Here is a 56,365-nt window from a genome sequence, read left to right as displayed (position 1 = left end):
GGCCAAACGGATTGGCCAGCAGGCGTGGCCGAATCCTAGCGGCGTGCGATTACAAATGTCAAAAAAACGTGAAATTCAGGTTGATATAACTAAAAACCGAGCGCTCATGAGGCATTTTCTTTAGAACTAAAGCTGTAGGAGGATATTCCTTCTTGATATGGAAAACTCTTCCTGATCACAGCGACAAGTTCCCTTGGCAGGCCTTCGTAATTAGTTACAAAGTGATACAAACGTAAAAATCCAGGGCTCAGAATAGGCGAGCATTAGTAAATAGCACCCATTATCATTCGCACCTTCATTATTGCTCGGTCAAACGTGCGCCATGCCTGCCCCTTCTCGCCTCGCTCCTATCACGCTCTCCATTTCATGCCTGCTGGCTGCCAGCCCCACAAGCGCTGCCACCACCACTCTACCTGAGCTGTCCGTCACCGCCGAAAGCGAGCGGGAAAAAGACAACCCGCGGGTGCGTGAGGTCGGTACCGCGACTCGAACCGCCACTGCCGTGCGCTCCGTGCCGCAGGCGGTGGATACGGTAAAGACGTCGCAGATGCTGGACTACGGCAGCGACACGCTGGGCAAAGCGCTCGAGGGTATCCCCAACGTCAGCAGTGGTGCCGACACGCGCTTCGACAGCGTACGCATTCGCGGCTTCGAAGCCGGCAATGACTTCTATCTGGACGGCGTGCGCGATGACAGCCAGTACATCCGCGACCTGCACAGCATCGAACGGGTCGATGTGCTCAAAGGCCCTGCGGCCGTGCTGTATGGGCGGGGCGGCCAGGGGGGTATCGTCAACCGCATCAGCAAGGCGCCCGAGGCAGGCCGTCGCTCTACCCTGGAGGCACGGGCAGCCAGCGAGGATCTGCGCAGCCTGTATGCCGACCTGAGCGCAGACCCCAGCGACACGGTCAGCCTGCGCCTGAACATGGGTAACCAGGACAACAACAGCTTCCGTGACGGCGTCGACGGTAGCCGCCAGCTGTTCGCGCCCTCGGTCAGCTGGCAGGTCACGCCGCAGCTGAACTGGCTGGTGCAATACGAGTACAGCCGCTTCAACCGCGCGCCGGACCGCGGTATCCCCGGCGTCGATGGCCGCCCGGCGAACGTCAGCCGCAGCACGACCTACGGCGATACACAGCGTGACTTCATCGATGACCGGGCGCAGTCCTTGCGCTCACGCCTGAACTACGAGCTCAACGATGCGTGGCAACTGCGTCACACCCTGAGCCTGTTCAAGCTCGACAGCGAATTCGACAACACCTACCCCACCGCCTATAACCCCAGCAATGGCACGGTGACGCGTCAGCGCTGGCAGCAGGACCTGAACACCCGCAACCTGTTCAACACCCTGGAAGCCGAAGGCACCTTTGACACACTAGGCCTGGGGCACACGCTGTTGCTGGGCCTGGAGTTCAGCAGCCAACGCCGCGACCCTACCTTGTATACCGCGGCTGCGGCAAACGCCGGCGGGCGGCCCGTGCCGCCGCTGGACCTGTACGACCCTGACCGGAGCAAGCAGCACAACGGTCGCATGGTGATGTCCAGCAACAACCACACCGTGGTGCAAAGCCGTGGCCTGTACCTGCAAGACCAGCTTCGCCTGAACGATCAATGGCAGCTGCTGGCAGGCGTGCGCTTCGATGAATTCGACGTGGAGACCACCAACAAGGTGCGCAGCCTGACCGAAAAACAGAGCAGCCGGACCACCAGCCCTCGCATAGGGATCGTGTACACCCCGTGGCAGGATCACTCGTTCTACGCATCATGGAGCAAGACCTTCTCGCCGGTAGGCGGTGGCCTGATCGGCATCACGCCGGGCGCCCCGGGCAACAGCAACGAGACGGCACCCGAGCTGACCCGGCAAAAGGAAGTTGGCGTGAAGAGCGACTGGTTCGACCAGCGCCTGACCACCACCCTGGCGGTCTATGAACTGGAGCTTTACAACCGTCGTACCCGCGACCCGCTTAATCCGGAAATCACCTTGCTCAGCGGCCTTCAGCGCTCGCGCGGCATCGAGTTGACCGCCACGGGCAATGTGATCGGCAACTGGTACGTGCGCGGCGGGGTTGGCTTGCAGGATGCCACCATCGTCAAGGACAACAACGGCCAGCAAGGTAACCGGATCAATGACGTGGCCAAGCGTAACGCCAGCCTGTTCGTCACCTGGAAGCCAGAACTGGGCTGGTACGCCGAAACAGGCCTGACGCTGGTCGGTCAGCGGTATGCCGACAACCAGAACACCACGGTGCTGCCAGGTTATGGCCGCTGGGATGCGCTGGCCGGGTACCGCACCCAGGCGTGGGATGTGCGGGCGGCGCTGAGCAACATTGCCGACCGGACATACTACAGTTCGGCGACCAGTGCAGCGCAGATCCAGGTCGGCGACCCCCGCAGCCTGGTCGTCACAGGCACCTACAGCTTCTGAACGTCAGCAGGGGCAGCCTTTGCGGGGCTGCCCCTGCCAGTGTGGTACAGGGTTTGAGCAACGTTGGGTCGCGGCTAACGCCACACCGCCATCAACGCATGAAACTCCGCCTCGCTGATCAGTCCTTCAGGGTAACGCCCGGCAAGTAGCCGTCGTGGGTCGGTCGTCCTGACCCTGCTGCTTCCATGGTGCTTCAACCACGTCGCCAAACGCTCGAGCGATGCTTGGTCTATTGCCAATGGGCGCAATGCCGACTCACTTGCTGCATTCATTTCTACACGTACTCCTGGCCCGTGAGCAGCTAACCTACGCAAGTAGTGTTACAAGCAGGTAACCCGGTTACATCAGGCTATCTGTTTGAAAAACAATACAAAAGCTATGCGACTGCAGGTGCCAGGCGTCGCCGGGCGGTTGTGCGCGTGCTCGTCCTCACCACGCGCCACGAACCATCAACGGTGCACAGGCGCCGGCTGCTGCTGGGTCAGGCAATGGATGTTACCGCCACCCAACAGCAATTCCCGTCCAGGGATCATCACCACCTCGTGATCAGGGAAGATGCTCGACAGTATGGCCTTGGCCTCGGCATCGGCCGGGTCGTCGAAGCTCGGCGCGATGATGCCGCCGTTAACGATCAGGAAGTTGACGTACGAGCCTGCCAGACGCACCGAAGGGTCACGCTCCTGGCTGCCCGACACCTGGTCGACGCCGGCACATTCTTCTTCGGTGGCGTACAGCGGCCCGGGAATCGGCATCTTGTGCACGACGAAGGCCCGCCCCTTGGCGTCGCGGGTGGTCTGCAGCACTTCCATGGCCGCGTGGCAGCGCGCGTAGTTGGGGTCGTTCACGTCATCTGTCCAGGCCAGTAACACTTCGCCAGGGCGCACGTAACAGCAGAAGTTGTCGACATGGCCATCGGTCTCGTCGTTGTACAGGCCGTCCGGCAGCCACACCACGGTATCGACCGCGAGGTTGTCGCGCAGCACGGTTTCGATCTGCTCGCGGTTCAGGTGCGGATTACGGTTGTGGTTCAACAGGCACTCTTCGGTGGTGATCACCGTGCCTTCGCCGTCCACATGGATCGAGCCGCCTTCGAGCACGAACCCTTCGGTGCGATAACGCTGGCAGCGCTCCATCTCCAGCACCTTGCCAGCCAATGCCTCGTCCCGGTTCCACGGTGCATACAGTCCACCCTCGAAGCCACCCCAGGCGTTGAAATCCCAGTCCACGCCACGCACTTCGCCGTTGTCGTTGACCACGAAGGTGGGGCCGGTGTCACGCACCCAGGCATCGTCGCTGCCCAGTTCAACGACCCGGATATTGGGCTGGTCCAGCAGGCGACGCGCGTTTTCATACTGGCCCGCCGAGACGCCCACGGTGACCGGCTCGAAGCGCGCGATCGCCTTGGCCAAGGTGACATGGGCCGCCTGCGCCGGCTTACCGCCCAGTCGCCAGTTATCCGGCCGCTCTGGCCAGACCATCCAGACCTGGGTTTGCGGGGCCCATTCGGCGGGCATGTGGAAACCATCGGCACGTGGCGTGGAAGTGAGGGTTTTCATCGTTGACCTCTGTCATGGCCCTGCCCGGAAGGGTGTGGGCGTAAAAAGCGTTTATAACCGATATAAATCCATCTTTAAACAGAATAGCGTTCGAGAAGGCGCATAATATACGGATTATATTTCGATAATAATCGGCAAATACGTGACGCTCGTCGTGCGCAACCTAACCCTAGCAGTGTTCAGACCGTTGTCGGGCGCTCTTCTGGACAGGACAAGCACGCGTCTGCCAGCTAGGGTCATAACGCATAGCCTGCAGAGTGTTTCCCGATGAACGTGATAGCCACTGCCCTCCCCGAAGTGCTGATCATCGAACCCAAGGTCTTCGGCGACAGCCGAGGTTTTTTTTTCGAGTCCTTCAACGCCCGCGAGTTTGCCCGGCTGACCGGCGCCGAGGTCGAGTTCGTCCAGGACAACCACTCGCGCTCCGGCCGGGGCGTGCTGCGTGGGCTGCATTATCAGGTGGCCAATACCCAAGGCAAGCTGGTGCGCGTGGTACAGGGCGAGATCCGCGATGTGGCCGTGGACGTGCGCAGGCACTCGCCAACATTCGGCCAGTGGGTGGCGGTGCACCTGTCGGCGGAAAACCATCGTCAGTTGTGGATCCCAGCAGGCTTTGCCCATGGCTTTGCGGTGATGGGCGATTCGGCGGAGTTTCTGTACAAGACCACCGACTACTACAATCCCCAGGCTGACCGCTGCATCCGCTGGGACGACCCGACGCTGGCCATTGACTGGGGCCTGCAACAGCCGCCTGTGCTGTCAGACAAGGACAAGGTGGGCGTGTCGTGGGCAGAAGCACAAGTGCTGCCTTAACTAGCGCATAATTGCATCAGACTTTTCTGACGCAATGATGTGATGATCGCCAAGAACACCCCTCCTCGCCGCCCCCGTTGGCGCAGCCTGGCCTTACTGGCGCTGTGCCTGGTGCCGCTGCTATGGCCGCTGCATCACCTGGCCGAGCGCTATTACCGGCAAGAACTGGCCTCGCAGAACCGGCAGACCCTCGACCTCTATGTCGCCAACCTGCTGGGGACGCTGCACCGCTATGAAACCTTGCCGCAGATCCTTGGCGATTTGCCGGCCTTGCGCGGGGTGCTGGCCGATCCGTTCCGCCTGGAGGCGGTCACCAATGCCAACCGCCTGCTGAAAAACATCGTGCAGCAGACCGGCGCCGAGGTGATGTACCTCATGGACGTCAGCGGCAACACCTTGGCGGCGTCCAACTGGGACAAACACGACAGCTTCGTGGGGCGTAACTTCGCATTTCGCCCTTACTTCAACGAGGCCATGGCCGGGCACCTCGGTCGTTTCTTCGGCCAGGGCACCACGTCTGCAAAGCGGGGGTATTTCTTTGCCGCCGCCGTGCGCGACGGCGAACGCATCGTCGGTGTGCTGGTGGTGAAGGTCGACCTCGATCATACCGAGACCTTGTGGGGCCGCACGCCCGAGCAACTGCTGCTGACCGATCACAACGGCGTGGTCATCCTCACGTCACGCCCGGAGTGGCGTTTTCGCGCCACCCGTCCGCTGACCGCGGCTGAGCGCCAGGCCATCATCGCCATCCAGCCGTACCCGACCCAGGCACCCCAGCCGCTGGTGATCAGTGACGATGCCTGGATCACCCAGACCCGGGCCATTCCAGAGACCGGCTGGCAGGTCAGCATCCTTGCGCCGCGCATCCTGGTGGACCGCTCCGCGCAGACGGTCACGGCCATAGGTGCCGGCGCTCTGCTGGTCATCGTGCTGCTGACTGGCCTGGTAATGCAGCGGCGCCGTCATTATATGGACCGCATCGACTTCGAGGCCCGTGGTCGTCAGCAGCTCGAACAGCGCGTGGCCGAGCGCACCGCCGACCTCGAAGGGCTCAACGCGCGCCTAAAAAGCGCCGTGCTCGAACGCGAAAATGCCCAGCAGGAGGCCGTGAGGGCCCAGGACGAACTGGTGCAGGCAGGCAAGCTGTCGGTGCTGGGCACCATGTCGGCGAGTATCAGCCATGAGCTCAACCAGCCCCTGGCAGCCATTCGCAGCTATGCGGAAAACGCCGAGATCCTGTTGGACCATCAACGTACCGAGGACGCGCGCGGCAACCTGAAACTGATCGGCGAACTGACCGGGCGCATGGCCTCGATCATTGCCCACCTGCGCGCCTTTGCCCGCCGTGACCGCCACGCGCCGGAAAGCGTAGCCCTGCAACCGGCCCTGGACGATGCCCTGGCCCTGCTCGCCAAACGTCGCCGGGCAATGGCGGTGGAGCTGGTGCGCGACCTGCCTGAAGCGACGCTGTGGGTGCAGGCGGGCGAAACCCGCCTGCGTCAGGTATTGGGCAACTTGCTGGCCAATGCCCTGGACGCGCTGACCGAGAAGGCCAACCCGCGCCGGTTGTGGATAAGTGCAGAGCAGCAGGACGATTGCGTTTATCTCTCCATTCGCGACAACGGCCCCGGCTTCACCCGTCAGGCACTGGAGCATGCCAGAGAGCCCTTTTTCACCACCAAGACCCGCACCCAGGGGCTGGGCTTGGGCCTGGCCATCTGTGACAGCCTGATGCGCACCCTGGGGGGAGAACTGTTGCTGGCCAACCACCCCGAGGGCGGTGCGGTGCTGACCTTGAAAATGCGTGTAGCCCCGCCGGGTGCCACCTTGCCCAATTCAGAGGATTCTTCGGCATGAGCCCCGAGACACTGATCGACAGCCGCGCCCAGGTGATCCTGGTCGACGACGACGCACACCTGCGCCAAGCCCTGAGCCAGACGCTGGACCTGGCCGGGCTCAAGGTCGTGGCACTGGCCGATGCCCACGGCCTGGCCGAGCGCATTCCAACAGATTGGCCGGGGGTTGTTGTCAGCGATATCCGTATGCCGGGCATCGACGGCCTGCAGCTGCTCGAGCAGCTGCATGGCCTGGACAGCGAACTGCCGGTACTGTTGATCACCGGGCACGGCGATGTCCCGCTGGCGGTACAAGCCATGCGCGCCGGTGCCTATGACTTCCTGGAAAAGCCCTTCGCCAGCGACGCCCTGCTCGACAGCGTACGCCGCGCCCTGGCACTGCGCCAATTGGTGCTGGAGAACCGTAGCCTGCGCATGGCTTTGAGCGACCGCCAGCAACTGGCCACGCGCCTGGTAGGCCAGTCCGCGGCCATGCAGCGTCTGCGCGAGCAGATCGGCGCGCTGGCCGGCACGCGAGCGGACGTATTGATCCTGGGTGAGACCGGGGCTGGCAAGGAAGTGGTCGCCCGCGCCCTGCACGACCTGTCGAGCCGCCGGGACGGGCCCTTCGTGGCCATCAACGCTGGCGCTTTGGCCGAATCGGTGGTCGAGAGCGAGCTGTTTGGTCATGAGCCTGGCGCCTTCACGGGCGCGCAAAAACGCCGCATTGGCAAGTTCGAATTCGCCAATGGCGGTACGTTGTTCCTTGATGAAATCGAAAGCATGAGCCTGGATGTGCAGGTAAAGCTGTTGCGCATGCTGCAGGAGCGCGTCGTCGAGCGATTGGGTGGCAATCAGCTGATACCGCTGGATATCCGCATCATCGCCGCCACCAAGGAAGACCTGCGCCAGGCCGCCGATCAGGGCCGTTTTCGTGCGGACTTGTATTACCGCTTGAACGTGGCGCCCTTGCGTATTCCACCGCTGCGCGAACGTGGCGACGACATCCTGATGCTCTTCCAGCATTTCGCCGATGCGGCCAGCCAGCGCCATGGCCTGGGGCCGCACGCGCTGCAACCTGCGCAACGGGCCTTGCTGTTGCGCCATGACTGGCCGGGCAATGTGCGCGAACTGCAAAACGCGGCCGAACGCTTTGCCCTCGGGCTGGAGCTGGCACTCGATGGCCAGGCGCCGCCTGCAACCAACGCGCCCGCCCCCGTCACCGGCAACCTGAGCGAGCAGGTGGAGCACTTCGAGCGCTCGTTGATCACTGCCGAATTGGCCCAGCCTCATGGCTCGCTGCGTAGCCTGGCCGAAGCGCTGGGTGTTCCACGCAAGACGCTGCACGACAAGTTACGCAAGCATGGCCTGAGTTTCGAGGGCGGTGGCGGTGGCCACGACGACCATGAGGAAACCCGTTGATGAGCAAGCCGATTCACCCGCTGCAGACAGTGCTTCACGGCGATATTCCACTGACCCGGGAGATGGGCCTGGAGGTGCTGGACTGGCAAGGGCATACCCTGCGCCTGCACCTGCCATTGGCCGCCAACGTCAACCACAAGAACACCATGTTCGGTGGCAGCCTCTATTGCGCCGCGGTCCTGGCCGGCTGGGGCTGGTTGCACCTGCGGCTACAGGAATTGGGCATCGATGATGGGCATATCGTCATTCAAGAGGGGCAGATCAGCTATCCGCTGCCGGTTACCGGCGCCGCCGTGGCCAGTTGCGCTGCACCGGACGAGAAGGCCTGGTCGCGGTTCCTGACAATGTATCAACGGCGTGGGCGGGCACGGCTGACGCTGGAAACGGCAGTGAGCAACGTGGGCAGTGATGAAGTGGCGGTGCTGTTCAGCGGGCAGTATGTGTTGCACAGGTGAGCGGCGGGGTGATCGCGAGTGATCAACTGTCAGTCTTGTGTGAAGGCGAGCATCTAAGGCCGCTTAGCGGCCCTTTTGGCCCTCAAACGATGAGCAGTTTTCAACACCCAACGCCGCGCTTACTCGCGTGAATCAAACAAGCGCAAGCAAGGCCTCTCGCCAACCAGCCCCCGCCGGCAGGGCCAGGAAGTAGGGATTGAGCAGCGATTCGCGCGCCGGATACCGGAAGGGTTGGCCGTCGACCTCGATCACCTCGCCCCCGGCACCTTCGACCACACCCTGAGCAGCCGCCGTGTCCCACTGGGAGGTCGGCGCCAAACGCGGGTAGCAGTCGGCGCTGCCTTCGGCCAGCAGGCAGAACTTCAGCGAACTGCCCACCGAAACCAAATCAAGCGGCCCCACCGCAGCACCCAACCCGTTCAGCAAAGCCTCTTGCCGAGGGCTGGAGTGCCGGCGGCTGGCAACCACGGTGAAAGGCGACCCGGCAGGCGGGGTGGCGCGCACCTGGATGGCCTGCGCGGTTTCACCCCGCTCCGCTCGCCAGGCACCCAGGGCCCGGCCGCCGAAATAGCAACGCCCCGAAGTGGGCATCGATACCACCCCGAACACCACCTCGCCCTGATCGATCAAGGCAATGTTGACCGTGAATTCCTCACTGCCGGCAATGAACTCCTTGGTGCCGTCGAGCGGGTCGACCAACCACCAACGTCGCCACGTCTGGCGCTCCACCAGTGGGATATCGCAGTCTTCTTCGGACAGAACGGGAATGTGCGGGGCCAGAGCCTGCAAGCCCTTTGCAATCACCTGGTGTGCAGCCAGGTCCGCAGCCGTGACGGGCGAGTCGTCGGCCTTGTTGACGACGGCCACATCGGCGCGCCAGAACGGCAGGATCGCCTCGCCCGCCGACAGCGCCAACGCCACCACGCCCTGCATCATTTGCTGATCGTTCATAGTGCCAGTACCCCGCGCTGGATCAGCAGGTCACGGGCCAGGTACAAGGCAGCCAGCGCGCGACCTTCGCTGAACTGCGGGTGCATGGCCAAGGCCGACAGCTCCCGCAGGTTGACCTTGTCCACGCCCATCGGCTCCGGCTCATCGCCTTCCAACCGTTCCTCATACAGGTCGGTGGCCAGCACCACCTGGATTTTCTGGCTCATGTAGCCCGGAGACAGGGAAAGCTCGGTCAGGTGCTCCAGTTGCCGTGCACCAAAGCCGGCTTCTTCCTTGAGCTCTCGGTCAGCTGCCGCCAGCACGTCCTCGCCGGGCTCGATCAGGCCCTTGGGTAGGGACAGTTCATATTCGTCAGTTCCACCGCAGTACTCTTCGACCAGGACCGCGTGCTCGGCATCGAGCATGGCCACGATCATCACCGCGCCATAACCGTTACCCCGGCCCACCAGCCGCTCGTAGGTGCGTTCCACGCCGTTGCTGAACCGCAACTCGACGGCCTCGACTCGGAACAGGCGGCTGCTGGCGACGATTTCGCGGCTGAGGACGGTAGGTTTCTGGCGCATGGGGGGCTCCTTGGCGTGAACGGGTTACTATACCGTGGCTTGCCGACCGAACGAGAGTTTCCCATGCCTGTTCTTCCCTGGTCCGCCATCGACACTGTCCTGCTGGACATGGATGGCACACTGCTCGACCTGCACTATGACAACCGCTTCTGGCTGGAGCACCTGCCGCAGCGCTATGCAGAACTGCACGGCGTGAGCCGGGCGATGGCGCAGCTGGAACTCGAACCGCTGTTCGAGCGCAACGCCGGCACGTTGAACTGGTACTGTCTGGACTTCTGGAGCCGTGAGCTGCGCTTGCCGATCCGCGAGCTCAAGCGCGAAATCGCCGACCTGATCGCCTTGCGACCCGATGCCGATACCTTTCTGGCCGCGATCAGCCAGGCAGGCAAGCGGGTAATCATGATCACCAATGCACACCGCGATTCACTGTCGCTCAAACTCGAGCGCATCGAACTGGCATCCTACTTCGACCGTATGATCAGCTCCCACGACTATGGGTTTCCCAAGGAAAGCCCGCAGTTCTGGGATGCCTTGCAAGCCGATATCGGCTTTGAACCTGCCCGCAGCCTGTTCATCGACGACACATTGCCCATCTTGCGCAGTGCCCGGCAATTCGGCGTGGGCCACTTGCTGGCGGTGCGTCAGCCGGACAGCCAGGCGCAGCCTCGGGATACCGCGGAGTTCGCAGCTGTCGAGGACTATCGGGAATTACTGCACGGACTGTGAACGCAAACCCGCGCCATGGGCGCGGGTTGCGGTGACAAGCCTATAGACAGGCTTACCCGTTACTCGGGAATACGCAACACCTGGCCCGGGTAGATCTTGTTCGGATCCGACAGCATGGGCTTGTTGGCCTCGAAGATCTTCTGGTACTTGTTCGCATCGCCGTACACCCGCTTGGAGATGGCGCTCAGAGTATCGCCCTTCTCCACGGTCACGAAGCGCGCAGCCTGGGCTACTGGGCCGGTGACGGTGATCTGATCGTCGACGCTGGCCACACCTTCAATGTTGCCGGCTGCCAGAATGATCTTCTCTTTCTCTTCCTGGCTCGCTACCTCGCCCTTGAGGGTGACTATGTCGCCTTCCACGGTGGCGGTGATGTTGGGGTTACCCAACCCGACGTTTTCAACGTGCTTTTTCAACTGCTCCTCGGCCTTGGCATTGCCGGGGGTTAGCAGATCGATCAACTTCTCGCCTGCTTCCTTCACAAAGCTGAATAGACTCATGACGCTCTCCTTGTTGATGTGAAACCGTTGGACAGTGAAGTCTAGGCCATGACTCAGTCAGTCATCGCACTGCGACCTATCGACGCGGTCTATCACGGCATAGACCCTAGCAATTAGACGTCGCCGGCGGGCAAGCCTAGGCTTGTAGCCTCAGTAAGCCGGCGCCCAATCGCCGATCAAGAGCACGCCTGGATGAACAGCAAGCCACCGTTCTGTGCGGCCTCGTTACCGTTAGCCCTGCCCGCCGCCAGCACTACCTATGATTACGTCCAGCTCGGCGATGGCCAGCCTGGCAGCACGCCACTGGCCGAAGAAGTCGCCCTGGCGATCGTGTACAACGGCCTGAACCAGGCCGTCATGCTCGTCAGCCCGACCGACCTGGAAGATTTTGCCGTTGGTTTTAGTGTGGGCAGCGGCATCGTTGAAAGCACCGCCGAAATCTACGACGTCAAACTGTCGGGAAGTGGCGCGTCGATGTACGCGGACCTGGAAATCTCCAGCCGCGCTTTCTGGAACCTGAAGAACCAACGCCGCCAGCTGGCCGGCACCAGCGGCTGTGGCATGTGCGGCGTCGAAGCCCTGGAGCAGGCGCTGCCGGACCTGGCCAAGCTGCCCGGCGCCCCGTTGCCGCCTGCACAGTGGCTGGTCGGCCTGCGCCAGCGCATCGACGCCTTCCAGCCGCTGGGCCAGCACTGCGGCGCCGTGCATGCGGCCTTGTTCATGGACCGCCATGGCGAACTGCTGCTGGGCCGCGAAGACATTGGCCGGCACAACGCCCTCGACAAGCTCATTGGCGCACTGCTGCGCCAGGGCATCGACAGCGACGGAGGCCTGGCCATCGTCACCAGCCGTTGCAGCCTGGAACTGATCCAGAAAGTATTGCGCGCCGGCATCCAGACCCTGGTCAGCCTGTCGGCACCAACGGGCCTGGCCCTGCAATGGGCACGCAGGCACAACCTCAACCTCATTCATTTGCCCAAACACAGCGCACCGCGGGTCTACAGCCCGGCGGCGGAGTCGTAACAGCCGTGACCTCGTATCAGCCTATTCCGAAAAACGCCCCAGCCTCTTCCCCTCGCTACAAGCCCTACCACGGTCCTGCCGGCGGTTGGGGTGCACTGCGCAGCGTGGCCAAAGCCTGGGTTGGCAGCGACAACCCGCTGAAGAACATCCGCGCCCTGCTCAAGACCAACCAGAACGGTGGCTTCGATTGCCCGGGTTGCGCCTGGGGCGACTCGCCCGAAAGCGGCATGGTCAAGTTCTGCGAAAACGGCGCCAAGGCCGTCAACTGGGAAGCCACCAAACGCCGCGTGGACGCCGCCTTCTTCGCCCGCTACAGCGTTACCTCGTTGTTGCAACAAAGCGACTACTGGCTGGAGTACCAAGGCCGACTGACCGAACCGATGGTGTACGACGCCACCAGTGATCGCTACCAGCCCATCAGCTGGGACGCCGCGTTCGCCCTCATCGGCCGAGAGCTGAACAAGCTCGCAAGCCCTGACCAGGCCGAGTTCTATACCTCCGGGCGCGCCAGCAACGAAGCGGCGTACCTGTACCAGCTCTTCGTGCGCGCCTACGGCACCAACAATTTTCCGGACTGCTCGAACATGTGCCACGAGGCCAGCGGTGTGGCGCTGGGGCAGAGCGTCGGGGTGGGCAAGGGCACCGTCACGTTCGAGGATTTCGAGCACGCCGATGCCATCTTCGTCTGGGGCCAGAACCCGGGCACCAACCATCCTCGCATGCTGGACCCGCTGCGCGATGCGGTGAAACGCGGTGCGCAGGTGGTGTGCATCAACCCGCTCAAGGAGCGTGGTCTGGAACGCTTCCAGCACCCGCAAAACCCGCTGGAGATGCTGACCAACAGCGACCGCCCCACCAATACCGCGTTCTTCCGCCCGGCGCTGGGTGGCGACATGGCCATGCTGCGCGGCATGGCCAAGTTCGCCCTGCAATGGGAGCGTGAAGCGCAAGCCAAGGGCGAGCCGGCGGTCTTCGACCACGCCTTCATCGCTGAGCACGGGCACGGCCTGGACGACTACCTGGCGGTGGTCGATGCCACGCCGTGGGCGCATATCCAGCAGCAGTCGGGCTTGGCACTCGAAGACATCGAACTGGCCGCCCGTATGTACTGCCGGAGCCAGCGCGTGATCATGTGCTGGGCCATGGGCATCACCCAGCACCGTCACTCGGTGCCGACCATCCAGGAACTGGTCAACCTGCAAATGCTGCGCGGCAACATCGGCGCGCCAGGGGCCGGATTGTGCCCGGTTCGCGGTCACAGCAACGTGCAGGGCGACCGCACCATGGGTATCAACGAGCGTCCGCCTGCCGCCCTGCTCGACGCCATCGAAGCGCGCTTCGGCTTCCCGGTGCCGCGCAAGAACGGGCACAACACCGTCGAAGCCATCCATGCCATGCTCCAGGGGCACGCCAAGGTGTTCATCGGGCTAGGCGGCAACTTCGCCCAGGCCACACCTGACACCGAGCGCACCGCGCGGGCGCTGCGCAACTGCGAACTGACCGTGCACATCAGCACCAAGCTCAACCGCAGCCACCTGGTTCACGGCAAGCAGGCGCTTATCCTGCCTTGCCTGGGCCGCACCGATATCGATATGCAAGCGGACGGGCCTCAGGCGGTCACCGTCGAAGACTCGTTCAGCATGGTCCATGGCTCCAACGGCCAGCTCAAGCCACTGTCCCGGCAGATGCGGTCCGAACCTGCGGTCATCGCTGGCATCGCTGCAGCCACCCTGGGCAAACACCCTGTGGACTGGCAATGGCTGGTGGCCGACTACGACCGCATTCGAGCCCTGATCGCCGACACCATTGCAGGCTTCGCTGATTTCAATCAGCGCATGCGCCAGCCTGGGGGGTTCTACCTGGGTAATAGCGCCGCCCGGCGCGAGTGGGCCACGGCCAATGGCCGCGCCAACTTCAAGGCCAACTTGCTGCCAGACTCCCTGATCGACGAACGTGTACGTAACAGCGGCCAGGTGCCGGACTTGGTGCTGCAATCGATGCGCTCGCACGATCAGTACAACACCACCATCTATGGCCTGGATGACCGTTACCGAGGCGTACGCGGCCAGCGCGACGTGTTGTTCGCCAACGAAGCCGACATTGTTCGGCTGGGCTTTCAGCCTGGCCAGAAGGTCGACATCGTTTCACTGTGGGGGGATGAGCATGTACGCCGCGTGCGCGGCTTCACTCTGCTGGCGTTCGACATACCTGCAGGGCAGGCAGCGGCCTATTATCCAGAAGTGAACCCTTTGGTACCGCTGGAGAGCATTGGCGAGGGTAGTCACACACCCACGTCCAAGTTCATTGCGATCAAACTGGAACGCGCAGAGGACGACGGGCGAATACTCTGAATGAAAAAGCCCTGGTCCAGTACAGGAGCAGGGCTGGGTCACAAGAGCATAAGACCGCAAAAAAAAGACAAAGTTTCACTTATAAATCAATGAGTTGACGAATTGTGTACAACCCGTGCAATTCGTCGGATATTCGTTGCCACTGGCTGCAGATAGAAGCACATTCGCCTCGTCATCACTCTGAGGCTCTCTTGAATGAAGAAGTACTCCTCGATTCTGTTGTTGTCTTTCAGCTTGCTCAGCGGCGTTGCCATGGCAGGCGGCTCCACCGAGGCCGGCATTGGCGGCGCATTGGGTGGGGTACTGGGCTCAGTCGTAGGCCAGTCCATCGGTGGTAGCACAGGCGGCGCCATAGGCGCAGGCCTGGGCGGTGCCGCCGGCAGTGCGGTGGGCGCCGACAAACGTCAGCGTGGCGAAGCGGCCATCGGCGGTGCGCTGGGCGCAGCAGGCGGCAACGTGGTGGGCCGTACCGTTGGCGGCACCACCGGCAGCTACATCGGTGCAGCCGCTGGCGGCGGCGCAGGCGGTGCCCTGGGCAACTACATGGGCAACAAGGCTGATCAGGATGATCGCCGCGACCATCGCCGCTACCGCCGCGACTACGACGACCGCCGTCACTGGGACCGTGGTCACCATTACGGCCACCGCAAGCACGGCCGTCATCGCCACCCTTGATGGGGCAGCGGTAACCGCTGCGCAAAGACCCCGCCTTGAGGCGTAATGCTGTTCACTTAAGCGTGTTGGGGCCGTTTCACGGCCCATCGCGGCACAAAGGCCGCTCCCACGATGCCCAGTGAGCCCGCTAACTCAAGCGTCACGCAGTCACTGTGCGAGCGGCCTTGTGCCGCGATGGGTCGCGGAGCGGCCCTAAATGAACAGCATTACGCCTTGAGGCGGGGTTTTTTCATGGGGCCTGCTCTGCAAGCGCCGCTAACCTCGCCGCCAACTGCGCCGGCAGCGCAACCGGCTGGCCACTGGCTCGGTCGATGAACACTTGCACCACCGTCCCCGCCGCACAAGCCTGGGCTTCACCAGGACGATACAGCGCCAGCCGGTACTCCACGGTGCTCCCAGCCAGACGCGTCACACCCAGCGCAACCTCCAGTACGTCCGGAAAGCCCGGCAGGGCATAGAAGTCCGCCGCCGAGCTGACCACGAATGCCGCCAATGCGCCGTCGCGCAGATCCAGTCCGGCTTGCTCAATCAAAAAGGCCTGAATGGCCGTTTCGAAATAAGCATGCACGGTCGAGCCCGCGATATGGCCGTTGGCGTCGTTGTCTTGCGCGCGGGTAAGGATCGGATGCACGTGAGAAAAGGCAGTGCGCTGAGGAGGCTGGATCATCGGGCAGGCTCGCGGTTTCACATTGGATGGACACAGTGAATCAGAAAATGAGCCGTTTGACCGAACCAACCTTTTTGAAGCTCCCAGCAAAAAGCCGCCTCGAAGGGCGGCTTTTTTACTACAACCTGCTTCAGCTTACAGCTGAGGACCCGCAGCCTTGATGGCATCGGACACATCGAACTTCTTGAAGTTTTCGATGAACAGGTTGGCCAGGCCCTTGGCGGCTTCGTCGTAGGCAGCCTTGTCAGCCCAGTTGGTGCGCGGGTTGAGCAGGTCAGTCTCGACGCCTGGTACCGACTTCGGTACGTCCAGGTTGATGATGTCCAGGTGCTCGGTTTCAGCACCGACCAACGCGCCGCTCTGGATGGCAGCGATCACGGCACGGGTGGTCGGAATGCTGAAGCGCTTGCCCACACCGTAGCCACCGCCCGTCCAGCCGGTGTTAACCAGGTAGACCTTGGAGTTGAAGCCGTTGATGCGCTTGATCAGCAGCTCGGCGTATTCACCAGCAGGACGCGGGAAGAACGGCGCGCCGAAGCAGGTGGAGAAGGTCGACTTGATGCCGCCGCCCGAGCCCATTTCGGTGGAGCCGACCAGCGCGGTGTAGCCGGACAGGAAGTGGTAGGCCGCCTGCTCGTTGTTCAGGATCGACACGGGAGGCAGTACGCCAGTCAGGTCGCAGGTCAGGAAGATGACCGCGTTCGGCTCGCCACCCAGGTTCGCCTCGGAGCGCTTGGCCACGTGCTCCAACGGGTAGGCGGCGCGGCTGTTCTGGGTCAGGCTGACGTCGCTGTAGTCGGCGTGCTTGTTGGCATCGAGCACGACGTTTTCCAGCACGGCGCCATGCTTGATGGCTTTCCAGATGACCGGCTCGTTCTTCTCGGACAGGTCGATGCACTTGGCGTAGCAGCCACCTTCCATGTTGAAGACGACACCTTCACCCCAACCGTGCTCGTCGTCACCGATCAGGTAACGGCTCTCATCAGCCGACAGCGTAGTCTTGCCGGTGCCGGACAGACCGAAGAACAGGGTGACATCACCCTCTTCGCCGATGTTGGCCGCGCAGTGCATTGGCAGTACGTCGGCAGCCGGCAGCAGGAAGTTCTGTACCGAGAACATGGCTTTTTTCATTTCGCCAGCGTAACGCATGCCAGCGATCAGCACTTTCTTCTGGGCGAAGTTGATGATCACGCAACCATCGGAGTTGGTGCCATCACGCTCAGGCTCGCAGACGAAGTTGGCGACGTTGAGGATCTGCCATTCGCCACGGCCAGCCGGGTTGAACTGCTCCGGGTTGATGAACAGGCAACGACCGAACAGGTTCTGCCAGGCCGTCTGGGTCGTCATCTTGACCGGCAGGTAGTGCTCGGCCGCCGCCCCTACGTGGACGTAGGAAACGAAGTGATCCTGGGCGTTGTTGAACGCCTCGACGCGGTCCCACAAGGCATCGAACTTGTCGGCCGGGAACTTGCGGTTGATCGGGCCCCAGGCGATGGCGTCCTGAGTGGAAGGTTCTTCGACGATGAAACGGTCAGCCGGGGAACGGCCGGTACGGTGGCCGGTCTCCACGACCAGTGCACCCGTGTCGGCTAGTACACCTTCACCGCGTTGCAGCGCTTCTTTTACCAGCTCATCGACGCTCAGGTCGGTGTACACGGTGTTGTTGGCTTGCGTCATGAGATACCCCATCCGGCCCGAGGCCGAGTGCTCCAAACGTTTTGTAGTCGTTTCAGAAAAACTACTACAGCGAAAAAAGTGGCCGGATTATGCCAGAAACGCCCAAAAAAAGTAGGCCCCTCCTGTCAGAACCGAGCTTTTGCGCAATTCGACAGGAGAATCTCCTGTAGTGAAACGTTTCAGTGAAGAGTTTCTGAGGCAGAGTCCGTGCCGCCGCCCGCAAAGAGCTGTGCGACATCGCTGGCATCGAAGAAATACCGCTCATTGCAGAACTGGCAGTCGATCTCCACCGTACCGCCGCATTCCTCCACCAGCGCCTTGGCATCGGCTTCGCCCAGGCTTACCAGCGCATTGCCGGAACGCTCGCGCGAGCAGCTGCAATTGAAGCGCAGGGGCTGAATGTCGAACAGCCGCACGGCATCTTCGTGGTACAGGCGGTGAAGCAGGGTTTCGTTGGCTTCCTCCCACTCTTGCGGCTTGAGGGTCTTGGCCAGGGCCACTACATGCTGCCAGCTGTCCTCACGTTCCTCGTCATCAGGCTGACGGTCACGCGGCAGTTGCTGAAGCAGCAGACCACGGGCCTTGCCGGCCTCGGCGTGCAGCCAGAAACGCGTGTTCAGCTGTTGGGATTGCACGAAGTAGTTGGTGAAGCATTCCGAGAGGTCGGCGCCGTCTAGTTCGACAGTGCCCTGGTAGCGCTGGCCCCTGACCGGATCGATGGTCAGCGTCAGGTGCCCGCCTGGCATCAGCTCGGACAGGGTGGCATCGGCTGCAATCTGGTCGGCCTCGTAGCGGGCCATGCCACGGATGTCGCGGTCCCCGGAGCACTCGACCATCAGCAAGGGGATAGGCCCTGCCGAGCGCGCCTGCAGGATCAGCAGGCCGTCGAACTTGAGGGCACCAACCAGCAGCGCGGTGGCGGCCATCAGCTCGCCGAGCAAGGTCTTGACCGGCGCCGGGTACTCGTGACGCGCCAAAACCGCGGCGTAGCTGTCATCGAGAGACACCCACTCGCCGCGCACATCGCGCTCGTCGAAGATGAAACGTTGGGTGAAATCTGTATCTGGCAAATCGCTCATGGTTGTCTGGCTATCTGAAAATAATGACAAGATAATTGCCGGGATTTGCAATCCCGTCGTCGAGCGTTTCGGGCGCTCATTCCCGTTAGGAGATCGAGGTATCTTATGGACAATCGACCACTGTTCCAAGCGAGGTGGTCCTGGGGGCCATTGGTAGCCTGTACGCTACTGCCCATCGCACTACTGTGTTTCTGGTTATGGCCTGTTGGCCAGATGCTGTGCCTGGCATTCGACGAATGGCTGTTCCACAGCCTCAATGCACCGCTGGCTGAAAACACTGCCTGGCGCTACATCTGGACCGTCGGCAGCCTGCGCCCGTTCGACATCGTCGTCGGCCTGATCCTGCTGGCCACGCTGATCCGCGGCGACTGGGTGTTCAAGGCTGCCCAGGTTCGCCAGGCATTTTTCGGCTTTCTGGTCACGCTACTGCTCTTAGTGGTGATTCGGGCACTGTTTTCCAAGTGGGTCGACGCGGCCGGCTGGCAACACAACAGCCCGTCGATGATGCTCGATGGCGCCGTTCACCTGAGCGACTACTACCCACACCTGGAGGCAACCTGGGAGCTGAAGGACCGTTCCAGCAAGAGCTTCCCGGGCGATCATGCCTCGGTATTGCTCATCTGGGCGTTGTTCATGAGCGTCTTCAGCCGCCGCGTCGGGCAGTACCTGGTGATCTGGGGGCTGGCTGTGGTGTTCATGCTGCCACGCCTGGTCGCTGGCGCACACTGGGGCCAGGATGACTACATCGGCGGCCTGTTGATGGCGGTGCTGGCACTGGGCTGGAGCCTGTATACGCCCCTGGCGGCCAGAAGCAGTGCTGCGCTGGTGCGCTGGACCGCTCCGCTGTTCAGGCTGTTGGGCAGGTTGCCGCTGGTCGGCCGAATGGCCGTGTTGCGCTGAGGCCTGGGCCGCCATGCGGCCACAGCTACTCGAAGCTTCCGTGCAACTGATGTATCTGGCGGCGCTGCTTCTTGGTCGGCCGCCCATCGGTGGTGACACCGGTGGCACCGGCCTTGCGCAGCGCCGCAGCCTGCTCGCGCCGGCGCACGCTTTCTTCGGTTTCTTCATACAAAGCCTGCGCTTCAGGCGCACCGCGGCGCACCGCCGACAGCGCTTTTACCACCACCGTGCGCTCGTCGAAGCCTGTACGCAGGACGAATTCATCGCCCGCCCGCGGCTCCTTGCCCGGTTTGCATCGCTCACCACGGCAATGCACCTTGCCACTTTCGATGGCCGCCTTGGCCAGCGCACGCGTCTTGTAGAAACGCGCTGCCCACAACCACTTGTCCAGGCGAACCTTGTCGTCATCTTCGACTTTCTGTGCCATCCCGATACCTCGAATTCCGTGATTGGGGGAACTGTACTACCGTAAGCATCGGATGCAAAAATTCCCCGCCATGCTTACAGTTCACTCTCTCATCCGCTGGGTGCGTTTCGTGAAGACATTTGATCATCTGACTGTAATTGGCCTGCGGGAATGGGTAGCCTTGCCCGAGCTGGGCGTGGCAGGGTTACGCGCCAAGATCGACACCGGCGCCAGCACCTCCAGCCTGCATGCAACCGAGATAGAACCTTTCGAACGCAACGGCCAGCCGTGGGTCCGATTCACTGCGCACCTGGGTTCGATCGTGCAATTGCGTCACCGCCGCTGCGAGGCGCCGCTGGTGAGCATGAAAACCATCCGAAGCTCCAATGGCCACGCCCAAACCCGTTATGTCATTCGCACCACGCTCGCGTTGGGTGACAGGGTATGGGCAGTCGAATTTACCCTGGCTTGCCGCAAGAGCATGCGTTACCGCCTGTTGCTGGGTTCCAAGGCCCTGATTCACGGCCAGTTGGTCGTCAATCCGGGCCTGAAGTACGTACAAGACAAACCTGCCTTTCCGGCCACCCACACTACCTTGACAGGTGCTGCATGAAGATCGCTGTGCTTTCGCGTAATCCGCGTCTGTATTCCACCCGCCGCCTGGTCGAAGCCGGTACCCAGCGTGGTCACGAGATGGTGGTGATCGATACCCTGCGGGCCTACATGAACATCGCCAGCCACAAGCCGCAGATTCACTACCGCGGCAAGCCACTGGAAGGGTTCGATGCAGTCATCCCGCGCATTGGTGCCTCTGTCACTTTCTATGGCTGCGCTGTGCTGCGCCAGTTCGAAATGATGGGGGTGTACCCGCTCAACGAATCGGTCGCCATCGCACGCTCGCGCGACAAGCTGCGCTCGCTGCAATTGCTGTCGCGCCGTGGCATTGGCCTGCCGGTCACCGGCTTTGCCCATTCGCCCGATGATATTCCGGACCTGATCCAGATGGTCCACGGCGCCCCGCTGGTGATCAAGGTCCTCGAGGGCACCCAGGGCATTGGCGTGGTGCTGTGCGAAACCACCAAGGCGGCCGAATCGGTGATCGAAGCCTTCATGGGGCTCAAGCAGAACATCATGGTGCAGGAGTACATCAAGGAAGCCGGTGGTGCCGATATCCGATGCTTTGTGGTGGGTGACAAGGTGATCGCCTCGATGAAGCGCCAGGCCAAACCGGGCGAGTTCCGCTCCAACCTGCACCGTGGTGGTGTTGCCAGCCTGATCAAGATCACCCCGGAAGAGCGCATGACGGCCATCCGTGCAGCCAAGGTGATGGGCTTGAGCGTGGCCGGGGTCGACATTCTGCGCTCCAACCACGGCCCACTGGTGATGGAGGTGAACTCGTCACCGGGGCTGGAGGGCATCGAGGTGACTACCGGCAAGGACGTAGCCGGCATGATCTTCGAACACCTGGAGAAGAACGGCGGGCCCAACCAGACCCGGACCAAGGGCAAGGGCTGATCACCCCGCTGGCCGCCTGCCAGGCCCGCCGGCTTCCTCGGTGGCTGATCGCCCCTTGGAAGCACGCCAGGCCAAGCTTGCGGTCAGACAGCGTTGCGCGGCAACAGCAACCCCAAGGGTAACCGTACCCGTGCTTCGATACCGCCTCCGGAACGATTGCGCAGTTCGACGTTTCCGCCATGCTGGGCGGCAATTCGCTTGACGATGGCCAGGCCCAGCCCGGTGCCTTTGCCGCCTCGCGCACGGTCACCCCGAATGAACGGGTTGAAGATGGTCTCGAGCTCGGATTCGTCGATCCCTGCCCCCCGATCAAGCACGCTCAGTACCACGTACGGGGCGCTTTCATCCCCCGAGACATAGGCTGCAACCTCGACGCCCTTGCCCGCATGGTGCAGGGCGTTGCCAATCAGGTTGCCCAGCATGCGCTTGAGCGATACCCGGCGCACTGGAAACGGCGGTATGGGCTCCAGGCACAGCCGAACACGCTCCTCGGGCTGGTTGTAGGGTGCAACCACTTCACGCACCAACGCTGCAAGATCGACTTCTTCGAGGGGTTCGTCACGCCCGTCGCGAATGAACGCCAGGAACTGGTCGAGAATGGCGTCCATGTCTTCGATGTCGCGCACCATGTCGTCGCTCAGCTCACTGTCGCTGCCGAGCAGGGACAGTGAAAGCCGCAGCCGGGTCAGCGGGGTGCGCAAGTCGTGGGACACGCCGGCAAGCATCAACTCGCGCTCGCGCCCGGCTTGCTCGACGTCTTCGGCCATCTGGTTGAAGGCTTTGTACACCTCGGTCATTTCGCTGGGCGTGTCGCTGACCGGCAGGCGCACACTGCGCCCCTGGCCAAGCTGGCGCGCGGCGAACACCAGTCGTTTGAGCGGCTGGTTCAATTGACGCACGAATATCCAGGCCGATGCGGTGGACAGCAAGCCGATGGCCAGGAACCAGCCCAGCACGTTCCAGATTTTCTGCCCGCGCAACGGGTGGGGGTACAACGGCACCTTCAACCAGCCCGGGCCCAGGCTGGGCGCGTTGACCCACAAGGCAGGCGGCGCATGGATACGCAGCCGTACCTCGGTGTCCTCGCCAAGCTCGGCCTGCATCTGCCGTTGGTAAATCTCGCTATAGGGCCAGTGTTGCTCGCCCTCGGGTACGCCTGCACCGGTCACCCGGATCAGGCCTGCCGCTTCGGCGATCTGGTCACGGTTTTCTTCGTCGGCCGCCCAATAGGCGCGCAAGGTCAATGCCACGCCGTGGCTGTACTGGCGATCGACCAAGACGTCCTCGTTCATCAGCAGGTAGACCAGGGTCAACGCCTTGGAGAACAGAACGACGATCAGCACCAGCCACAAGGTGCGCGCGAAGAAACTCTGCGGAAACCACAGCGGCGTCTTCATCTAGGCAGCAGCGTCATTTGCCGGCGTTTCCGTCCGGTACGAACACATAGCCCACACCCCATACCGTCTGGATGTAGCGCGGTTTGGACGGGTCTGGTTCGATCATGCGGCGCAGGCGCGAGATCTGTACGTCGATGGAGCGCTCCAGCGCATCCCATTCACGCCCGCGTGCCAGGTTCATGAGTTTGTCGCGGGTCAACGGTTCGCGGGCATGCATCACCAGGGCCTTGAGCACAGCGAATTCACCCGTGGTGAGCATGTGCACTTCGTTGCCACGCTTGAGTTCGCGGGTGGCCAGGGACAGCTCGTAGTCGCCGAAGGTGACCGACTCGTCCTCGCTGCCCGGCGCACCGGGTACCGAAGGCGCCTGACGGCGCAGCACGGCCTTGACCCGGGCCATCAGCTCGTCGGGGTTGAATGGCTTGCCGAGGTAGTCGTCGGCGCCCAGTTCCAGGCCCTTGATGCGGCTGAGCTCGTCACCCTTGGCCGTGAGCATGATGATGGGAATCTGGTTGTTGTGCTGGCGCAGGCGCTTGCAGGCGGACAAGCCGTCTTCGCCCGGTAGCATCAGGTCGAGCACCACCAGGTTGAACACTTCACGCTGGAGCAGGCGGTCCATCTGCTCGGTGTTGGGGACCGCGCGGGCACGATAACCCTTGCTGGTGAAGAAACGTTCAAGCAGGCTGCTGAGCCCTGGATCGTCATCGACGATCAGAATTTTTTCACCTTCAGCGGTAGTTGGCGTGCCGGTCATGAATTACTCCTCTGGTATCGCTGCGCATTATGGCGTAGCCGCTACAACGCGTGCCGTGAGCATTGTTAGCAGATTTTTCCCGGGACGCCACTTCCAACTGGCGCCAGGCCATCACCGCAAGCTGTTTGCGATGGGTATAATGCGCCGCTTTCATCCAGCGCCGTCGGGCGAAAGGCCCACCGGCGACTCCGTATTCAAGAACGTCAGGTGGTTTACATGGACAGCATCAACAGCCGTATCGCCGAGGAACTGGGCGTACGCCCACAACAGGTCGAGGCGGCCGTGGGCCTGTTGGACGAAGGCTCTACCGTGCCTTTCATCGCCCGTTACCGTAAAGAGGTGACCGGTAGCCTGGACGACACCCAGCTGCGCCATTTGGAAGAGCGCCTGCGCTACTTGCGCGAGCTCGACGAGCGTCGCATCAGCATCCTTGCCAGCATCGAGGAGCAAGGCAAGCTGACGCCGGAACTGGCGCGCGAGATCAAGCTGGCCGACACCAAGACGCGCCTCGAAGACCTCTACCTGCCCTATAAGCAAAAGCGCCGCACCAAGGGCCAGATCGCCCTGGAAGCCGGTCTGGGCGAGCTGGCCGACAGCCTGTTCGCCGACCCGTCCCTGGTCCCGGAAAGCGAAGCGGCGCGCTTTGTCAGCGCCGACAAGGGCGTGGCAGACGTCAAGGCTGCGCTGGAGGGGGCCAAGTACATCCTCATGGAGCGTTTCGCCGAAGATGCAGCCCTGCTCGACAAACTGCGCAGTTTCCTGAAGCAGGAAGCGGTGCTCAGCGCACGCGTGGTGCCCGGCAAGGAAGAGGAAGGTGCCAAGTTCCGCGACTACTTCGCCCATGACGAACTGCTGCGCAGCGCGCCGTCGCACCGCGCGCTGGCGATCTTCCGCGGGCGCAACGAAGGTGTACTCAGCGCTTCGCTGAAAGTGGGCGAAGAGCTGCCGGGTACCCTGCACCCGTGCGAACTGATGATCGGCGAGCACGTCGGCATCGAGAACCGTGGCCGCGCGGCCGACAAATGGCTGGGTGAAGTGGTGCGCTGGACCTGGAAGGTCAAGCTCTACACCCACCTGGAGACCGACCTGTTCGGTGAACTGCGCGACAATGCCGAGGGTGAGGCGATCAACGTCTTCGCCCACAACCTGCATGACCTGCTGCTGGCAGCGCCCGCTGGCCCGCGCGCCACGCTGGGCTTCGACCCTGGCCTGCGCACGGGCTGCAAGATCGCCGTGGTCGATGCCACCGGCAAGCTGCTCGACTACACCACCGTGTATCCCCATGCACCCAGGAACGAATGGGACCGCACGCTCTCGGTAATGGCTGCGCTGTGCGCCAAGCATTCGGTCGAGCTGATCGCCATCGGCAATGGCACCGCCAGCCGCGAGAGCGACAAGCTGGTGGCTGACCTGGTCAAGCAGTACCCTGCCCTGAAGATCACCAAGGTCATGGTCTCCGAAGCCGGCGCCTCGGTGTACTCGGCATCGGAGCTGGCGGCCCGGGAATTCCCCGATCTGGATGTGTCGATCCGTGGCGCGGTCTCGATTGCCCGTCGTCTGCAGGATCCACTGGCCGAGCTGGTCAAGATCGATCCCAAGTCCATCGGCGTGGGCCAGTACCAGCACGACGTGTCGCAAGTGAAGCTGGCACGCGGCCTCGACGCCGTCGTCGAGGACTGCGTGAACGCCGTTGGCGTGGACGTGAACACCGCGTCGGTCGCCCTGCTCACGCGTATTTCGGGGTTGAACACGACCCTGGCACAGAACATCGTCGCCCATCGCGATGCCAACGGCCCGTTCGCCACCCGTGCAGCCTTGAAGAAAGTCAGCCGGCTGGGTGAAAAAACCTTCGAGCAGGCCGCAGGCTTCCTGCGCGTGATGAACGGCGACAACCCGCTGGACGCGTCTGCCGTTCACCCCGAGGCCTACCCGCTGGTGCAGCGCATCGCCGCCAACACCGACCGGGACATCCGCTCGCTGATCGGGGACAGCAGCTTCCTCAAGCGCCTGGACCCAAAGAAATTCACCGACGAAACCTTCGGCCTGCCCACGGTGACCGACATCCTGCAGGAACTGGACAAGCCTGGCCGCGACCCGCGTCCGGAGTTCAAGACGGCCACCTTCCAGGACGGGGTCGAGGACCTCAAGGACTTGGAGCCTGGGATGATCCTGGAAGGCGTAGTGACCAACGTCACCAATTTCGGCGCCTTCGTGGACATCGGCGTGCACCAGGATGGGCTGGTGCATATCTCGGCGCTGTCGGAAAAGTTCGTCAAAGACCCACGCGAAGCGGTCAAGGCCGGCGATGTGGTCAAGGTCAAGGTCATGGAAGTGGACATCCCGCGCAAGCGTGTCGGCCTGTCCATGCGCATGAGCGATACGCCGGGCGAGAAGGTCGAAGGCAACCGGGGTGGCGGACGTGGCCAGGGGGGTGGCCGTCAACAGCCAGCGCCCCGTCAGCGCGAGACCGCCACTGCAGCGCCGGCCAACAACGCCATGGCTGCCCTGTTCGCCAACGCCAAGCAGTTGAAGAAGAAGTGATGGACGTGGCACCCGAGTACGTGCAAAGCGCCTTCAGCCAATTGCTGGGCTGCAGCCTGCAACGCCTGGAAGCGGGCGTTGCCGAGGTGAGCCTGGCGGTGGCGCCGCACCTGCGCAACCGTGGCCAGAAGCTTCATGGCGGGGCGATCTTCAGCCTGGTGGACATCACCATGGGGCTGGCCTGCTCGTCCAGCCACGGCTTCGACCAGCAGAGCGTCACCCTCGAATGCAAGATCAACTACCTGCGCGCCGTCAGCGATGGCGAGGTGCTGTGCACCGCTCGGGTGCTGCACGCAGGCAGACGCACGCTGGTGGTCGACGCTGACGTAGTCCAGGACGACAAGCTGGTTGCCAAGGCGCAAGGAACCTTCGTCGCGCTCTAGCTCACAAAGCACTATCTGCGGTAACTTCGGCAGTGCGCGCGCACTGCTGGGGCCGCGGTAAACCAGGCGATAACGCCCGTTCCCTTCCCCCTACCCTTGTAGACCGTCATCTCTACCCCCATATTGGGGCGACTGACGCGTGAAGGAATACATCTTGAGCACACTCCTCAACCGCCGCCTGAGCTTGCTCGGCGCCAATCTCCCCTTGCTCAAGCAGTGTCTGCACGGCATTGAGCGCGAATGCCTGCGCGTGACAGACAGTGGCCGTCTGGCCCAGACACCGCACCCCGAAGCACTGGGCGCGGCGCTGACCAACGAACAGATCACCACCGATTACTCCGAATCATTGCTTGAATTCATCACCCCGGCGCTGCCTGACGCCGCTGCGGTGCTGGAAAACCTCGAGCAGATCCACAGGTTCGTCTACACCAAGCTGGGCGACGAGTACCTCTGGAGCCCGTCGATGCCGTGTTCGCTGCCGGCTGAAGAAGACATTCCCATCGCCGAGTACGGCACTTCCAACATCGGCAAGCTCAAGCATGTCTATCGCAAGGGCCTGGCCCTGCGCTACGGCCGCACCATGCAGTGCATTGCCGGCATCCATTACAACTTCTCGCTGCCCGAGGCCCTGTGGCCATTGCTGCGCGAAGCCGAAGGCAGCACTGAAAACGAACGGGATTATCAGTCGGCCGCGTACATCGCCCTGATCCGCAATTTCCGTCGCTACAGCTGGCTGCTCATGTACCTGTTCGGCGCTTCGCCCGCCTTGGACAAGGGCTTTCTGCGGGGCCGCGCCCACCAGCTCGAAGAGCTCGATGGCGACACCCTCTACCTGCCCTACGCCACCAGCCTGCGCATGAGCGACCTGGGCTACCAGAGCAATGCCCAGGCGGGCCTGACGCCCTGCTACAACAACCTGTCCAGCTACACCGACAGCCTGCGCAAGGCGGTAGGCACGCCGTACCCACCTTATGTGGAGGTCGGTACCCATGTCGATGGCGAGTGGGTACAGCTGAACACCAACATTCTGCAAATCGAGAACGAGTACTACTCCAACATCCGTCCCAAGCGGGTGACCTACTCCGGCGAACGTCCAATCCAGGCGCTCACCTCGCGCGGCGTGCAGTACGTGGAGGTGCGCTGCCTGGACATCAACCCGCTCCTGCCAGTGGGCATCGACCTCACCGAAGCACGCTTTCTCGATGCGTTTTTGCTGTTCTGCGCGCTGGACGATAGCCCACAGCTCAACAACAACGAATGCAGCCAGTGCACCAGCAATTTCCTGAGTGTGGTCAAAGAAGGCCGGCGTCCAGGGCTGAAGTTGCAGCGTGATGGGCAGCCTGTGCCGCTCAAGGACTGGGCCAGCGAACTGATTGCTCAGATCGCTCAATTGGCCGACTTGCTCGACCAGGCCCAGGGCGGGGATGAGCACGCCAAGGCCCTGCAAGCCCAGCAGGCAAAGGTCGACGACCCCGAGCTGACCCCATCGGCCCAGGTGTTGGCGCGCATGACCGAGCATGATGAGAGCTTCATCGCGTTCTCGCTGCGACAAAGCCGTCTCCACGCCCAGACACTGCGCGAGCAGCCCCTGAGCCCCGACCAGCAGCAGGCCTTCGAAACGCTGGCGCGCGAGTCCCTGGCCAAACAGTCGCAGCTGGAACAGGAAGAAGTGGGCGAGTTCGATACCTTCGTGGGCGCCTACCAGGCCAGTATCCTGGCAATCAGCAACTGATGACCCGCGGCATCCCAGCGCGCAAGCCACGCGCCAGCAGCCAGGCCCGGATCGAAGCGATCCTGGCAGCTGCCCGCGAGCTCCTGGCCGAGGGCGGGGTGGCTGGCCTGTCGATCTACAGCGTGGCCGAGCGCGCGCAAATCCCGCCGTCATCGGTCTACCACTTCTTCGCCAGCGTGCCTGCGCTGCTCGAAGCGCTGACTGCCGATGTACACAGGGTTTTCCGCGAGGCGCTTGGCGCGCCGATCGACAGCAGCATGCTCACCCGCTGGCATGAGCTGTCGCGGTTGATCGAGCAACGCATGCTGGATATCTACAACGAGGATGCCGCTGCGCGGCAGTTGATCCTGGCGCAGCATGGCCTCAGCGAGGTCATGCAGGCTGACCGGCAGCACGACATGGAGCTCGGCGCCCTGATGCACAGGTTGTTCGACCAGCACTTTCACTTGCCGGTGATGCCTGCGGATGTGGATGTGTTCGCCTTGGCCATGGAATTGAGCGATCGGGTGTATGCCCGGTCGATGCAATTGCACGAGACCATCACCCCGCGCATGGCCGAAGAAGGCAAGCGGGTATTCGAAGCCTACCTGGGCTTGTACCTGCCACCTTTTCTGGTCAAGCGTTCGCACTGAGGGGCCGCAAGGCGGCCCCGTGCTCGATCACAGCTTGGCGATGGATACCTCGGTGGACTTCACGAAGGCAATCACCTCGCTGCCCACTTGCAGTTCCAGTTCACGTACGGAGCGGGTCGTGATGACCGATGTGACGATACCCGAGGCGGTCTGGACGTCGATTTCCGACAGCACCGGGCCTTCGAGGATTTCCTTGACGGTGCCTTTGAACTGATTACGGACGTTGATGGCTTTGATGGTCATTGGAGTGTTTCCTTTTCGATGGCTTCTGGGGGTTCAGTGCGCCCAACGCAACTGCGTGGGCAGGGGGGCAACAGGCTCCGGCTCGGGCGCAGTGCCCGGCGCAGAAAGGACTCGGTTGAGCACTTGGCTTTCAAGCGCGGCCAGGCGGTGCGAACCGCGCGGTCGTGGCCGTGGCAGGTCGACCGTCAGGTCGAGCCCGACTTCGCCGTCCTCGATCAGGATCACGCGATCTGCCACCGCAACCGCTTCACTGACGTCATGGGTCACCAGCAGCACGGTGAAACCATGCTGGCCCCACAGGCGCTCGATCAGTTGCTGCATTTCGATGCGCGTCAGTGCATCCAGCGCACCCAGCGGTTCGTCCAGCAACAGCAGACGCGGTTGGTGGATCAGTGCGCGGGCAAGCGCAACGCGCTGCTTCTGGCCGCCCGAGAGGGCTGCGGGCCATTCGTTGGCGCGGTCGGCCAGGCCCACTGCCTCCAGCGCATCCAGCGCCCTGGCACGCCAATCGCCGGACAGGCCGAGCCCCACATTGTCGATGACCTTTTTCCACGGCAGCAGCCGCGAGTCCTGGAACATCAGGCGGGTTTCTTCCCGTGCCTCGTCCAGCGGTGCAGCACCTGCCAGCAGTTGCCCTGCCGTTGGTTGGTCGAGCCCAGCCAGCAGGCGCAGCAAGGTACTTTTGCCGCAACCGCTACGGCCGACGATGGCGACGAACTGGCCGGCCGGGACATGCAGGTCGATGCCTTTTAGCACCTCGCGCGAGCCGAAGGTTTTACGCAGGCCCTTGGCGGCCAATGGAATGCCACGCAGCAGGTGTGGCGGATTGTCCTTGAGCACGGTCATGCGCCCTCCTTCCTGGCAACTTGATAAGCCGGATGCCATCGCAGCCACACACGCTCAAGGCCACGGGCAGCCAGGTCGGCGAGCTTGCCGAGCACGGCGTACAGCACGATGGCCAGCACCACCACATCGGTCTGCAGGAACTCCCGGGCGTTCATCGCCAGGTAGCCAATGCCGGCGTTGGCCGAAATGGTTTCGGCGACGATCAAGGTCAGCCACATGAAGCCCAGTGCGAAGCGCACGCCCACCAGTATCGAAGGCAAGGCACCGGGCAGGATCACCTGGCGAAACAGGCTGAACCCCGAAAGCCCGTAGCTGCGCGCCATTTCCACCAAGGCCGGGTCGACATTGCGGATCCCGTGATAGGTATTCAGGTAGATGGGGAAGAGCGTGCCCAGCGCGACCAGAAAGATCTTCGCCGACTCGTCGATGCCGAACCACAAGATCACCAGCGGGATCAGGGCCAGGTGCGGCACGTTACGGATCATCTGTACCGAACTGTCGAGCAGGCGCTCGCCCCAGTTGGACAGCCCGGTGATGAAGCCCAGCACCAGGCCAATGCTGCCACCGATCACGAAGCCCAGCCCGGCACGCCAGCCGCTGATGGCCAGGTGCGTCCAGATCTCTCCACTGCGTACCAGGTCGACGCCGGCTGACAGTACGGCGCTTGGCGCTGGCAGAATGCGGGTTGACAGCCAGCCCGCGCTGACCGCCAGTTGCCACGCGGCCAGCAGCAGTACCGGCAGCGCCCAGGGCGCCAAGCGCTCTGTCACGGTATTCGAGGCTTTGCGACTCATACAGTACCCCTCATCGCTGGGCCACGGACTTGGGCAAGATGTCGTTGGCAACCATCTCGCCGAACGGGCTCACGTAGCCGCCGCCGGTGGCAGGCTGAGGCCGTTGTACGTCCAGGTGCGGGAACAACAGTTCGGCCACCCGGTATGACTCTTCCAGGTGCGGGTAACCGGAGAAGATGAAAGTGTCGATGCCCAGGGCGGCATACTCCTTGACCCGTGCGGCGACGGTCGGGCCATCGCCCACCAGCGCAGTGCCTGCACCTCCGCGAACCAGGCCTACCCCAGCCCACAGGTTGGGGCTGACTTCGAGCTTGTCGCGGCTGCCATTGTGCAGCGCGGCCATGCGCTGCTGCCCTACCGAGTCGAAACGGGCAAGCGATGCCTGGGCGCGAGCGATGGTGTCGTCGTCCAGATGGGATATCAGTTTTTCAGCCGCTTCCCACGCTTGCGCATTGGTCTCGCGCACGATCACATGAAGACGAATGCCAAACCGCACCTCGCGCCCTTGAGCAGCTGCCTTATCGCGCACCTGGGCGATCTTTTCAGCCACCGCGCTGGGCGGTTCGCCCCAGGTCAGGTACAGCTCGACCTGCTCTGCAGCCAGGTCTTGGGCGGCTTCGGACGAACCACCGAAATACAACGGTGGACGAGGCTGCTGGATGGGTGGGTACAGCAGCTTCGCGCCTTTGACCTGGATGTGTTTGCCGTCGTAGTCGACTTCTTCGCCTTCAAGCACCTTGCGCCAGATGCGGGTGAACTCGACAGACGCTTCGTAGCGCTCCTGATGATTGAGGTGCAGGCCGTCACCGGCCAACTCATCCGGATCACCACCGGTTACCAGGTTGAACAGCGCCCGGCCATTGGACAGGCGATCGAGCGTGGCGGCCTGCCGCGCGGCGACTGTCGGCGAGATGATCCCAGGGCGCAGGGCTACCAGGAACTTCAGCCGTTCGGTAACAGGAATCAGGGAGGCGGCCACCAGCCAGGAATCCTCGCAGGAGCGCCCGGTGGGTATCAGCACGCCGCCGAACCCCAGGCGGTCGGCCGCCTGGGCAATCTGCTGCAGATAGCCATGGTCGACCGCCCGGGCGCCTTGCGCGGTGCCCAGGTATTTGCCATCACCGTGCGTGGGGAGGAACCAGAAGATGTTGAGGCTCATTGGAGTTGTCTCCTAAGGGATAGCTGAGCCGGGGAAGGCCCGGCACGGGCAGATCAATCAAGGTGCACTGGCAACCTTGGCCGGGGGTGTCCAGATCACGTCCTTGATGCGCAGCGGCTTGGGTATGAGCTTGAGCGTCTGGAAGGTGTCTGCGATTTTCTGCTGGGCCGCCACTACGTCCGGCGTCAAGGGCGCTGCGCCATAGCCTTGGCGCTTGACGGACGTCAGGGTGATGTCCGGCGTGAGCCCAAGCAGCGGAGCGACCTGGTCGGTGACCTCCTGCGGGTTGGCCTGCGACCACTCACCGACCGCACGTACCTGTTCGATGACGGTATTGATGACGGCCGGGTGCTGATTCGCATAACTGCGCGTGGCCAGGTAGAACTGATGGTTGTCTACCAGGCCCTGGCCGTCACGCAGGGTGCGGGCTTGCAGCTGCTGCTCGGCGGCGGCCTGGTACGGGTCCCAGATCACCCAGGCATCGACACTGCCACGCTCGAACGCTGCGCGCGCATCGGCCGGGGGCAGGTAGACCGGTTGAATATCGGTGTACTTCAGGCCTGCGTCTTCGAGTGCCCGTACGAGCAGGTAATGGACATTGGAGCCCTTGTTGAGGGCGACCTTCTTGCCCTTGAGTGCCTGCACCGACTGGATCGGCGAGTCTTTGGGCACCAGGATGGCCTCACTGTGGGGTGCGGGAGGTTCGTAGGCCACGTACAGCAAGTCGGCCCCGGCGGCCTGTGCGAATACCGGAGGCGTTTCGCCGGTCACGCCGAAGTCGACAGAACCGACGTTCAGCCCTTCGAGCAGCTGAGGGCCGCCGGGGAACTCGGTCCACTGCACCTGCACGCCCTGCTCGGCCAGGCGCTTTTCCAGCGTGCCCTTGGCCTTGAGCAGCACCAGGGTGCCGTATTTCTGATAACCGATGCGCAGGGTTTCAGCCTGTGCCTGGGTGATGGCGCCGAGGGACACAGCCGCCGCAAACAGGGCGACCAGACCACGACGCAAGAAGATTGTGCGCATGGCGCTCTCCTGTGCGATGGGGTTCGGGTTGCACCTGCTTGCCTCGTTAACGGGCGAGTAAGGTGATACAGCGGGTTTGCCGGATCAGATGCTCCAGCGAGCACTGATCAGGCGATCATTGAGCACACCGGGTGCTACCGGGCGCGGGCGCCTGGCCAGAGCCAGGTGGAAGGTTTCCAGCGAGTCGTGCAGCCGCTCTTCGAGGGCAGGCGCCAGCTGGGCCGGCTTATTGCCTTCGGCATAGGCGATCTGGCTGTCGTCGGCAAAGATCCCTTGCAGGGTCTCCTGGGCCTTGAGAGCCGACAGCACGGGCTTGAGGGCGTAATCCACGGCCAGCATGTGGGCAATGCTGCCGCCCGTTGCGATGGGCAGTACTACCCGGTTGGCCAATGCGCGCTCGGGCAGCAGGTCAAGCAGGGTTTTCAGCGCGCCGGCGAACGACGCTTTGTACACCGGCGTGGCAACGATCAGTCCATCGGACTGGGCCACCAACTGTTGGAAGTGCTGCACGTGCGGGCTGTCGAAGCGGGCATGCAGCAAGTCTTCGGCAGGAAAGTCGCGCACCTGCAGGGTGACGACTTCAACGCCACGGTGCTCGAGCCACTGCCGCGAACGTTCGAGCAACACGCCTGAGCGTGAGCGAGGACTTGGGCTACCACCGATTGATACGACCAGCATTGCTGCGCTTCCTTGGGTTACGGTAGGACGACATTATCAGCATCTTTATATATCTATAAATCATATTTAATTCTTTATTTATTCGATTTAGGTATTTACTGGCCAATTTTTTGTCAAAAAAAAGGGTCGTCGAAACGGCCCGAAAATCCCTGCTTGGCTAAGCGCTATGCAACACAGTATTCACGCTCGGTTCGGTTGAGGCGTCAGACGCAGATAGGGTTTGACCGCCTTGTAGCCTTTTGGAAAGCGTTGCCGGATCTCTTCTTCGTCCTTGAGCGAAGAAACGATCACCACGTCGTCGCCGTCCTGCCAGTTGCCTGGCGTGGCGACCTTGTGCGAATCGGTCAATTGCAACGAGTCGATGACCCGCAGGATCTCGTTGAAGTTTCGCCCGGTACTGGCGGGGTAGGTAATCGTCAGGCGAACTTTCTTGTTCGGGTCGATGACGAACAGCGAGCGTACGGTGAGGGTATCGCTGGCATTTGGATGGATCAGGTCGTACAGATCGGACACCTTGCGGTCGGCGTCGGCGAGGATCGGGAAGTTGACCACGGTCTGCTGGGTTTCGTTGATGTCGTCGATCCAACGGTGATGCGAGTCGACCGGGTCGACCGACAGTGCAATGGCCTTGACTCCGCGCTTAGCGAATTCATCCTTGAGCTTGGCCGTGAGCCCCAATTCGGTGGTGCATACCGGGGTGAAGTCGGCAGGGTGCGAGAACAGCACGCCCCAGCTGTCGCCCAGCCATTGGTGAAAACGGATCTTGCCTTCGCTGGAATCCTGTTCGAAATCCGGGGCGATATCGCCGAGTTTGAGGCTCATGGGATGCAGCTCCTGTGCTGGGGTGCCTGTGGAATGAATGTGCCTGAATTTCTTCAACCTTAAAAAGAATAAATAAAGCTTTGTTAATGCTTTTTATGCATAACAAATTTCGCTCACAAAAAAGCCTCGCATCAGGCGAGGCTCTTTAATGTGGCTACGGCTTACAGGAAATTGTAAGTGTAGTTCACGATGAAACGGGTCTGGTCCTGATCGGCCAACGAGCTTTCACCGGTGCCGCGGTATACACCGTGGCGCAGGCTCGCACCCAGGCCTTTGAACGTGCCTTCCTGGATGACGTAGTCGATCCGGGCGTCACGTTCCCACTCGCTGAAGTGGCCATTGCCGCTGGCGTTCTTGCCGTCTTCACCCTTGAGGTAGGAAACCGAAGCCTTCAGGCCCGGTACGCCGAGGCGCGCGAAATCGTAGGCGTATTGACCGAATGTGGTGTTCTCACCGGCCTTGGCGAACTGGTTGATCATGCTGTCGGTGAACAGGTAGAAGCTGGCGCCGCCGGCGCCTTCGAGCGAGGAACGCGAACCGTCCTTGCGCACGCTACCCTGGTTCAACCAGACGAAACCACCGTCGTCGTTGACGCGCTGGTGACCGAGCATGAGCGAGTGACCGCCCAGGGTGTAGGTGAACATTGCCGACCAGGTCTTGTTGTCGACCTCGCCAGGCGTCTTGGCAAAGCCGCCGTTGTTGTTGAAGGTGTAGCCCGAGTCACCGTTACGGCCATCGCTGCTGCTGTTGAAGTAGCGCAGGTCAGTCTTGAACGACTGGTCGTCAGCGATCTTGAAGACGTGGGTAGCGCCCAGGAAGTGCTGCTTGTAGAAGTCTTCCAGGTTCGAGTAGTAGTACTGCAGGGTCAGGTCTGGGGTGAGCTTGTAGTCCAGGCCGCCATAGCGGAACTTGTTGCTGTCACGGAAGGCGCCGTTGACCGACAGGCCGGTGCGGTTGCTCGAGGCGCGGCCCATGGCGTGGGTCAGCTGACCGGCGTTGATGGTCAGGTTGTCGATTTCCTTCGACTGGAGGGTGCCACCTTCGAAGGTCTGCGGCAGCAGACGGCCATCGTTGGAGACCAGGATCGGCAGGTTAGGCGCCAGGGCGCTGCCGTAATGGACTTCAGTCTTGGAGAACTTGGCCTTGGCGTTGGCACCCAGGCGAGCCCACTGGCTGACGGCGGAGCCGTCGGAATCGCTTGGGAAGAAGCTGCTGTTGTCAGGGTGTTTGCCACGGCCGCCATCGAGGTGGATGCCCCACAGAGCCTGGGCGTCTACACCGAAACCAACGGTGCCCTGGGTGAAACCGGACAGGTAATCCAGTTTGAAGCCCTGGCCCGATTCACGGTTGTCGGCGCCGCCGTCACGGTTGTCGCCATTGAAGTACATGGTGCGCGAGCTGACCGACAGCTTGCTGTCTTCAACGAAACCGGCAGCACCTGCTTGTTGGGCGAGAACACCCAGTGCCACGGCCATGGCCAGGCTGGACTTGTACATGCTTTGCTCCTCTACGTTCTAATTTTTGTGTATCTCAGGCGGCCGGGTCTGTTGCCCCGCTCACCGTGGATGGGCGATTTAGTCCCAAAGCGTGACCCTTTAGTCAATCATTTCTAAACGTTTCGCGACTTTGGTCTAAGGCGCCAACCTACGCTACAGGATAATGACAATCCTATAAATCCAAAATGACTGTTTTGTGAATCGGTAAGACTTTTAAGGAATATGTAAGGAACCATTACTGCATTTTGTTGTAGCAAGGGGGTTCTCATAACCCCCGGCTATTTGCAATCGTTTGCTCATAACCTCATTCCAATTGGATCTATAGGGACGCTGAGCCTAGCAGCGTCGCCTGATTTTGCCATTGCGCGTGGTCAAGCATCGACCAAGGGTGCCAAACACGCGCTAAGCTAATTCTTAAAAGTTATTTATTTTTAGTTTTTTAGATCAATTAGCCTTAGCTCATGCATCCTTTACCCGATGAGAGCTAACCATGAACCCGCACCGCACCCTGCGAATTCTCAGTACCTTAGCCCTTGCTGGCGCCAGCTGGATGGCCCAGGCGTCAGACTTGACAGTGGCGTATCAGACGACGGTCGATCCTGCCAAGGTGTCGCAGGTCGATGGCGACTACGAGACGGCGACCAAAGCCAGTATCGACTGGCGCAAGTTCGACAATGGTGCCGATGTGATCACCGCCGTTGCCAGTGGGGACGTGCAGATTGGTTATCTGGGCTCCAGCCCATTGGCAGCCGCCGCAACGCGCAAGCTGCCGATCGAGACGTTCCTGATCGCCACGCAGATCGGGGCCGGCGAAGCGCTGGTGGTGCGCGATGAAATCAAGACACCCCACGATCTTGTGGGCAAAAAAGTCGCCGTTCCCTTCGTGTCGACCGGACACTACAGCCTGCTGGCAGCACTCAAGCACTGGAACATCGATCCTGCCAAGGTGCAGATTCTGAACCTGACACCGCCCGCGATCATCGCGGCATGGAAACGTGGCGACATCGACGCCACCTATGTCTGGGATCCTGCGCTGGGCGTGGCGAAGGAAACCGGCAAGGTGCTGATCACCTCGGGCGAGCTGGGCAAGGCAGGGGCCCCCACCTTCGACGCCTGGATCGTGCGCAAGGACTTCGCATCCAAGCACCCCGACGTGGTCAGGGCCTTCGCGCAGGTCACCCTGCAGGCGTATGCCGACTACCGAAAGGACCCACAAGCCTGGCTGGCGAACCAGGACAACGTCGCCAAGTTGGCCAAGCTGTCCGGCGCCAAGCCTTCGGACATCCCGGTGTTGCTGCAAGGCAACGTCTACCCGCTGGCCGCAGACCAGGCCAGCGCCCTGGGTGCGCCCACTACCCAGGCCCTGACCGACACGGCCACGTTCCTCAAGCAGCAAGGCAAGGTCGAGGCCGTATTGCCGGACTACAGCCCCTACGTCAGTGCCCAGTACCTCCCCCACTGAATTTGCAGCCAATGACAGGAGCCTGACATGGCCTTGCTCGAACTGGAGCGCATCAGCGCACAGTACCCTGGTGCCGCGAGCCCGGTGCTGGCCGACATCACCCTGAGCGTAGGGCCGCGGCAGTTGCTGGTGGCGCTTGGGCCCTCGGGCAGCGGGAAGACCTCGTTGCTGAACCTGATCGCAGGATTCGTCAGCCCCAGCGCGGGACGCATCACGCTCGACGGCGTGCCCGTGCAGGGGCCAGGGGCCGAGCGTGGCGTGGTCTTTCAGGATGATGCCCTACTGCCCTGGCAGAACGTGCTGGGCAATGTCGCCTTCGGCCTGGAACTGGCCGGCGTGCCACGCGCGGCACGTGAAGCCAGAGCCCGCGAGATGCTCGCCCTGGTCGACCTTGCAGAGTTTGCCGAGCGGCGCATATGGCAGCTTTCAGGCGGCCAGAAGCAGCGCGTGGGCCTGGCCCGTGCATTGGCCGCCGACCCTGGCGTACTGCTGATGGATGAACCGTTCGGTGCCCTGGATGCGTTCACCCGCGAGCACATGCAGACGCTGCTGCTGGATATCTGGCAGCGCGCCGACAAACCTGTGTTCCTGATCACCCATGACATAGAGGAGGCCGTGTTTCTCGCCACTGAGTTGGTGCTGCTCGCACCCAGCCCAGGGCGCATCGTCGAGCGGCTTCAATTGGACTTCGGCCAGCGTTACGCCAACGGCGAGCCGGCGCGGGCGATCAAGTCCGACCCGCGCTTCATCGAAGCGCGCGAGCATGTGCTGGCCCGGATCTTTTCCCACCGTCAATCCCAGGAGCGCGCATGAGCAGCATTGATATACCAGCGGCCAGTGAGCCCACTGTTCAATCAGCACCTGCCGCCAGCGGGGCTCGCTTGCTGCCCACCCGTTGGATCAGCGCATTGACCCTGGCGAGCCTGGTGTTGACGTGGTGGTTGGTCACGGCCGCCGGGTGGGTCGAGCCCCTGTTTCTGCCCTCGCCTGCTGACATCACGGCCAAAGCCTGGGTCTTGCTCACCCAAGGCTACATGGATGCCAGCCTGTGGCAGCACCTTGGCGCCAGTCTCGGCCGTATCGGCACAGCATTGCTGGCCGCGGTGTTCACGGCCATCCCGATAGGTATCGCCATTGGTTATAGCCGCGTGGCACGGGGCATCTTCGACCCGTTGATCGAGTTCTACCGGCCTATCCCCCCGCTCGCCTACTTGCCGCTGATCGTCATCTGGTGCGGGATCGGCGAGCTGTCGAAGGTGCTGCTGATCTACCTGGCGATCTTCGCGCCCATCGCCATCGCCACTGCCACGGGCGTGCGCACCACCGACCCGGCCAAGCTGCGAGCCGCGCAATCGCTGGGTGCGACCAGGGCCCAGCTGATTCGTCACGTGATCCTGCCCAGTGCGCTGCCCGACATTCTGACAGGCATTCGGATTGGCCTGGGCGTCGGTTGGTCGACGCTGGTAGCGGCCGAACTGATCGCCGCCACCAGCGGCCTTGGCTTCATGGTGCAGTCGGCCGCGCAATTTCTGGTCACCGATGTGGTGGTGCTGGGCATCCTGCTGATCGCGCTGATCGCGTTCGCGCTGGAGATGAGCCTGCGCGCGCTGCAACGCCGACTGGTGCCCTGGCACGGGCAAAGCCACTGAACCCTACCGCTCGTGCGCCCGCAAGGGCGCCTGCCTGAAGAGACCGACATGAGCCTGACCATTACCCCACTCAGCCCGGCGCTGGGCGCACAGATCGGCGGCGTGGACCTTGCCCGCGACATCAGCGACGAGGTGCGCGACGCCATAGAACACGCGTTGCTTCGCCATCAGGTGCTGTTCTTCCGCGACCAGCCCATCGCCCCCGCCCAGCAGGCGCGTTTTGCCGCCCGCTTTGGCGACCTGCACATCCACCCCATCTACCCCAACGTACCCGATACGCCCCAGGTGCTGGTGCTCGATACTGCGGTCACTGACGTCCGCGACAACGCCGTTTGGCACACCGACGTGACCTTTCTGCCGACACCGGCCCTGGGCGCAGTGCTCAGTGCCAAGCACTTGCCGGCCTATGGCGGCGATACCCTGTGGGCCAGTGGCATTGCAGCTTTCGAGGGATTGTCAGCGCCGCTGCAGGCGATGCTGGTCGGGCTGACGGCGACCCACGACTTCACCAAGTCATTCCCGTTGGAGCGCTTTGGCACAACTCCGCAGGATCTGGCGCGCTGGGAGCAGACCCGGCGTGAAAACCCACCCTTATCTCATCCGGTGGTACGCACGCATCCAGCCAGCGGGCGCCAGGCACTGTTCGTCAACGAGGGGTTCACCACGCGCATCAATGAATTGAGCGAATCGGAAAGTGAGGCACTGCTGAAGCTTCTTTTCGCTCATGCCACCCGGCCAGAGTTCACGATCCGCTGGCGCTGGCAGGAAAACGACGTAGCGTTCTGGGACAACCGCGTCACCCAGCATTACGCAGTGGACGACTACCGGCCGAACCGGCGGGTGATGCACAGGGCAACCATTCTGGGCGATGCGCCCTATTAGCCGGAGGGCGCTTAGTCGGAGAGAGGCGGGGCGATCCTGGAAGGCCGAGCCATGAGGCTCGCCCTTCCAGGACGGGGCGATCAGCGCACCAAATGCAGGAACTGCATGTGCCGTTCGTACTGGTCGAGGATGTCGTTGATGATCTGTTCCTTGCTGTAGCCCACCAGGTCGTAATTCTGGCTGCCTTCGCTGAGGTAGACCTCCGCCCGGTAATAGCGACGGTTCTTCAACTCATGGGCACCCAGGCCACCACGGGCGAACGAGGGCGTGAAGTAACCGCGCATCTGCACCTGGTAGATGAACGGCTGTTCATCGCCATGGCCGACTTTCAAGCTGACGTTGTCATGGCTCGGGTCGTCCTGGGTGATCAGCACCAGCCCTTTCTGCTCGAACACCTCACGCACATCGGCAATGGCCGGGCGCACAACATCGTCCATGAACCGGTACACCTCGTCCCGCGAAGGGAAATGCACCGCCTGGCTCAAGCGCTGGCGCCAACCCCCACGGCCTCGGCGTGACTGGGCGAAGGGAGCCAGCGAATGCATCTGCGCGATCTGGCGCTGCGACTCCAGGTAGAAGGCCTTGTGCAGCCCCCACATCATGCACAACAGGATCAGCGAGAAGGGCAACGAGGTGAGCACCACCGCTGACTTCAGCGAGTCGATGCTGCCGGCGAACAGCAAGGCACTGGTCACCAGTGCCGTCATCGCGCCCCAGAAGATGCGCAGCCAGTTCGGGCCGTCCTCGTCTGCATCGCCGCCGGTCGCCGACAGCGTGGACAGCACCACGGTACCGGAGTCTGCCGACGTCACGAAGAACACGAAGCTGACGAACACCGTCATGGCAATCACCGCCTTGCTCCACGGGTAGGTCTCCAGCAGCAGGTACAGGCTCATGGACGGGTTGTCCAACGCGGCCTGGCCCAGCGCGGTCATGCCGTGATTGATGACCTGGTCCAGTGCGCTGTTGCCGAAGATCGACATCCACGCCAGGGTGAAGCCAAGCGGAATCAGCAGCACACCGAAGACGAACTCGCGAATGGTCCGCCCACGGGAGATGCGCGCGATGAACAAGCCCACGAACGGCGCCCACGCGATCCACCAGGCCCAGTAGAACACCGTCCAGCCGCCCAGCCACTCACGGTTATCGCCATAGGCATAGACATCGAAGCTCTTGCGCGGCAAGGCACCCAAATAATCGCCCAGGTTCTGGATAAGGGTGTTGAACAGGTGCTGGGTGGGGCCTGCGAACAACACGAAGAGCAAAAGCGAACAGGCCAGGAACAGGTTGATGTCGCTCATCACCCGTACGCCTTTTTCCACACCGGCTACTGCCACGGCTACCGCCGCGCCCATCATCAGCGTGATCAGCACCACCTGCACCCACTGGCTGTGGCTGATGCCGAACAGGTAATCCAGGCCGGCGTTGAGGTGCAGCACGCCAAAGCCCATGTCGGCCCCCAGGCCGAATACCGTGGCGATGATGCCGAAGCCGTCGACCGCATAGCCGATAGGCCCGTTGATGCGCTTGCCGATTAGCGGGTAGAGCGCAGAGCGCAAGGCCAGCGGCAGGTTGTGCCGGTAGGCGAAATAAGCCAGCGCCATGCCGACGAAGGCAAAGACACCCCAACCGTGCAGGCCCCAATGCAGGAACAGGATCTGCATCGCCTGCCGACCCGCCTCAGCCGTACCCCCTTCACCCTGGGGTGGTTGCAGCATGTGGGTAAGCGGTTCCGAGACGCAGAAGAAGAACAGCGTGATGCTGATCCCCGCAGCGAACAGCATGCCCGCCCATGACAGGTAGCTGAATTCGGGTTCGTCGTGGTCGGCACCGAGCTTGATCTTGCCGTAGCCGGATACGGCGGTGACCACCACGAAGACCAGATACAGCGTCATCGCCAGCATGTAGTACCAGCCTACCGTGTTGGCAGCCCAGTTCTGCGCCGCCAGCAACCACTGGCCTGCACTCTCCGGGTTGATGATGACCACAAGGCCAAAGATGAGGATGAAACTTGCCGCAAAATAGAACACCGGGGGGTTCATGCGGATCTTGCCAGGGGCAAGCGAAGGGGTCGGTGCACTCATGGCGTGGGCACCTCGTCAAAGGACGAAAGACGCATAATTAACGGGTTCAGCAAAGGAATCCTCCTGATGAACACCGGCAGCGGACCAGCGTTTTTTTAATTGAACAAGCGTTCAAGTTAAACATGGTTTGAGCCTCATTGCTAATTGGAGCGCCGATTGGTAATGCCCTGGAAGTACTGTTTGGGCAGCCTTACTTGCCCTGTCGACCCCTGGCTGCAAAGGGGCATGTGACGGTCTGGTGCCTACCCAAGGCACCGTCCAGGGTCACTGTTTGTCCTGACAATCGAGCTGCAGGTTGGCCTGGGTAATGTTGCTGTGCGGCGGCACACTGCGCGTCAACCAGACGTTGCCACCGATGGTGGAACCCTGCCCGATAGTGATACGCCCCAGTACGGTAGCGCCGGCATAGATCACCACGTCATCTTCGACGATCGGGTGACGGGCCAAGCCCTTGTGCAACGTGCCGGACTCATCGCTCGGGAAGCGCTTGGCGCCAAGGGTCACCGCCTGATAAATCCGCACGCGCTCGCCGATGATCGCGGTTTCGCCGATCACCACGCCGGTACCGTGGTCGATGAAGAAGCTTGGGCCGATCTGGGCCCCAGGATGGATATCGATACCCGTTGCCGAGTGGGCCAGCTCAGAACTGATTCGTGCCAACAGTGGCAGCCCGGCCGTGTACAGGTGATGGGCCAGGCGGTGATGGATGATCGCCAGGATGCCGGGATAGCACAGCAGCACTTCATCGACACTGCGTGCCGCCGGGTCGCCGTGATAGGCCGCCAGCACGTCGGTATCGAGCAGTACACGCATGCCCGGCAGCGCTGCGGCAAAGCCCTGGATCAGCTTCAGGGCATGGGCATCGACACCCGCCAGGTCCTCCTTGCCTTGCCGAGCGGCGTAGCGCAGTTCCAGACGCGCCTGCACCAACAACGCATTGAGCGCGGCGTCCAGGGTGTGGCCGACATAAAAATCCTCGCTCTCCTCGCGCAGGTCCACTGGCCCGAGGCGCATGGGAAACAGCGCGCCGCAGAGCTGTTCAAGGATCTGTCGCACCGCTTCGCGCGAGGGCAGCTCCCGGCCACCTTGCTCGCCGCTGCTGCGGCCATTGCGGGTGCGCCATTGCTCACGGGCACCGCGCAAGCCGGCCACGATCCCCTGCAGTTGCCAGTGCCCGGAGGCGGGTTGTTCGCTCACGGTGTGTTCTCCTGCCTTCTAGGCTATCTGTTCTATTGTCGATGCCGTCATTTTGCGGGCAAGCGCCCTGGAACAGGCCTCACCCTCTTTCCTGACACTGGATTGGACCGCCAGAGCAATGACAGCCATGCCAGCCTCGCCTACCCTCAAGATCAATGGACAATTTCCAAACGCATAAATAGGCAAAGTGCGATAATTTTTGACTATTTCCGGCGCTGCGCATCCAACCCTATAGTCGCCATCACTTCATTCACAACACGCTCGGGGCTCAGACATGTCGAAGTTCGCCAAACCGCTACTCAATGCCAGCCTGGCCCTGCTGCTGGGCACAGGCCTGCTTGGCCAGGCCTTTGCCGGCGAAGAGTTGAAGACCATCCAGGAAAAAGGCGTGATCAACGTCGGCCTTGAAGGCACATACCCACCCTTCAGCTTCCAGGATGAAAACGGCAAGCTGACCGGCTTCGAAGTGGAGCTGTCCGAATTGCTGGCCAAGGAGCTCGGCGTAAAGGCCAAGATCCAGCCGACCAAATGGGACGGTATCCTGGCTGCGCTGGAATCCAAGCGGCTGGACATCGTCGTCAACCAGGTCACGATTTCCGAGGAGCGCAAGAAGAAATACGATTTCTCCGAACCCTATACCGTCTCGGGTATCCAGGCGCTGGTGCTGAAGAAGAAGGCTGACCAGCTCGGCATCAAGGGCGCTCAGGACCTGGCAGGCAAGAAAGTCGGTGTAGGCCTGGGTACCAACTACGAGCAATGGGTCAAACAGGATGTGCCCAAGGCCGAAGTGCGCACCTATGAAGACGACCCCAGCAAGTTTGCCGACCTGCGCAACGGCCGCATCGATGCCATCCTGATCGATCGCCTGGCTGCACTTGAATACGCGCAGAAAGCCAAGGATACGCAACTGGCGGGCGATGCGTTCTCGCGACTGGAGAGCGGGGTTGCCATGCGCAAGGGCGAACCTGAACTGCTGGACGCCATCAACAGGGCCATCGACAAGCTCAAGGCGGACGGGACGCTGACCAAGCTGTCCGAAAAGTACTTCGGTGCTGACGTCACCCGATGATCGCTGAAAGCCTGCAACTGGTCGCCGACTCCGCACCCTTTCTGCTCAAGGGTGCGGGTTACACCGTGCTGCTCAGCGTAGGGGGCATGTTCTTCGGATTGGTGCTGGGCTTTGCCCTGGCGTTGATGCGTTTGTCCAAAGTGCTGCCGCTCAACTGGCTGGCACGGATATACGTATCGTTCTTCCGTGGCACGCCCCTGCTGGTGCAGCTGTTCGTCATCTACTTCGGCATGCCCCAGATCGGTATCGAGCTCGACCCGATCCCCGCCTCGCTGATCGGGCTGTCATTGAACATGGCCGCCTACATCTGCGAGATCCTGCGCGCCGCGATCGCTTCCATCGACCGTGGGCAGTGGGAAGCAGCAGCCAGCATCGGCATGACCCGCGTGCAGGCCATGCGCCGGGCGATCCTGCCCCAGGCGCTGCGCACCGCGTTGCCGCCGTTGGGCAACAGCTTCATCTCGCTGGTCAAGGACACTGCGCTGGCCGCCACCATCCAGGTGCCGGAGCTGTTCCGTCAGGCCCAGTTGATCACGGCACGTACCTTCGAGGTGTTCACCATGTACGTGGCAGTGGCCGTGGTCTACTGGGTGCTGTGCAGTATCCTGGCCTACTTCCAGAACCGCATGGAAGCGCGGGTCAACCAACATGATCAGGAGCACTGAGCATGATTGAAGTCAAAGGCCTGACCAAACGCTTCAAGGGCCTGACCGTGCTCGATGGCATCGATGTGACGGTGCAGCCGGGTGAAGTGGTGGCGATCATCGGCCCCAGCGGGTCGGGCAAGACCACCTTCCTGCGGTGCTTGAACCTGCTGGAAACGCCCGATGCCGGGCAGATCAAGATCGGCGCCATCAGCATCGATGCCGACCGGCCCCTCGGCCCGCAACACAGCGCGATACGTCGCCTGCGCCAACAGGCAGGCTTCGTGTTCCAGAACTTCAACCTGTTTCCCCACCGCACGGCCTTGGAGAACGTCATCGAAGGGCCGGTGATCGTCAAGAAAACACCGCGCGACCAAGCGGTGGACCTTGGCCGGCGTCTATTGGCCAAGGTGGGCCTGGCAGGCAAGGAAGACGCCTACCCGCGTCGCCTGTCCGGGGGCCAGCAGCAGCGGGTGGCCATTGCCCGTGCCTTGGCCATGGAGCCGGAGGTGATTCTGTTCGATGAACCCACCTCGGCCCTGGACCCGGAGCTGGTAGGCGAGGTACTGGCGACCATTCGCAGCCTGGCGGAAGAAAAACGCACCATGATCATCGTTACCCATGAAATGAGCTTCGCTCGCGACGTGGCCAACCGGGTCATCTTCTTCGACAAGGGTGTGATCGTGGAGCAAGGTGAGGCCAAAGCCTTGTTCGCGGCGCCGCAACAGGAGCGCACGCGGCAGTTTCTGCGCAAGTTTCTGGGCACGGCTGCTTCTGAGTAAGCCGGCAAAGCCAGCCCGCATTGTAAAAGCACAGCCGTCACTGAGCTCACGCCTGAATCCATGTCGCCTGGTGGCAGGCGACACGCTTCTATATATATTCCAAACCGTTAGTTCATAAATATTTTATAAACCTTTACGGTATATATACCGGACCACCGGACCAGCATACGTCTGTCGCGATCAGCTGTAGCGGCATAACCCACATGTGAGGTCAGCAATGGTCAGGATCACCATCATCCCAGTGCATAACGCCAGGGCATTGCGTGCAGCCAAGGAGCGGCACTGATGTCCAGCCAAGCCCTTATTCCCCCTCGCAGCGTGCTCGACAGCGCACCGCCCGTGCTGCCAGCCAAGGTCCTGCGCAGCGATGCCCAAGCGCTGCAGGCTGCACGTGAAGTCGCCGCTGTCGCGCGCGAACACGCTGCCCGTCGGGATCAGCAACGCGAACTGCCCTGGGCCGAGATCGAACTGTTCACCCGCAGTGGCCTGGGAAGCATCAGCGTTCCCAAGGCCTACGGCGGCCCCGAGGTGTCGTTTGAAACCGTGGCCGAAGTGTTCCGCCTGATCAGTGCTGCCGACCCTGCACTGGGGCAGATCCCGCAGAACCAGTTCGGCATGCTGCAACTGCTGCGCCTGACAGCCACGCCGTCGCAACAGGCCGTGCTGTTTCGCAGCGTGTTGGACGGCTGGCGCATCGGTAATGCGGGCCCGGAGCGCGGAACCAAGGACACCCTTACCCTCAAGGCACGCATCAACCGCGCAGGGGACGGCTATCGCATCAGTGGTGAGAAGTTCTATTCCACCGGCGCGTTGTTCGCCCACTGGGTGGCAGTCAAGGCGCTGGATGAGGAAGGTCGCCAGCGCTTGGCCTTCGTACGCCGCGGCACACCCGGGCTACGCATCGTCGACGATTGGTCGGGTTTCGGTCAGCGCACCACGGCCAGCGGCACGGTACTGCTCGATGACGTTCCGGTAGAAGCAGATCTGGTCATCGACAACTGGCGCCAGCGCGAGGTACCCAATACCCAGGGCGCCGCCTCGCAGCTCATCCAGGCGGCCATTGACGCAGGCATTGCCGAGGCCGCCATCGATGACGCCATTGCTTTCGTGCGCACAAAGTCGCGCCCCTGGATCGAAGCCCAGGTAGACCGCGCCAGCGACGACCTCTATGTCATTGCAGACATCGGCCGCCTGAAGCTTGAACTGCATGCCGCCGAGGCGCTGCTGCGCCGGGCCGGGCAGGTGCTGGACGAGGTCAACGCAGGCACGGTGGATGCCGAGTCGGCCGCCCGCGCGTCGATTGCGGTGGCCGAGGCCAAGGTACTGACCACCGAGATTGCCCTGCAGGCCAGCGAGAAACTGTTCGAACTCGCCGGCAGCCGCGCCACCCTGGCCGAGTTCAACCTCGACCGCCACTGGCGCAACGCCCGCGTGCACACGCTGCACGACCCGGTGCGCTGGAAATACCACGCGGTTGGCGCGTACCACCTCAACGGCACCCTGCCCGCGCGGCATTCCTGGATCTGATTGGTAGCCTCCTGGGCCGCTGCGCGGCCCGGGGCACCGGAGACACACCATGACCACACGCATCATTACCAGCGACGGCGAAGCCCTGGCCGTTGCCTTGGACATCGCCCGACAGCTACGCCCCGACAGCGCGGCGCGCGACCGTGAACGGCGTCTGCCACACCCTGAGCTGGCGCTGTTCACACGCTCGGGCCTGTGGGGTATCAGCGTCCCCAAGGCCTACGGCGGGGCGGGCGTATCCAACGTCACCCTGGCCAAGGTCATCGCCATCATCGCGCAGGCCGACGGCTCGCTCGGGCAGATTCCGCAAAACCATTTCTATGCCTTGGAAGTGCTACGAGTAAACGGTACGCCCGAGCAGCAGCAGCGTCTGTACGCCGAGGTGCTGGCAGGTCGGCGGTTTGGCAATGCCCTGGCAGAACTGGGCACCAAAACAGCCAATGACCGCACTACACGGCTGAGCCGCGAAGGCGAAGGCTTTCGCATCAATGGCCGCAAGTTCTACGCCACGGGTGCGCTATACGCCCAGCGCATACCCACCTCGGTGGTCGATGACCAAGGCGTCCAGCACCTGGCATTCGTGCCTGCCGACAGCCCCGGCCTGCAAGTGATCGACGACTGGAGTGGCTTCGGCCAGCGCACCACCGGCAGCGGCTCGGTGGTGTTCGATAACGTGCCTGTCAGCGCACAGGACGTCGTACCGTTTCAGAGCGTGTTCGAGCGCCCTACCCCGGTAGGCCCGCTGGCGCAAATTCTTCATGCGGCCATCGATACCGGCATCGCCCGTGCAGCCTATGAGGACGCCTTGCATTTCGTGCGGACCCGCAGCCGGCCATGGGTGGATTCAGGCGTCGAGCAGGCGAGCGACGATCCGCTGACCGTCAAGCACTTCGGCCAACTCGCCATCCGCCTGCACGCTGCCGAAGCCTTGCTCGAACGCGCAGGCCATTACCTAGACAGCGCGCGTGACGACAGCACGGCCGAAACCGTAGCCGCAGCGTCCATTGCCGTGGCAGAGGCACGGGCCATCAGCACCGAAATCGCCCTGTCCGCCGGCACCACGCTGTTCGAGCTCGGTGGCAGTCAGGCCACGCTGGCCGAACACAACCTCGACCGCCACTGGCGCAATGCCCGGGTGCACACATTGCACGACCCAGTGCGCTGGAAGTACCACGCCATCGGCAACTACTACCTCAACGAGCAAAACCCACCGCGCCGGGGGACCCTCTGATGGCCCGGCAGATCCTGCTCAATGCCTTCAACATGAACTGCGTGGGGCATATCAACCATGGCCTGTGGACGCACCCGCGCGATACTTCGACCCAGTACAAGACCCTCGAATACTGGACCGACCTGGCGCGCCTGCTGGAGCGGGGCCTGTTCGACGGATTGTTCATTGCCGACATCGTCGGCACCTACGATGTCTACGGCCAGTCGCTGGAGGTGCCGTTGAAGGAATCCATCCAGTTGCCGGTCAACGACCCTCTGCTGCTGGTGTCCGCCATGGCCGCCGTTACCCGCAACCTCGGTTTCGGCCTCACGGCCAACCTCACGTATGAAGCGCCTTATCTCTTCGCTCGCCGCCTCTCGACCCTGGATCACCTGAGCAATGGGCGAGTCGGCTGGAACATCGTCACCGGTTATCTGGACAGCGCTGCGCGCGCCATGGGCCTGACCCAGCAGCCCGAGCATGACCGTCGCTACGACCAGGCCGATGAATACCTCAAGGTGCTGTACCAGCTGCTTGAGGGAAGCTGGGCCGATGATGCCGTGCTGGCTGATCGCGGCCAGCGCATCTATGCGCGCCCCGACAAAGTGCGCAAGGTTCGCCACCACGGGGAGTTCTACGATGTAGAGGGCTACCACCTGTGCGAACCGTCGCCACAACGGACACCGGTACTGTTTCAGGCTGGCAGCTCACCGCGCGGGCTGACGTTTGCGGGCAACCATGCCGAGTGCGTGTTCATCAGCGGCCAGGACAAGGCTTCAACCCGCGCCCAGGTGGACAAGGTGCGCGCCGCTGCCAGAGCTGCGGGTCGCGACCCAATGGCAGTCAAGGTCTTCATGGGCATCACGGTGATCGTGGCGCCCACCGAGCAACAAGCCCTGGCCAAGCACGCTGAATACCTGCGCCATGCCAGCCCCGAAGCCGGCGTCGCGCATTTCGCCGCCTCCACCGGCATCGACTTTGCGGCCTTCGATCTGGACGAGCCGATTGCCTTTAGCCAAGGCAACGCCATCCAGTCGGCCACTCGCCAACTTCAGGACAATGCCTGGACCCGACGCCGCCTGCTGCAACAGCACGCCTTGGGTGGTCGCTACGTCACCTTGATCGGCGACCCCGCGCAAGTGGCTGCTGAGCTGATTGCGTGGGCCGATGAAACCGGCCTGGACGGCTTCAACCTGACCCGCACCGTTACACCGGAAAGCTTCGAGGACTTCATCGACCTGGTGATTCCGCAATTACAGGCGCGCGGCTGCTACAAGACCGCCTACGCCGGCGGCACGCTGCGCGAAAAGCTGTTCGCAACCGACCATCCCTACCTGCCAGCCGACCATCCTGGCTCGGCCTACCGCTTTGCGCCTGCCCCCGCTTTCACCGGAGCCCTGCACCATGCTTGAAAAACTAATTCGTCCCGTTGCGGCCACCGTTATTGCCTTGGGCTTCTCCAGCGCAGCCCTGGCCGAACAGCCGTTGAAGATCGGCACCACGTCAGCCTTCGCCATCCCGCTGGAAGCCGCCGTCGAAGAGGCGCACAAGCAGGGGCTTGAGGTGAAGTTGATCGAATTCAGCGACTGGATAGCCCCCAATGTCAGCCTCAACAGTGGCGACATCGACGTGAACTACTTCCAGCACATTCCCTTTCTGGAAAACGCCAAGGCTGCTGCCGGTTTCGATCTGGTGCCCTACGCCCCAGGCATCATCAACAACGTGGGCCTGTATTCCAAGCGCTACAAAAGCTTCGCCGACCTGCCCGAAGGGGCGAGCGTCGCAATCGCCAACGACCCGATCAACAGCGGGCGAGGCCTGCAACTGCTGGCCAAGGCCGGCTTGATCACGCTAAAACCTGGCGTGGGCTACAAGGCCACAGAACAGGACATCACGGCCAACCCGAAGGAGCTCAAGATCATTCAGGTCGAAGCGGTCCAGTTGGTACGGGCGTATGACGACGCGGACCTGGTGCAGGGCTACCCCGCCTACATTCGGCTGGCCAACAGTTTTGACGCCACCTCGGCCCTGCTTTTCGATGGTCTGGAGAACAAGGAATACGTGATTCAGTTCGTCATTCGCCCACAGAGCAGGAATGACCTTCGCCTGGCCAAGTTCGTCGACATCTACCAGCACTCGCCGGCCGTGCGCGCGGCCTTGGACAAGGCTCATGGCACGCTCTACCAGGCCGGTTGGGAGTGACAGCGATGAGCCAGTCCACTGCACGAGCACTCGAATCCCCTGCCCCACCGCGTCAGGCTGAACACGTGGACCTGCGCCCCGACGTCAGCCAAGCCCATGTGCGGTTCATCGGGTTGGGCAAGACGTATCCAGGCCAGAGCCAGCCGGCGTTGCAAGGCATCGACCTGAACATCCGGCGCGGTGAAATCTTCGGCATCATCGGCCGCAGCGGGGCGGGTAAGTCCTCGCTGTTGCGCGTCATCAACCGGTTGGAGCAGCCTACGCAGGGCCGGGTGCTGATCGACCAGGCGGACATTGCCCGCTACGACGAGGAGGCACTGGTGGCGTTGCGCCGAAACATCGGCATGATTTTCCAGCACTTCAATCTGATGTCAGCCAAGACCGTGTGGCAGAACGTCGAACTGCCCCTGAAAGTGGCCGGCGTTGCCAAGGCGCAGCGCCAGCGCAAGGTACGCGAGCTGCTGCAACTGGTTGGCCTCGAGGACAAGCACGACGTCTATCCTGCGCAGCTGTCCGGCGGCCAGAAGCAGCGCGTGGGCATTGCCCGCGCCCTGGTGCACGACCCAAGCATCCTGCTGTGCGACGAAGCGACCTCGGCGCTGGACCCCGAGACGACCGCCTCGATTCTGGGGCTGCTACGCGACATCAACCAACGCCTGAGCCTGACCATCGTGCTGATCACCCATGAAATGGCCGTGGTGCGCGACACCTGCCACCGGGTTGCGGTACTGGAGCGTGGCCAATTGGTCGAGCAGGGTGAGGTCTGGCAGGTGTTCGGCGCGGCGCGGCACGCCACTACGCGCACGTTGCTGGCGCCGCTGCAACCCACGTTGCCAGAAGCCCTGACCGCGGACATCAAGGCTGCCCCATCGAGCCCCGACAGCGCTATCGTGCTGAAGCTGACAGCGTTCGGCGAGCCCGATCTGACGGCGTTGTTCGCCGAGTTGGGCGGATGTGTGCGGCTGCTGCAAGGGGGTGTGCAGTCCATCGGCGCGCGTACACTGGCGCAACTGATCGTTTCGGTGCAGCACTCGCCCCATGACGCCAGCCGCCTCCTGGAGCGCACTCGGCGCTGGGCCGAAGACGTGGAGGTGCTGGGCCATGTGGGTTGATCGTCTACTGGAGGGTTTGCTCGACACGCTGTTGATGGTCGGCGTTTCTTCGCTGATCGCCTTGCTGGTGGGCGTACCGATGGCCGTCATGCTGGTGACCAGCGACAGGGGCGGCATCTATGCGGCACCGCTGCTCAACCGGGTGCTGGCCGCCTTCGTCAACCTGTTCCGCTCGGTGCCGTTTCTGATCCTGATGGTTGCCCTGATCCCCTTCACGCGGTGGGTGGTCGGCACTACCTATGGGGTCTGGGCGGCCATCGTGCCCCTTACCATCGCAGCTACGCCCTTTTTCGCTCGCATCGCCGAAGTCAGCCTGCGTGAGGTCGACCATGGCCTGGTGGAGGCAGCCCAAGCCATGGGATGCCGACGCTGGCACATCGTCTGGCACGTGCTGCTGCCAGAAGCCCTGCCGGGCATCGTCGGCGGCTTCACCATCACCTTGGTGACGCTGATCAATTCATCCGCCATGGCAGGCGCCATCGGTGCCGGAGGGTTGGGTGACATCGCCTACCGCTATGGGTACCAGCGCTTCGACAGCCAGATCATGCTAACGGTGATCGCCATGCTGGTGGCCCTGGTGGCACTGATCCAGCTGGGTGGCGACCGCCTGGCCCGAGGGTTGAACAAGCGATGAGCGCAGGGTGCGGGCTGGCGCCAAGCCAGCCCCTGGCCTTATTCCCAGCGCAGGTGTTCTGCGGCGACCGGCCGGCCGAACCAATAGCCCTGCCCCAGCTGGCACTGCTCCTGCAGCAGGAAGCTGGCCTGCTCCTGCTGCTCGATGCCTTCGGCATGCACTTGCATGCCCATGCTGCGGGCCAGGGCGATGATTACCCGCACGATCGCGACATCATCTTCATCGCACGGCAGCCCGGCCACGAAGCCCTGGTCGATCTTGAGCTTTTGCACGGGCATGCGCTTGAGGCGTAGCAGCGAGGAATAGCCGGTGCCGAAATCATCGATGGCCAAGGTCACACCCAGCTCGCGCAGACGGTGAAGCTGCTCCAGGGCCACTTCCGGGTCTTCCATCACCGCACTTTCCGTCACCTCCAGTTCAAGCAGCGCTGGCGCCAGGCCTGTTTCGTGCAGCACATCGGCCACCTGCCGGTACAGCTCATGCTGGCCAAACAGCCGGCTCGAGATGTTCACGGCCACGAATGCCAGGGGGCGGCCTTCTCGCTGCCAGCGCACCATCTGCAGGCACGCCTGGCGTAGCACCCAGGCATCGATTTCGGCAATCAGCCCGGTGCGTTCGGCAATCGGGATGAACTCACCGGGGGGCACCAGGCCCCGCTGGGGATGCTGCCAGCGGACCAGTGCCTCGACCCCCACCTGACTGCCCGAGGCCAGGTCATGCACGGGCTGGTAGAACACGCGCAGCTCGTCCTGCTCGAGGGCGCGGCGCAGTTCTCCCGCCGTTTCCACACGCAACTGGGCGTGCGCGGTCAGCTCTTCGGTGTACAGGGCGTAACAGGCGCGGCCGTTGGTCTTGGCCTTGTACAGCGCCGAATCGGCATTGCGTAGCAACTGCTCGGCACTCAGGGCGTCGCTTGGGAACAGGCTGATGCCTGCGCTGACACTGATGAACAGGCGATGACCCTCGAAGAGGAAGGGCTCGCGCATGCGTTCGATGATGCGCTGAGCCAGTTTTGCCGCCTGCCCCAGATCCTGGCAGTGCTCGGCCAGGACGCCGAACTCGTCGCCGCCCAGGCGCGCCAGGGTAACCCCGCTGCTCACGACTTCACCCAGGCGCACGCCCACCAGCTTGAGCAGCTGATCGCCAATCGTATGGCCGAGCCCGTCGTTGATGCTTTGGAAATGATCGAGGTCCAGAAGCAGCAGCGCACAACCGCGCTTCTTGGCCTGGGCCGCTGCCAACGCCTGCTGGACCCGGTCGGTGAACAACAGGCGATTGGGCAGGTCGGTCAGGGGATCATGGTGGGCCAGATAGGCCAGCTCCTGCTCCGAATGCTTGATGGCACTGATGTCACTGAATACCGCCACGTAATGGCTCAGTTCGCCTTCGTCATCGCAAATGGCGCGGATGGTTTGCCATTGAGGATAGATTTCACCGCTTTTACGGCGGTTCCAGATCTCGCCGCTCCACTCCCCCGTCTCGGTCAGGGCCGCGTAGATTTGCTGGTAGAACGCGGCGCCATGACGCCCCGACTTGAATTTGCTGGGGCGCTGGCCAATGACCTCATCCTGCTGATAGCCGGTGATGCGCATGAACGCGCGGTTGACGTGCACGATCACCCCCTGCCGGTCGGTCACAAGGACGCCTTCCAGGGTGCAGTCGAACACCGCAGCGGCCATGCGCAGGCGCTCACGGTCCTCCCCGCGCAGGCGCGCACCGGCGCCTATGAAGTTCAACAGCCGCACGCGCGAGACGTAGATCAGCAAGGCACTGAGCAACACCCAGACCACGATGTTGATCTGACGCCCCACGGTCAGGGCCAGGGGGTCATCAGTCATGCTCTGCAGCACCACCTCGGCCAGCACCAGCCAGAGGATCGAGAGCACCACATAAAGCGCTGCCATGCGCAAGGCGTCGCGAACGGAAACAGACATGTCGGGTGCAATTGCCCATGAAAAATGTTGGGGGATTATAAAGCTTCTGCTGCCCGACGTGCGGTTAGCGCTTCGCAAAGGCCGCGCGTCAAGGTATGCCGGGCACCGACGCCCGGCTGAAACATGGCGTGGTCAGCTTTGACTGGTTTTATTTCCCGACCCAGGGATAATCGCACCTTTCCCCTGAATCTCGAGGGTATCTCTACCTATGTGGTACAACGGCCTGCTCGACTTGTCGGCCTGGCAACTGGTCGGCATCACTTTGTTGATGACCCATGTGACCATTGTCAGCGTCACGGTCTACCTGCATCGCTATTCCGCGCATCGCGCGCTGGAGCTCAACACCGGGCTCAAGCATTTCTTCCGCTTCTGGCTGTGGCTCACCACGGCGCAGAACACCCGTGAATGGACCGCTGTCCATCGCAAGCACCACGCCAAGTGCGAAACCCCGGAGGACCCGCACAGCCCAGTCTACAAGGGCTTGAGTACGGTGCTGCGCAAAGGGGCCGAGCTCTATCGCGAAGAGGCGCGCAACCCCGAGACCTTGCGCATCTACGGCAAGAACTGCCCGGACGACTGGGTCGAACGCAACCTCTACTCCCGCTACAAGCTGGGCGGTATCGTGCTGATGGCGCTTATCGACCTGCTGCTGTTCGGCACCGCCGGCATCACGATCTGGGCCGTGCAGATGATGTGGATCCCCTTTTGGGCAGCCGGGGTGGTCAATGGCCTGGGCCACGCCGTGGGCTATCGCAATTTCGAATGCCGCGACGCGGCGACCAACCTGGTGCCTTGGGGCATCGTCATTGGGGGCGAAGAGCTGCACAACAATCATCACACCTACCCCAACTCGGCCAAGCTTTCGGTCAGGCGCTGGGAATTCGACATGGGCTGGGCGTGGATTCGCCTGTTCTGCCTGCTGCGCCTGGCCAAGGTCCAGCGCGTGGCCCCCATCGCCCACCGCGTTGCCGGCAAGGCCAGCCTGGACATGGACACCGCCATGGCCATCCTGAACAACCGCTTCCAGATCATGGCCCAGTACCGCAAGCTTGTGATCGGCCCGCTGGTCAAACAGGAGCTGGACCGCGTCGATACCTCGGTCAGCCACCACTTCCGCCGCGCCAAACGCCTGCTGTCCCGTGAAACCAGCTTGCTGGAGGATCGCCACCATGTCCGTATCGAGTCCATGCTGGCGCACAGCCAGGCATTGAAGACCATTTACGAGAAGCGCCTGGCCCTGCAGCAGATCTGGGCGCGGACCAGCGCCAATGGCCACGACATGCTTGCCGCCATGAAGGATTGGGTACACGAGGCCGAGACCAGTGGCATCCACGCCCTGCGCGACTTTGCTTCGCAGTTGAAAACCTATTCCCTGCGCCCGACCGCTGCCTGACCTCCGTTGATCGATACGCCCCGTTCTGGGGCGTAAGCTCAGGAACTTCAACCCTCTGTTTCGACTCGAACTGCCCACATCGGCCGGAAGGTGGCCGCACCTTTACCCGTCGAGCGCGCGCTGTGCACATGGCCAAGAACAATCCCAAGATTCTGACCGGTACTCCTCCCCCCGACGCTGCCCAAACCCTGCTGGCACTGATGCATGCCCAAGGCGAAGTCGCCCGACTCAGCGAACGTGAGCAGTTGTTCAGTTCGTTGCTTGAAAGTGTCAACGCCGTACTGTGGGCCTTCGATTGGGAAACGCGGCAAGTGCTGTACGTAAGCCCTGCGTTCGAGCGCATCTTTGGTCGCCCTGTCAGCCGGGTCATGGCCGATTTCAACGTATGGCGCGACAGCATCTATCCGGATGATCTTGAATTTGCCGAACAGAGCCTGGCCCAGGTACTGTCCACAGGCTCCGTGGAACACCGCGAATACCGCATCCTCAACGGCGATGGCGAGCTGCGCTGGCTGAGCGACAAGTGCTACGTCAGCCAGCAGCCA

The 56,365-nt window shown here is 62.4% G+C and carries 53 protein-coding genes (1 of these 53 running past the window's edge); 31 read left to right on the top strand and 22 right to left on the bottom strand.

Translation table 11 applies throughout. The annotated features are described in order from the left end of the window. Window positions 1-322 precede the first annotated feature (322 nt). Entirely contained in the window at window positions 323-2,425 is a 2,103-nt protein-coding gene (locus MOP87_RS00485) for a TonB-dependent siderophore receptor (protein ID WP_242809997.1), read from the top strand. 74 nt (window positions 2,426-2,499) lie between these two features. Here the strand turns inward: MOP87_RS00485 and MOP87_RS00480 are convergent, their stop codons facing one another. Together MOP87_RS00480 and aguA are read right to left on the bottom strand one after the other, a co-directional pair. Continuing rightward, window positions 2,500-2,697 carry a hypothetical protein gene (locus tag MOP87_RS00480; RefSeq protein WP_080992933.1) on the bottom strand — a complete coding sequence of 66 codons (198 nt, stop codon included), beginning with the start codon at window positions 2,695-2,697 and terminating at the stop codon, window positions 2,500-2,502. A gap of 177 nt (window positions 2,698-2,874) precedes the next feature. After that, complete coding sequence (gene aguA / locus MOP87_RS00475; protein WP_027914102.1) at window positions 2,875-3,981, bottom strand: agmatine deiminase; 1,107 nt, start codon at window positions 3,979-3,981, stop codon at window positions 2,875-2,877. A 267-nt stretch (window positions 3,982-4,248) separates the two neighbouring features. Here aguA and rfbC point away from each other — a divergent pair, with 267 nt between their 5' ends. The 4 genes from rfbC to MOP87_RS00455 are packed head-to-tail and all read left to right on the top strand — an operon-like array spanning window position 4,249 to window position 8,506. Continuing rightward, entirely contained in the window at window positions 4,249-4,794 is a 546-nt protein-coding gene (rfbC, locus tag MOP87_RS00470) for a dTDP-4-dehydrorhamnose 3,5-epimerase (protein ID WP_027914103.1), read from the top strand. A 42-nt stretch (window positions 4,795-4,836) separates the two neighbouring features. Then, window positions 4,837-6,651, top strand: coding sequence for an ATP-binding protein (locus tag MOP87_RS00465; protein WP_027914104.1), 1,815 nt, complete (start codon window positions 4,837-4,839; stop codon window positions 6,649-6,651). Beyond that, entirely contained in the window at window positions 6,648-8,051 is a 1,404-nt protein-coding gene (locus MOP87_RS00460; RefSeq protein ID WP_027914105.1) for a sigma-54 dependent transcriptional regulator, read from the top strand. The genes MOP87_RS00465 and MOP87_RS00460 overlap by 4 nt, the downstream gene beginning before the upstream one ends. Next, window positions 8,051-8,506, top strand: a complete 456-nt coding sequence (locus MOP87_RS00455; RefSeq protein WP_206405232.1) for a YiiD C-terminal domain-containing protein — start codon at window positions 8,051-8,053, stop codon at window positions 8,504-8,506. Before MOP87_RS00460 ends, MOP87_RS00455 begins: the two co-directional genes overlap by 1 nt. A gap of 132 nt (window positions 8,507-8,638) precedes the next feature. Here MOP87_RS00455 and cysQ read toward each other — a convergent pair whose 3' ends face one another. Together cysQ and nudE are read right to left on the bottom strand one after the other, a co-directional pair. Then, complete coding sequence (gene cysQ, locus MOP87_RS00450; RefSeq protein WP_242809996.1) at window positions 8,639-9,457, bottom strand: 3'(2'),5'-bisphosphate nucleotidase CysQ; 819 nt, start codon at window positions 9,455-9,457, stop codon at window positions 8,639-8,641. Beyond that, window positions 9,454-10,020, bottom strand: coding sequence for an ADP compounds hydrolase NudE (gene nudE, locus MOP87_RS00445; RefSeq protein ID WP_023535727.1), 567 nt, complete (start codon window positions 10,018-10,020; stop codon window positions 9,454-9,456). The genes cysQ and nudE overlap by 4 nt, the downstream gene beginning before the upstream one ends. A 63-nt stretch (window positions 10,021-10,083) precedes the next feature. Between nudE and yrfG the strand changes: the two genes are divergently transcribed. After that, window positions 10,084-10,746: a GMP/IMP nucleotidase gene (gene yrfG, locus MOP87_RS00440; protein ID WP_140174874.1), complete on the top strand. Its 663-nt coding sequence runs from the start codon at window positions 10,084-10,086 to the stop codon at window positions 10,744-10,746. Window positions 10,747-10,805: 59 nt separating this feature from the next. Here yrfG and lysM read toward each other — a convergent pair whose 3' ends face one another. Beyond that, window positions 10,806-11,246 carry a peptidoglycan-binding protein LysM gene (gene lysM, locus MOP87_RS00435; RefSeq protein WP_242809995.1) on the bottom strand — a complete coding sequence of 147 codons (441 nt, stop codon included), beginning with the start codon at window positions 11,244-11,246 and terminating at the stop codon, window positions 10,806-10,808. Between the two features lie 192 nt (window positions 11,247-11,438). Between lysM and fdhD the strand changes: the two genes are divergently transcribed. From fdhD to MOP87_RS00420, 3 genes are all read left to right on the top strand, one after another. Then, the gene (gene fdhD / locus MOP87_RS00430) at window positions 11,439-12,269 is read left to right on the top strand and encodes a formate dehydrogenase accessory sulfurtransferase FdhD (protein WP_242809994.1); all 831 of its coding nucleotides are present in this window, start codon (window positions 11,439-11,441) and stop codon (window positions 12,267-12,269) included. 5 nt (window positions 12,270-12,274) lie between these two features. Further along, window positions 12,275-14,620, top strand: a complete 2,346-nt coding sequence (locus tag MOP87_RS00425; RefSeq protein WP_242809993.1) for an FdhF/YdeP family oxidoreductase — start codon at window positions 12,275-12,277, stop codon at window positions 14,618-14,620. A gap of 195 nt (window positions 14,621-14,815) precedes the next feature. Next, on the top strand, window positions 14,816-15,295 hold the full coding sequence (locus MOP87_RS00420; RefSeq protein ID WP_027914113.1) for a glycine zipper domain-containing protein: 480 nt from the start codon (window positions 14,816-14,818) through the stop codon (window positions 15,293-15,295). 229 nt (window positions 15,296-15,524) lie between these two features. Here MOP87_RS00420 and MOP87_RS00415 read toward each other — a convergent pair whose 3' ends face one another. The 3 genes from MOP87_RS00415 to hslO all read right to left on the bottom strand — a co-directional run bounded on the left by MOP87_RS00415 (window position 15,525) and on the right by hslO (window position 18,718). Continuing rightward, window positions 15,525-15,962, bottom strand: coding sequence for a thioesterase family protein (locus MOP87_RS00415; protein WP_027914114.1), 438 nt, complete (start codon window positions 15,960-15,962; stop codon window positions 15,525-15,527). Between the two features lie 135 nt (window positions 15,963-16,097). After that, window positions 16,098-17,639 (bottom strand): phosphoenolpyruvate carboxykinase, encoded by a 1,542-nt coding sequence (locus tag MOP87_RS00410; protein ID WP_023535742.1) that lies wholly within the window; start codon window positions 17,637-17,639, stop codon window positions 16,098-16,100. Window positions 17,640-17,818: 179 nt separating this feature from the next. After that, complete coding sequence (gene hslO, locus MOP87_RS00405; protein ID WP_028688178.1) at window positions 17,819-18,718, bottom strand: Hsp33 family molecular chaperone HslO; 900 nt, start codon at window positions 18,716-18,718, stop codon at window positions 17,819-17,821. 105 nt (window positions 18,719-18,823) lie between these two features. Between hslO and MOP87_RS00400 the strand changes: the two genes are divergently transcribed. After that, window positions 18,824-19,618, top strand: coding sequence for a phosphatase PAP2 family protein (locus tag MOP87_RS00400; protein ID WP_027914117.1), 795 nt, complete (start codon window positions 18,824-18,826; stop codon window positions 19,616-19,618). 25 nt (window positions 19,619-19,643) lie between these two features. On the opposite strand, the gene MOP87_RS00395 is transcribed toward MOP87_RS00400, so the two are convergent. Then, a complete protein-coding gene (locus MOP87_RS00395) occupies window positions 19,644-20,045 on the bottom strand; it encodes a S4 domain-containing protein (RefSeq protein ID WP_242809992.1) in 402 nt (133 codons plus the stop codon). A 175-nt stretch (window positions 20,046-20,220) separates the two neighbouring features. On the opposite strand from MOP87_RS00395, the gene MOP87_RS00390 reads away from it, so the two are divergent. Continuing rightward, on the top strand, window positions 20,221-20,637 hold the full coding sequence (locus MOP87_RS00390) for an ATP-dependent zinc protease (RefSeq protein ID WP_230396037.1): 417 nt from the start codon (window positions 20,221-20,223) through the stop codon (window positions 20,635-20,637). Next, on the top strand, window positions 20,634-21,539 hold the full coding sequence (gene rimK, locus MOP87_RS00385; protein ID WP_027914119.1) for a 30S ribosomal protein S6--L-glutamate ligase: 906 nt from the start codon (window positions 20,634-20,636) through the stop codon (window positions 21,537-21,539). Before MOP87_RS00390 ends, rimK begins: the two co-directional genes overlap by 4 nt. Before the next feature lie 83 nt (window positions 21,540-21,622). Here the strand turns inward: rimK and MOP87_RS00380 are convergent, their stop codons facing one another. Further along, window positions 21,623-22,936 (bottom strand): ATP-binding protein, encoded by a 1,314-nt coding sequence (locus MOP87_RS00380; protein ID WP_027914120.1) that lies wholly within the window; start codon window positions 22,934-22,936, stop codon window positions 21,623-21,625. A 13-nt stretch (window positions 22,937-22,949) separates the two neighbouring features. Then, entirely contained in the window at window positions 22,950-23,690 is a 741-nt protein-coding gene (gene ompR, locus MOP87_RS00375; RefSeq protein ID WP_027914121.1) for a two-component system response regulator OmpR, read from the bottom strand. 216 nt (window positions 23,691-23,906) lie between these two features. Between ompR and MOP87_RS00370 the strand changes: the two genes are divergently transcribed. The 4 genes from MOP87_RS00370 (at window position 23,907) to MOP87_RS00355 (ending at window position 28,978) form a co-directional block, all read left to right on the top strand. Then, window positions 23,907-26,231 carry a Tex family protein gene (locus MOP87_RS00370; protein WP_027914122.1) on the top strand — a complete coding sequence of 775 codons (2,325 nt, stop codon included), beginning with the start codon at window positions 23,907-23,909 and terminating at the stop codon, window positions 26,229-26,231. Beyond that, window positions 26,231-26,614: a PaaI family thioesterase gene (locus tag MOP87_RS00365; RefSeq protein ID WP_033694972.1), complete on the top strand. Its 384-nt coding sequence runs from the start codon at window positions 26,231-26,233 to the stop codon at window positions 26,612-26,614. Before MOP87_RS00370 ends, MOP87_RS00365 begins: the two co-directional genes overlap by 1 nt. A 139-nt stretch (window positions 26,615-26,753) precedes the next feature. Beyond that, window positions 26,754-28,346 (top strand): glutamate--cysteine ligase, encoded by a 1,593-nt coding sequence (gene gshA / locus MOP87_RS00360; protein WP_027914124.1) that lies wholly within the window; start codon window positions 26,754-26,756, stop codon window positions 28,344-28,346. Further along, entirely contained in the window at window positions 28,346-28,978 is a 633-nt protein-coding gene (locus MOP87_RS00355; protein ID WP_027914125.1) for a TetR/AcrR family transcriptional regulator, read from the top strand. The genes gshA and MOP87_RS00355 overlap by 1 nt, the downstream gene beginning before the upstream one ends. A gap of 27 nt (window positions 28,979-29,005) precedes the next feature. Here MOP87_RS00355 and MOP87_RS00350 read toward each other — a convergent pair whose 3' ends face one another. The 8 genes from MOP87_RS00350 to MOP87_RS00315 all read right to left on the bottom strand — a co-directional run bounded on the left by MOP87_RS00350 (window position 29,006) and on the right by MOP87_RS00315 (window position 36,039). After that, the gene (locus MOP87_RS00350; RefSeq protein WP_003255829.1) at window positions 29,006-29,221 is read right to left on the bottom strand and encodes a molybdopterin-binding protein; all 216 of its coding nucleotides are present in this window, start codon (window positions 29,219-29,221) and stop codon (window positions 29,006-29,008) included. 33 nt (window positions 29,222-29,254) lie between these two features. After that, the gene (gene ssuB, locus MOP87_RS00345; protein WP_027914126.1) at window positions 29,255-30,067 is read right to left on the bottom strand and encodes an aliphatic sulfonates ABC transporter ATP-binding protein; all 813 of its coding nucleotides are present in this window, start codon (window positions 30,065-30,067) and stop codon (window positions 29,255-29,257) included. Continuing rightward, window positions 30,064-30,861: an aliphatic sulfonate ABC transporter permease SsuC gene (ssuC, locus tag MOP87_RS00340; protein WP_027914127.1), complete on the bottom strand. Its 798-nt coding sequence runs from the start codon at window positions 30,859-30,861 to the stop codon at window positions 30,064-30,066. Before ssuC ends, ssuB begins: the two co-directional genes overlap by 4 nt. 10 nt (window positions 30,862-30,871) lie before the next feature. After that, the gene (ssuD, locus tag MOP87_RS00335; protein WP_027914128.1) at window positions 30,872-32,020 is read right to left on the bottom strand and encodes an FMNH2-dependent alkanesulfonate monooxygenase; all 1,149 of its coding nucleotides are present in this window, start codon (window positions 32,018-32,020) and stop codon (window positions 30,872-30,874) included. Between the two features lie 57 nt (window positions 32,021-32,077). Beyond that, window positions 32,078-33,043: a sulfonate ABC transporter substrate-binding protein gene (locus MOP87_RS00330; protein WP_027914129.1), complete on the bottom strand. Its 966-nt coding sequence runs from the start codon at window positions 33,041-33,043 to the stop codon at window positions 32,078-32,080. 84 nt (window positions 33,044-33,127) lie between these two features. Further along, the gene (ssuE, locus tag MOP87_RS00325) at window positions 33,128-33,721 is read right to left on the bottom strand and encodes an NADPH-dependent FMN reductase (RefSeq protein ID WP_242809991.1); all 594 of its coding nucleotides are present in this window, start codon (window positions 33,719-33,721) and stop codon (window positions 33,128-33,130) included. A gap of 180 nt (window positions 33,722-33,901) precedes the next feature. Then, window positions 33,902-34,543: a peroxiredoxin gene (locus tag MOP87_RS00320; protein WP_028688182.1), complete on the bottom strand. Its 642-nt coding sequence runs from the start codon at window positions 34,541-34,543 to the stop codon at window positions 33,902-33,904. Between the two features lie 161 nt (window positions 34,544-34,704). Beyond that, on the bottom strand, window positions 34,705-36,039 hold the full coding sequence (locus tag MOP87_RS00315; RefSeq protein WP_027914131.1) for an OprD family porin: 1,335 nt from the start codon (window positions 36,037-36,039) through the stop codon (window positions 34,705-34,707). A 490-nt stretch (window positions 36,040-36,529) separates the two neighbouring features. On the opposite strand from MOP87_RS00315, the gene tauA reads away from it, so the two are divergent. From tauA to tauD, 4 genes are read left to right on the top strand one after another with little or no spacing between them, the layout of a single operon-like run. Next, a complete protein-coding gene (tauA, locus tag MOP87_RS00310) occupies window positions 36,530-37,501 on the top strand; it encodes a taurine ABC transporter substrate-binding protein (RefSeq protein WP_128611017.1) in 972 nt (323 codons plus the stop codon). Between the two features lie 27 nt (window positions 37,502-37,528). After that, complete coding sequence (tauB, locus tag MOP87_RS00305; RefSeq protein WP_145279323.1) at window positions 37,529-38,314, top strand: taurine ABC transporter ATP-binding subunit; 786 nt, start codon at window positions 37,529-37,531, stop codon at window positions 38,312-38,314. Then, window positions 38,311-39,150, top strand: a complete 840-nt coding sequence (tauC, locus tag MOP87_RS00300) for a taurine ABC transporter permease TauC (protein WP_028688185.1) — start codon at window positions 38,311-38,313, stop codon at window positions 39,148-39,150. The genes tauB and tauC overlap by 4 nt, the downstream gene beginning before the upstream one ends. Window positions 39,151-39,198: 48 nt before the next feature. Further along, window positions 39,199-40,032 carry a taurine dioxygenase gene (gene tauD / locus MOP87_RS00295; protein ID WP_027914135.1) on the top strand — a complete coding sequence of 278 codons (834 nt, stop codon included), beginning with the start codon at window positions 39,199-39,201 and terminating at the stop codon, window positions 40,030-40,032. Window positions 40,033-40,112: 80 nt separating this feature from the next. Here the strand turns inward: tauD and betT are convergent, their stop codons facing one another. Next, entirely contained in the window at window positions 40,113-42,074 is a 1,962-nt protein-coding gene (gene betT, locus MOP87_RS00290) for a choline transporter BetT (protein ID WP_165919275.1), read from the bottom strand. Between the two features lie 306 nt (window positions 42,075-42,380). Next, the gene (gene epsC / locus MOP87_RS00285) at window positions 42,381-43,313 is read right to left on the bottom strand and encodes a serine O-acetyltransferase EpsC (protein WP_027914137.1); all 933 of its coding nucleotides are present in this window, start codon (window positions 43,311-43,313) and stop codon (window positions 42,381-42,383) included. 274 nt (window positions 43,314-43,587) lie between these two features. Here epsC and tcyJ point away from each other — a divergent pair, with 274 nt between their 5' ends. From tcyJ to MOP87_RS00240, 9 genes are all read left to right on the top strand, one after another. Then, on the top strand, window positions 43,588-44,382 hold the full coding sequence (tcyJ, locus tag MOP87_RS00280; RefSeq protein WP_242809990.1) for a cystine ABC transporter substrate-binding protein: 795 nt from the start codon (window positions 43,588-43,590) through the stop codon (window positions 44,380-44,382). After that, window positions 44,379-45,047, top strand: a complete 669-nt coding sequence (gene tcyL / locus MOP87_RS00275) for a cystine ABC transporter permease (protein WP_206405237.1) — start codon at window positions 44,379-44,381, stop codon at window positions 45,045-45,047. The genes tcyJ and tcyL overlap by 4 nt, the downstream gene beginning before the upstream one ends. A 2-nt stretch (window positions 45,048-45,049) precedes the next feature. Continuing rightward, window positions 45,050-45,808, top strand: coding sequence for an L-cystine ABC transporter ATP-binding protein TcyN (gene tcyN, locus MOP87_RS00270; protein WP_027914140.1), 759 nt, complete (start codon window positions 45,050-45,052; stop codon window positions 45,806-45,808). 285 nt (window positions 45,809-46,093) lie between these two features. Then, complete coding sequence (locus MOP87_RS00265) at window positions 46,094-47,335, top strand: SfnB family sulfur acquisition oxidoreductase (RefSeq protein WP_196128498.1); 1,242 nt, start codon at window positions 46,094-46,096, stop codon at window positions 47,333-47,335. 49 nt (window positions 47,336-47,384) lie between these two features. Next, a complete protein-coding gene (locus MOP87_RS00260) occupies window positions 47,385-48,566 on the top strand; it encodes an SfnB family sulfur acquisition oxidoreductase (protein WP_125922446.1) in 1,182 nt (393 codons plus the stop codon). Then, a complete protein-coding gene (locus MOP87_RS00255) occupies window positions 48,566-49,957 on the top strand; it encodes an LLM class flavin-dependent oxidoreductase (protein WP_145279319.1) in 1,392 nt (463 codons plus the stop codon). The genes MOP87_RS00260 and MOP87_RS00255 overlap by 1 nt, the downstream gene beginning before the upstream one ends. Then, complete coding sequence (locus tag MOP87_RS00250; RefSeq protein ID WP_242809989.1) at window positions 49,950-50,747, top strand: MetQ/NlpA family ABC transporter substrate-binding protein; 798 nt, start codon at window positions 49,950-49,952, stop codon at window positions 50,745-50,747. Before MOP87_RS00255 ends, MOP87_RS00250 begins: the two co-directional genes overlap by 8 nt. Before the next feature lie 5 nt (window positions 50,748-50,752). After that, on the top strand, window positions 50,753-51,859 hold the full coding sequence (locus MOP87_RS00245) for a methionine ABC transporter ATP-binding protein (protein WP_242809988.1): 1,107 nt from the start codon (window positions 50,753-50,755) through the stop codon (window positions 51,857-51,859). Next, window positions 51,849-52,493: a methionine ABC transporter permease gene (locus MOP87_RS00240; protein WP_027914146.1), complete on the top strand. Its 645-nt coding sequence runs from the start codon at window positions 51,849-51,851 to the stop codon at window positions 52,491-52,493. Before MOP87_RS00245 ends, MOP87_RS00240 begins: the two co-directional genes overlap by 11 nt. A gap of 38 nt (window positions 52,494-52,531) precedes the next feature. Here MOP87_RS00240 and dibA read toward each other — a convergent pair whose 3' ends face one another. After that, complete coding sequence (gene dibA / locus MOP87_RS00235) at window positions 52,532-54,427, bottom strand: phosphodiesterase DibA (RefSeq protein WP_242809987.1); 1,896 nt, start codon at window positions 54,425-54,427, stop codon at window positions 52,532-52,534. A gap of 208 nt (window positions 54,428-54,635) precedes the next feature. On the opposite strand from dibA, the gene desA reads away from it, so the two are divergent. Both desA and MOP87_RS00225 read left to right on the top strand, forming a co-directional pair. Continuing rightward, window positions 54,636-55,820 carry a delta-9 fatty acid desaturase DesA gene (gene desA / locus MOP87_RS00230; protein WP_027914148.1) on the top strand — a complete coding sequence of 395 codons (1,185 nt, stop codon included), beginning with the start codon at window positions 54,636-54,638 and terminating at the stop codon, window positions 55,818-55,820. A gap of 128 nt (window positions 55,821-55,948) precedes the next feature. Beyond that, window positions 55,949-56,365 carry the 5' end (the start) of a sensor domain-containing diguanylate cyclase gene (locus tag MOP87_RS00225; RefSeq protein WP_027914149.1) on the top strand. Its footprint extends 570 nt past the window's final position, so the window shows 417 of its 987 coding nt (coding positions 1-417); the start codon lies at window positions 55,949-55,951; its stop codon lies off the right edge, out of view.

It is taken from the genome of Pseudomonas sp. I3-I5 (genome assembly GCF_022699445.1).
Taxonomy (GTDB): Bacteria; Pseudomonadota; Gammaproteobacteria; order Pseudomonadales; family Pseudomonadaceae; genus Aquipseudomonas; species Aquipseudomonas fulva.
The sequence above is the reverse complement of the archived record's forward strand: the minus strand, read 5'-3'. Positions and strand labels throughout refer to the sequence as shown.

Bases quoted from the DNA above. Each gene is read 5' to 3' on its own strand.
- ssuD (WP_027914128.1), bottom strand. From the start codon at position 32,020: ATGAGCCTCAACATCTTCTGGTTCCTCCCCACGCACGGTGATGGCAAA.
- MOP87_RS00485 (WP_242809997.1), top strand. From the start codon at position 323: ATGCCTGCCCCTTCTCGCCTCGCTCCTATCACGCTCTCCATTTCATGC.
- fdhD (WP_242809994.1), top strand. From the start codon at position 11,439: ATGAACAGCAAGCCACCGTTCTGTGCGGCCTCGTTACCGTTAGCCCTG.
- cysQ (WP_242809996.1), bottom strand. From the start codon at position 9,457: ATGAACGATCAGCAAATGATGCAGGGCGTGGTGGCGTTGGCGCTGTCG.
- tcyL (WP_206405237.1), top strand. From the start codon at position 44,379: ATGATCGCTGAAAGCCTGCAACTGGTCGCCGACTCCGCACCCTTTCTG.
- yrfG (WP_140174874.1), top strand. From the start codon at position 10,084: ATGCCTGTTCTTCCCTGGTCCGCCATCGACACTGTCCTGCTGGACATG.
- desA (WP_027914148.1), top strand. From the start codon at position 54,636: ATGTGGTACAACGGCCTGCTCGACTTGTCGGCCTGGCAACTGGTCGGC.
- MOP87_RS00350 (WP_003255829.1), bottom strand. From the start codon at position 29,221: ATGACCATCAAAGCCATCAACGTCCGTAATCAGTTCAAAGGCACCGTC.
- tauC (WP_028688185.1), top strand. From the start codon at position 38,311: ATGAGCAGCATTGATATACCAGCGGCCAGTGAGCCCACTGTTCAATCA.
- MOP87_RS00265 (WP_196128498.1), top strand. From the start codon at position 46,094: ATGTCCAGCCAAGCCCTTATTCCCCCTCGCAGCGTGCTCGACAGCGCA.
- MOP87_RS00480 (WP_080992933.1), bottom strand. From the start codon at position 2,697: ATGAATGCAGCAAGTGAGTCGGCATTGCGCCCATTGGCAATAGACCAA.
- MOP87_RS00245 (WP_242809988.1), top strand. From the start codon at position 50,753: ATGAGCCAGTCCACTGCACGAGCACTCGAATCCCCTGCCCCACCGCGT.
- MOP87_RS00250 (WP_242809989.1), top strand. From the start codon at position 49,950: ATGCTTGAAAAACTAATTCGTCCCGTTGCGGCCACCGTTATTGCCTTG.
- MOP87_RS00455 (WP_206405232.1), top strand. From the start codon at position 8,051: ATGAGCAAGCCGATTCACCCGCTGCAGACAGTGCTTCACGGCGATATT.
- ssuC (WP_027914127.1), bottom strand. From the start codon at position 30,861: ATGAGTCGCAAAGCCTCGAATACCGTGACAGAGCGCTTGGCGCCCTGG.
- MOP87_RS00465 (WP_027914104.1), top strand. From the start codon at position 4,837: ATGATCGCCAAGAACACCCCTCCTCGCCGCCCCCGTTGGCGCAGCCTG.
- MOP87_RS00370 (WP_027914122.1), top strand. From the start codon at position 23,907: ATGGACAGCATCAACAGCCGTATCGCCGAGGAACTGGGCGTACGCCCA.
- hslO (WP_028688178.1), bottom strand. From the start codon at position 18,718: ATGAGCGATTTGCCAGATACAGATTTCACCCAACGTTTCATCTTCGAC.
- MOP87_RS00380 (WP_027914120.1), bottom strand. From the start codon at position 22,936: ATGAAGACGCCGCTGTGGTTTCCGCAGAGTTTCTTCGCGCGCACCTTG.
- ssuE (WP_242809991.1), bottom strand. From the start codon at position 33,721: ATGCTGGTCGTATCAATCGGTGGTAGCCCAAGTCCTCGCTCACGCTCA.
- aguA (WP_027914102.1), bottom strand. From the start codon at position 3,981: ATGAAAACCCTCACTTCCACGCCACGTGCCGATGGTTTCCACATGCCC.
- MOP87_RS00240 (WP_027914146.1), top strand. From the start codon at position 51,849: ATGTGGGTTGATCGTCTACTGGAGGGTTTGCTCGACACGCTGTTGATG.
- tcyN (WP_027914140.1), top strand. From the start codon at position 45,050: ATGATTGAAGTCAAAGGCCTGACCAAACGCTTCAAGGGCCTGACCGTG.
- MOP87_RS00255 (WP_145279319.1), top strand. From the start codon at position 48,566: ATGGCCCGGCAGATCCTGCTCAATGCCTTCAACATGAACTGCGTGGGG.
- betT (WP_165919275.1), bottom strand. From the start codon at position 42,074: ATGAACCCCCCGGTGTTCTATTTTGCGGCAAGTTTCATCCTCATCTTT.
- tcyJ (WP_242809990.1), top strand. From the start codon at position 43,588: ATGTCGAAGTTCGCCAAACCGCTACTCAATGCCAGCCTGGCCCTGCTG.
- MOP87_RS00400 (WP_027914117.1), top strand. From the start codon at position 18,824: ATGGACAATCGACCACTGTTCCAAGCGAGGTGGTCCTGGGGGCCATTG.
- MOP87_RS00315 (WP_027914131.1), bottom strand. From the start codon at position 36,039: ATGTACAAGTCCAGCCTGGCCATGGCCGTGGCACTGGGTGTTCTCGCC.
- MOP87_RS00365 (WP_033694972.1), top strand. From the start codon at position 26,231: ATGGACGTGGCACCCGAGTACGTGCAAAGCGCCTTCAGCCAATTGCTG.
- MOP87_RS00420 (WP_027914113.1), top strand. From the start codon at position 14,816: ATGAAGAAGTACTCCTCGATTCTGTTGTTGTCTTTCAGCTTGCTCAGC.
- ompR (WP_027914121.1), bottom strand. From the start codon at position 23,690: ATGACCGGCACGCCAACTACCGCTGAAGGTGAAAAAATTCTGATCGTC.
- MOP87_RS00355 (WP_027914125.1), top strand. From the start codon at position 28,346: ATGACCCGCGGCATCCCAGCGCGCAAGCCACGCGCCAGCAGCCAGGCC.
- MOP87_RS00415 (WP_027914114.1), bottom strand. From the start codon at position 15,962: ATGATCCAGCCTCCTCAGCGCACTGCCTTTTCTCACGTGCATCCGATC.
- MOP87_RS00460 (WP_027914105.1), top strand. From the start codon at position 6,648: ATGAGCCCCGAGACACTGATCGACAGCCGCGCCCAGGTGATCCTGGTC.
- rimK (WP_027914119.1), top strand. From the start codon at position 20,634: ATGAAGATCGCTGTGCTTTCGCGTAATCCGCGTCTGTATTCCACCCGC.
- ssuB (WP_027914126.1), bottom strand. From the start codon at position 30,067: ATGACCGTGCTCAAGGACAATCCGCCACACCTGCTGCGTGGCATTCCA.
- rfbC (WP_027914103.1), top strand. From the start codon at position 4,249: ATGAACGTGATAGCCACTGCCCTCCCCGAAGTGCTGATCATCGAACCC.
- MOP87_RS00395 (WP_242809992.1), bottom strand. From the start codon at position 20,045: ATGGCACAGAAAGTCGAAGATGACGACAAGGTTCGCCTGGACAAGTGG.
- dibA (WP_242809987.1), bottom strand. From the start codon at position 54,427: ATGTCTGTTTCCGTTCGCGACGCCTTGCGCATGGCAGCGCTTTATGTG.
- nudE (WP_023535727.1), bottom strand. From the start codon at position 10,020: ATGCGCCAGAAACCTACCGTCCTCAGCCGCGAAATCGTCGCCAGCAGC.
- tauB (WP_145279323.1), top strand. From the start codon at position 37,529: ATGGCCTTGCTCGAACTGGAGCGCATCAGCGCACAGTACCCTGGTGCC.
- MOP87_RS00260 (WP_125922446.1), top strand. From the start codon at position 47,385: ATGACCACACGCATCATTACCAGCGACGGCGAAGCCCTGGCCGTTGCC.
- MOP87_RS00410 (WP_023535742.1), bottom strand. From the start codon at position 17,639: ATGACGCAAGCCAACAACACCGTGTACACCGACCTGAGCGTCGATGAG.
- tauD (WP_027914135.1), top strand. From the start codon at position 39,199: ATGAGCCTGACCATTACCCCACTCAGCCCGGCGCTGGGCGCACAGATC.
- MOP87_RS00320 (WP_028688182.1), bottom strand. From the start codon at position 34,543: ATGAGCCTCAAACTCGGCGATATCGCCCCGGATTTCGAACAGGATTCC.
- tauA (WP_128611017.1), top strand. From the start codon at position 36,530: ATGAACCCGCACCGCACCCTGCGAATTCTCAGTACCTTAGCCCTTGCT.
- lysM (WP_242809995.1), bottom strand. From the start codon at position 11,246: ATGAGTCTATTCAGCTTTGTGAAGGAAGCAGGCGAGAAGTTGATCGAT.
- MOP87_RS00330 (WP_027914129.1), bottom strand. From the start codon at position 33,043: ATGCGCACAATCTTCTTGCGTCGTGGTCTGGTCGCCCTGTTTGCGGCG.